This is a genomic window from Vibrio sp. V33_P6A3T137 (assembly GCF_009904835.1).
GTDB lineage: Bacteria > Pseudomonadota > Gammaproteobacteria > Enterobacterales > Vibrionaceae > Vibrio > Vibrio metschnikovii.
In genome coordinates this window covers 1-40,453 of sequence record NZ_WXWK01000125.1, presented here as the reverse complement: position 1 = coordinate 40,453, position 40,453 = coordinate 1, and the positions used below count along the sequence as shown (strand labels likewise).

General features: G+C 46.1%; 36 protein-coding genes and 1 pseudogene. 17 read left to right on the top strand and 20 right to left on the bottom strand.

The window, feature by feature from the left end:
- The 5 genes and pseudogenes from CAG60_RS12175 to ilvG all read right to left on the bottom strand — a co-directional run.
- A pseudogene (locus CAG60_RS12175) lies at positions 1-609 on the bottom strand (pyridoxal-phosphate dependent enzyme); the annotation flags it as partial.
- A gap of 3 nt (positions 610-612) precedes the next feature.
- Positions 613-2,454, bottom strand: a complete 1,842-nt coding sequence (gene ilvD / locus CAG60_RS12170; protein ID WP_161439026.1) for a dihydroxy-acid dehydratase — start codon at positions 2,452-2,454, stop codon at positions 613-615.
- Positions 2,454-3,407, bottom strand: a complete 954-nt coding sequence (ilvE, locus tag CAG60_RS12165) for a branched-chain-amino-acid transaminase (RefSeq protein ID WP_161439025.1) — start codon at positions 3,405-3,407, stop codon at positions 2,454-2,456. Before ilvE ends, ilvD begins: the two co-directional genes overlap by 1 nt.
- A 12-nt stretch (positions 3,408-3,419) precedes the next feature.
- Complete coding sequence (ilvM, locus tag CAG60_RS12160) at positions 3,420-3,704, bottom strand: acetolactate synthase 2 small subunit (protein ID WP_004397591.1); 285 nt, start codon at positions 3,702-3,704, stop codon at positions 3,420-3,422.
- Positions 3,704-5,350, bottom strand: coding sequence for an acetolactate synthase 2 catalytic subunit (gene ilvG / locus CAG60_RS12155; RefSeq protein WP_161439024.1), 1,647 nt, complete (start codon positions 5,348-5,350; stop codon positions 3,704-3,706). Before ilvG ends, ilvM begins: the two co-directional genes overlap by 1 nt.
- A gap of 503 nt (positions 5,351-5,853) precedes the next feature.
- Between ilvG and CAG60_RS12150 the strand changes: the two genes are divergently transcribed.
- Positions 5,854-7,377 carry a YifB family Mg chelatase-like AAA ATPase gene (locus CAG60_RS12150; RefSeq protein ID WP_158144523.1) on the top strand — a complete coding sequence of 508 codons (1,524 nt, stop codon included), beginning with the start codon at positions 5,854-5,856 and terminating at the stop codon, positions 7,375-7,377.
- Positions 7,378-7,521: 144 nt separating this feature from the next.
- Here the strand turns inward: CAG60_RS12150 and CAG60_RS12145 are convergent, their stop codons facing one another.
- From CAG60_RS12145 to CAG60_RS16535, 4 genes are all read right to left on the bottom strand, one after another.
- Positions 7,522-8,121 (bottom strand): thiol:disulfide interchange protein DsbA/DsbL, encoded by a 600-nt coding sequence (locus CAG60_RS12145; protein WP_040905802.1) that lies wholly within the window; start codon positions 8,119-8,121, stop codon positions 7,522-7,524.
- 33 nt (positions 8,122-8,154) lie between these two features.
- Entirely contained in the window at positions 8,155-9,141 is a 987-nt protein-coding gene (locus CAG60_RS12140) for a serine/threonine protein kinase (protein WP_161439036.1), read from the bottom strand.
- Between the two features lie 99 nt (positions 9,142-9,240).
- The gene (locus CAG60_RS12135; protein ID WP_004397581.1) at positions 9,241-9,510 is read right to left on the bottom strand and encodes a YihD family protein; all 270 of its coding nucleotides are present in this window, start codon (positions 9,508-9,510) and stop codon (positions 9,241-9,243) included.
- A 222-nt stretch (positions 9,511-9,732) separates the two neighbouring features.
- Complete coding sequence (locus CAG60_RS16535; protein WP_110168332.1) at positions 9,733-9,900, bottom strand: hypothetical protein; 168 nt, start codon at positions 9,898-9,900, stop codon at positions 9,733-9,735.
- Positions 9,901-10,182: 282 nt separating this feature from the next.
- On the opposite strand from CAG60_RS16535, the gene trhA reads away from it, so the two are divergent.
- Positions 10,183-10,827: a PAQR family membrane homeostasis protein TrhA gene (trhA, locus tag CAG60_RS12130; protein WP_040905819.1), complete on the top strand. Its 645-nt coding sequence runs from the start codon at positions 10,183-10,185 to the stop codon at positions 10,825-10,827.
- A 24-nt stretch (positions 10,828-10,851) separates the two neighbouring features.
- Here trhA and CAG60_RS12125 read toward each other — a convergent pair whose 3' ends face one another.
- The 5 genes from CAG60_RS12125 to def all read right to left on the bottom strand — a co-directional run bounded on the left by CAG60_RS12125 (position 10,852) and on the right by def (position 16,618).
- Positions 10,852-12,297, bottom strand: coding sequence for a TrkH family potassium uptake protein (locus CAG60_RS12125; RefSeq protein ID WP_004397575.1), 1,446 nt, complete (start codon positions 12,295-12,297; stop codon positions 10,852-10,854).
- 33 nt (positions 12,298-12,330) lie between these two features.
- Positions 12,331-13,707 (bottom strand): Trk system potassium transporter TrkA, encoded by a 1,377-nt coding sequence (gene trkA / locus CAG60_RS12120; RefSeq protein ID WP_004397573.1) that lies wholly within the window; start codon positions 13,705-13,707, stop codon positions 12,331-12,333.
- Between the two features lie 95 nt (positions 13,708-13,802).
- Positions 13,803-15,083, bottom strand: coding sequence for a 16S rRNA (cytosine(967)-C(5))-methyltransferase RsmB (gene rsmB, locus CAG60_RS12115; RefSeq protein ID WP_158137562.1), 1,281 nt, complete (start codon positions 15,081-15,083; stop codon positions 13,803-13,805).
- Between the two features lie 56 nt (positions 15,084-15,139).
- Complete coding sequence (fmt, locus tag CAG60_RS12110) at positions 15,140-16,087, bottom strand: methionyl-tRNA formyltransferase (RefSeq protein WP_161439023.1); 948 nt, start codon at positions 16,085-16,087, stop codon at positions 15,140-15,142.
- An 18-nt stretch (positions 16,088-16,105) separates the two neighbouring features.
- The gene (gene def, locus CAG60_RS12105) at positions 16,106-16,618 is read right to left on the bottom strand and encodes a peptide deformylase (RefSeq protein ID WP_004397567.1); all 513 of its coding nucleotides are present in this window, start codon (positions 16,616-16,618) and stop codon (positions 16,106-16,108) included.
- 139 nt (positions 16,619-16,757) lie between these two features.
- On the opposite strand from def, the gene CAG60_RS12100 reads away from it, so the two are divergent.
- From CAG60_RS12100 to CAG60_RS12085, 4 genes are read left to right on the top strand one after another with little or no spacing between them, the layout of a single operon-like run.
- Positions 16,758-17,873 carry a LysM peptidoglycan-binding domain-containing protein gene (locus CAG60_RS12100; RefSeq protein ID WP_161439035.1) on the top strand — a complete coding sequence of 372 codons (1,116 nt, stop codon included), beginning with the start codon at positions 16,758-16,760 and terminating at the stop codon, positions 17,871-17,873.
- Positions 17,874-17,880: 7 nt separating this feature from the next.
- Positions 17,881-19,011, top strand: a complete 1,131-nt coding sequence (gene dprA, locus CAG60_RS12095; RefSeq protein ID WP_161439022.1) for a DNA-processing protein DprA — start codon at positions 17,881-17,883, stop codon at positions 19,009-19,011.
- Positions 19,008-19,484: a DUF494 family protein gene (locus CAG60_RS12090; RefSeq protein ID WP_154169673.1), complete on the top strand. Its 477-nt coding sequence runs from the start codon at positions 19,008-19,010 to the stop codon at positions 19,482-19,484. Before dprA ends, CAG60_RS12090 begins: the two co-directional genes overlap by 4 nt.
- 6 nt (positions 19,485-19,490) lie before the next feature.
- The gene (locus CAG60_RS12085) at positions 19,491-20,063 is read left to right on the top strand and encodes a DNA topoisomerase family protein (RefSeq protein WP_161439021.1); all 573 of its coding nucleotides are present in this window, start codon (positions 19,491-19,493) and stop codon (positions 20,061-20,063) included.
- Positions 20,064-20,082: 19 nt separating this feature from the next.
- On the opposite strand, the gene mioC is transcribed toward CAG60_RS12085, so the two are convergent.
- On the bottom strand, positions 20,083-20,523 hold the full coding sequence (mioC, locus tag CAG60_RS12080; RefSeq protein ID WP_040905787.1) for an FMN-binding protein MioC: 441 nt from the start codon (positions 20,521-20,523) through the stop codon (positions 20,083-20,085).
- A 350-nt stretch (positions 20,524-20,873) separates the two neighbouring features.
- On the opposite strand from mioC, the gene CAG60_RS12075 reads away from it, so the two are divergent.
- The 5 genes from CAG60_RS12075 to CAG60_RS12060 are packed head-to-tail and all read left to right on the top strand — an operon-like array spanning position 20,874 to position 27,860.
- Positions 20,874-21,263, top strand: a complete 390-nt coding sequence (locus CAG60_RS12075) for a response regulator (RefSeq protein ID WP_154169677.1) — start codon at positions 20,874-20,876, stop codon at positions 21,261-21,263.
- The gene (locus CAG60_RS16530) at positions 21,256-21,945 is read left to right on the top strand and encodes an Hpt domain-containing protein (RefSeq protein ID WP_202598576.1); all 690 of its coding nucleotides are present in this window, start codon (positions 21,256-21,258) and stop codon (positions 21,943-21,945) included. The genes CAG60_RS12075 and CAG60_RS16530 overlap by 8 nt, the downstream gene beginning before the upstream one ends.
- A gap of 12 nt (positions 21,946-21,957) precedes the next feature.
- Complete coding sequence (locus CAG60_RS16525) at positions 21,958-22,926, top strand: GGDEF domain-containing response regulator (protein ID WP_337247117.1); 969 nt, start codon at positions 21,958-21,960, stop codon at positions 22,924-22,926.
- Between the two features lie 9 nt (positions 22,927-22,935).
- Positions 22,936-24,864: an ATP-binding protein gene (locus CAG60_RS12065; protein ID WP_161439020.1), complete on the top strand. Its 1,929-nt coding sequence runs from the start codon at positions 22,936-22,938 to the stop codon at positions 24,862-24,864.
- Positions 24,865-24,869: 5 nt separating this feature from the next.
- On the top strand, positions 24,870-27,860 hold the full coding sequence (locus CAG60_RS12060; protein WP_161439019.1) for a response regulator: 2,991 nt from the start codon (positions 24,870-24,872) through the stop codon (positions 27,858-27,860).
- An 82-nt stretch (positions 27,861-27,942) separates the two neighbouring features.
- Here CAG60_RS12060 and mnmE read toward each other — a convergent pair whose 3' ends face one another.
- The 5 genes from mnmE to rpmH all read right to left on the bottom strand — a co-directional run bounded on the left by mnmE (position 27,943) and on the right by rpmH (position 31,755).
- Positions 27,943-29,304, bottom strand: a complete 1,362-nt coding sequence (gene mnmE, locus CAG60_RS12055) for a tRNA uridine-5-carboxymethylaminomethyl(34) synthesis GTPase MnmE (protein ID WP_161426102.1) — start codon at positions 29,302-29,304, stop codon at positions 27,943-27,945.
- Positions 29,305-29,398: 94 nt separating this feature from the next.
- Positions 29,399-31,021 carry a membrane protein insertase YidC gene (gene yidC / locus CAG60_RS12050; protein ID WP_161426103.1) on the bottom strand — a complete coding sequence of 541 codons (1,623 nt, stop codon included), beginning with the start codon at positions 31,019-31,021 and terminating at the stop codon, positions 29,399-29,401.
- A gap of 2 nt (positions 31,022-31,023) precedes the next feature.
- Complete coding sequence (gene yidD, locus CAG60_RS12045) at positions 31,024-31,281, bottom strand: membrane protein insertion efficiency factor YidD (protein ID WP_072670255.1); 258 nt, start codon at positions 31,279-31,281, stop codon at positions 31,024-31,026.
- Positions 31,248-31,571 carry a ribonuclease P protein component gene (rnpA, locus tag CAG60_RS12040; protein ID WP_233268204.1) on the bottom strand — a complete coding sequence of 108 codons (324 nt, stop codon included), beginning with the start codon at positions 31,569-31,571 and terminating at the stop codon, positions 31,248-31,250. Before rnpA ends, yidD begins: the two co-directional genes overlap by 34 nt.
- 46 nt (positions 31,572-31,617) lie before the next feature.
- Positions 31,618-31,755, bottom strand: coding sequence for a 50S ribosomal protein L34 (gene rpmH, locus CAG60_RS12035; protein ID WP_004397549.1), 138 nt, complete (start codon positions 31,753-31,755; stop codon positions 31,618-31,620).
- 590 nt (positions 31,756-32,345) lie between these two features.
- Between rpmH and dnaA the strand changes: the two genes are divergently transcribed.
- From dnaA to CAG60_RS12005, 6 genes are all read left to right on the top strand, one after another.
- Positions 32,346-33,752, top strand: a complete 1,407-nt coding sequence (gene dnaA, locus CAG60_RS12030; RefSeq protein ID WP_161425218.1) for a chromosomal replication initiator protein DnaA — start codon at positions 32,346-32,348, stop codon at positions 33,750-33,752.
- A gap of 68 nt (positions 33,753-33,820) precedes the next feature.
- Positions 33,821-34,921: a DNA polymerase III subunit beta gene (dnaN, locus tag CAG60_RS12025; RefSeq protein WP_161439018.1), complete on the top strand. Its 1,101-nt coding sequence runs from the start codon at positions 33,821-33,823 to the stop codon at positions 34,919-34,921.
- A gap of 21 nt (positions 34,922-34,942) precedes the next feature.
- Positions 34,943-36,022, top strand: coding sequence for a DNA replication/repair protein RecF (recF, locus tag CAG60_RS12020; protein ID WP_004397546.1), 1,080 nt, complete (start codon positions 34,943-34,945; stop codon positions 36,020-36,022).
- Between the two features lie 18 nt (positions 36,023-36,040).
- Positions 36,041-38,458: a DNA topoisomerase (ATP-hydrolyzing) subunit B gene (gene gyrB / locus CAG60_RS12015; RefSeq protein WP_154169693.1), complete on the top strand. Its 2,418-nt coding sequence runs from the start codon at positions 36,041-36,043 to the stop codon at positions 38,456-38,458.
- Positions 38,459-38,837: 379 nt separating this feature from the next.
- Entirely contained in the window at positions 38,838-39,263 is a 426-nt protein-coding gene (locus CAG60_RS12010) for a GreA/GreB family elongation factor (RefSeq protein WP_161425216.1), read from the top strand.
- Positions 39,264-39,668: 405 nt separating this feature from the next.
- Positions 39,669-40,106 (top strand): Hsp20 family protein, encoded by a 438-nt coding sequence (locus tag CAG60_RS12005; RefSeq protein WP_154169699.1) that lies wholly within the window; start codon positions 39,669-39,671, stop codon positions 40,104-40,106.
- Positions 40,107-40,453 lie beyond the last annotated feature (347 nt).

Here is a 40,453-nt window from a genome sequence, read left to right as displayed (position 1 = left end):
TTAAATATCAGGCATCAACTGCTTGATGAGTACCGCCACTCCTGCGGCTAACCCACCCCCACCCACCGGCAGAAAAATATAATCGAGATGACCATTTTGCTGCAGCATCTCCATACCAATCGTTCCTTGACCTGCAATCACCAATGGGTGATCAAAAGGCGGCACAAAAGTATAGCCATGCTGAGCGGCTAATCGTTCCGCTTCTGCTTTCGCTTCATCAAAGTTATTGCCATGCAAAATCACCACGCCACCAAAGCCACGAACGGCTTCGACTTTAATATCTGGGGTGGTTTTGGGCATCACGATCGTGGTTTTAATGCCTAATTTAGTCCCAGATAACGCCATACCCTGCGCATGATTACCCGCGGAGGCAGCAATTACCCCAGCGTGTTTTTGCGCATCGGATAAGCTCGATACCATATTATAAGCACCGCGCAATTTAAATGAGTGCACGGGCTGACGGTCTTCTCGTTTTAACTGCACACGGTTTTGAATACGCGCCGATAGGCGCGGCATTGCTTGTAGTGGCGTCACTAACGCCACATCATAGACCGGTGCACGCAAAATTTGCCGTAAATACTCCGCGCCCGTTTGCTTACTGGCACTCATCCGCTAGCCCTCGAGTTTCGATTTATCTCGCACCGCGCCTTTATCGGCACTGGTCGCCATACTCGCGTAAGCCTTGAGAGCTAAAGAGACTTCACGCTGGCGATTCACGGGCTTCCAGCCACGCTTATCTTGCTCAGCTCGGCGTTCAGCCAGCTCCGCTTCTGAAACCTGCAAGCTAATCGAACGATTCGGAATATCAATCGCAATCATATCACCGGTATTGACCAAACCAATCGTGCCACCATTAGCGGCTTCAGGAGAGACATGGCCAATCGACAAGCCAGAAGTACCACCGGAAAAGCGGCCATCGGTCAATAACGCACAAGCCTTACCAAGCCCCATCGATTTAAGATAGGTGGTTGGATAAAGCATCTCTTGCATGCCTGGGCCACCTTTCGGACCTTCGTAGCGAATCACTACCACATCACCAGCTTTAACTTGGCCACCTAAAATACCTTCTACAGCGGTATCTTGGCTTTCAAACACAATCGCCGGTCCCGTGAAAGTGAGATTGTCTTCATCGACACCCGCGGTTTTCACAATACAACCGTCAAGGGCAATGTTGCCACGAAGCACCGCCAAACCACCATCTTGACTAAAGGCGTGGGCTTTACTGCGAATGCAGCCTGAGGTGCGATCATCGTCTAATCGATCCCAGCGACAAGATTGTGAAAATGCTTTGGTGGTACGAATACCAGCAGGACCAGCACGGAAAAAGTCGAGCACCGCTTGATCGTCAGTTTGCATGATGTCGTATTGCGCTAATTGCTGCTGCAAGGTCATCCCCAACACAGTATGGGTTTGATTATTGATCAATCCTGCGCGATCTAACTCGCCTAAAATTGCCATGACGCCTCCGGCGCGATGGACATCTTCCATGTGATATTTCTGGGTCGACGGTGCCACTTTACAGAGATGCGGCACTTGGCGTGACATGCGGTCAATATCCGTCATATCAAAATCAATCTCACCCTCTTGCGCCGCCGCTAAGAGGTGTAAAACCGTATTGGTAGAACCGCCCATGGCAATATCCAGCGCCATGGCATTTTCAAACGCCGCTTTATTAGCAATATTACGTGGCAACGCCGAGTGATCGTCTTGCTCGTAGTAACGCTTGGTCAGTTCGACAATCCGCTTGCCCGCATTGATAAATAACGCTTCGCGATCGGCATGAGTCGCCAGCATCGAACCATTACCAGGCTGTGAAAGCCCTAATGCTTCGGTTAAACAGTTCATGGAGTTAGCGGTAAACATGCCCGAACAAGAGCCGCAAGTTGGACAAGCCGAGCGCTCAATTTGCTGGCTTTGCTCATCAGAGACGGTCGGGTCTGCCCCTTGAATCATCGCATCGACCAAATCAAGCTTGATAATTTGATCGGACAATTTGGTTTTGCCCGCTTCCATCGGGCCGCCAGAGACAAAAATCACCGGAATATTTAAGCGCAGCGCCGCCATCATCATTCCTGGGGTTATTTTGTCACAGTTCGAGATACAGACCATGGCATCAGCACAGTGCGCATTAACCATGTACTCGACAGAGTCTGCAATCAGCTCGCGTGATGGCAGTGAATACAACATGCCGCCATGACCCATGGCGATACCATCATCCACCGCGATGGTATTAAATTCTTTGGCGATACCGCCGGCTTTTTCAATTTCACCTGCCACCAATTGCCCCATGTCTTTAAGATGCACATGGCCCGGTACAAACTGGGTAAACGAGTTGACCACCGCAATGATCGGCTTTCCAAAATCTTCTTCTTTAACTCCGGTCGCACGCCATAATGCGCGAGCGCCCGCCATATTACGACCATGAGTAGTGGTTGCTGAACGATACTTTGGCATTATCGGTTATCCCCTGACTGCTTCTCTGAGTACACATAATCCAACCAACCCCATTTATCTTCTGTGGTACCGTTGAATAAGCCAAAGTACGCCTCTTGCATCACTTTAGTGATTGGTCCGCGTTTACCTTCACCTACCGTAATTTGATCGACACTGCGTACTGGGACAATTTCCGCTGCCGTTCCGGTCATGAAAATTTCATCCGCCAAATACAGCGCCTCACGGGCAATATTCACTTCACGCACTTCGTAGCCCATGTCTTTGGCAAGGGTCATGATCGAATCGCGGGTAATGCCAGGCAGAATGGAGCTGGTCGTTGGCGGAGTCAGCAGTACGCCATTTTTGATCACAAAGATATTTTCGCCTGCACCTTCAGATAAATAGCCATCCACGCTTAAGGCAATACCTTCGGCATAGCCATGACGACGCGCTTCACCGCCAACAAGCAGGGAGGATAAGTAGTTACCACCCGCTTTAGCAGCGGTTGGAATGGTATTCGGCGCAGCGCGATGCCAACTAGAAACCATCGCATCAACGCCATTTTCTAGTGCTTCATCGCCTAAATAAGCACCCCAAGGGAAAGCTGCGATGATCAATTCCATCTCGGTATTCACAGGTGGACAAACGCCAAGTCCGACATTGCCCACAAAACCCAACGGGCGAATGTAAGCCGAATCAAGCTTATTAATCCGCAAGGTTTCGCGCGTTGCTTCCATGATTTCGTCAATCGTATAGGGAATTGGAAAGCGATAAATTTTTGCCGAATCTTTCAGACGCTGAGCATGCTCGCGATGACGGAAAACGATTGGGCCTTTTGGTGTGTTATAGCAACGCACGCCTTCAAATACCGAGGTACCGTAATGCATTGCATGGGTCAGGACATGAACATTAGCGTTTGCCCATGGCACCATTTCACCGTTAAACCAAATGTAATCTGCTGTTTTTGTTGCCATTGCTTGCCTTCCTTATGCACAAATCTTTTGTTGTAAATTGTTATTAGGGAGTTCGTCGAGGTTTAAAGGGGTAACGTCGACACTACGAATATCCCATAATTTTTCAATTTGGTTAACCAAAGTGCTGATCGGCCGATCGCTATCGACAATAATTTCAACACTGGCGACCTGACTAATATGGTTTTGGGTTGCCGCCACTTGTCTGATAGTAAAGCCGCGATGACGCACCACCCGCAGAACACGCTCTAATAGGACCGGTTTATCATCGGCTTTGATGTCTAATAAATATCTTTCCATTAGGTGTTCTCCAACATATCACTATTTGAGGCGCCGGGTGGTACCAACGGCCAAACATTTTCTTCTTCATCGATCAAAACATGCAATAAGTAAGCGGTTTTACTGGCCAGCATCTCTTGCAATGCTGGTTCCACTTGCTCTTTTTTGGTGATGGTCTTACCTGGGATACCGAAGGCTTGGGCCAGCATCACGAAGTCTGGGTTGTCATCCAAAATCGTTTCACTATGACGACCATCAAAAAACAGCGATTGCCATTGACGGACCATGCCTAAACGTTGGTTATCGAGTAACACCATTTTCACTGGGATTTGACGCCGCTTGAGCGTGCCGAGCTCCTGAACATTCATCATGAAAGAGCCATCACCAGAGATCAGAATAGATTGGTCGTCTGGACGAGCCACCGCTGCGCCCATTGACGCGGGTAGTCCAAAACCCATCGTGCCAAGGCCAGCCGAAGTAATGAAGTTTTGTGGCGCTCGGGGCTGAATATGCTGCGCTGCCCACATTTGATGCTGACCGACATCGGTGGAAACCATCGCACTATCAGGCATCATATCGGAGAGTTGCTTCAGTAGCAGTGGCGCAAAAATCATCTCGCCGGGATGGTCATAACGCCAAGTAAAATCGCAGCGTAAACTTTCACTGTAATCAGCCCATGATGAAATATCATGGTTTAACTCCAGTTGTGGAAGAATGCGATTAATATCGCCACGCAAAGCCGCATTGGCTCGGCGCAATTTATTAAATTCAGCGGCATCAATATCGATATGAATGACTTTCGCATGCGGTGCAAAAGTATCTAGCTTGCCGGTGACTCGGTCATCAAAACGCGCGCCAACCACAATCAATAAATCACTCTCTTGAACAACTAAGTTGGCGGCTTTGGTACCATGCATACCCAACATACCCAGATAATGCGGGTCATGCCGTTCTATCGTACCGAGCCCTTTTAAGGTACTCACTGAAGGCATAGGATTTAAACGCAAGAACTCACGCACTGTTGCTGTGGCTTTCGCCAATTGCACGCCACCACCCACATACAACACTGGACGCTGACTGGCCGACAATAGCTGCTGCGCTGCTTGCAATTGCTCAGGGCAAGCTTCCGGCATCGCTGGTGGTGTGAACACAGGAAACTCTGAACTTGGCGCTTGGGCTAACTGAACATCTTTCGCGATATCAACGATAACCGGACCTGGACGACCGGTTTTCGCCACCTCAAACGCTTCAGCCAGTGTCGCAGCCAATTCACCAATATCGGTCACCAGATAGCTGTGCTTGGTACAAGAGAGCGACATCCCTATCACATCCATCTCTTGGAAAGCGTCGGTACCTATGTGTGAGCTTGCTACTTGACCTGTGATCGCTACTAGAGGAACCGAATCCAGAAATGCATCCGCAAGGCCAGTGACTAAATTGGTCGCTCCAGGTCCCGAGGTTGCCATACAGACCGCCACGCTTTGGGTTGAGCGAGCCATACCAATCGCCGCCATCGCCGCCCCTTGCTCGTGGCGACAAAGGATATGCTCCACTCCGCCATCATACAGCGCATCATAAATAGGCATGATGGCACCACCAGGGTAACCAAAAACGGTTTTGATGCCCTGTTGCTGTAAGGCGGCAACGACAAGTTGTGCTCCCGTCATTGTACCCCTCCTAAAGCGCGCGTTGCGCCGTTAACATTGTTGTGTTTGCACTTCATGTGCCGCTCCCATTCTTCCTGTCCATATCTGGTTGGATAATCACCGATCAGATTGCACGATGTCGTTAGATAGTTGAAAAAAAACCCCCGAACTTCTCAGTGCGGGGGTCTTTTTAAATTTGTGTGTTATTTTGCGCCCACAAGCCCCCGCGCCGTCATAATAATGACCACGATCAGCAGGTTAATTAGTGCGTTAATGCGAGCGTTAAAATTCATAATAATCGTTCTATATGTTGCCGTACTGAGTACGTAATTGTTTGCAGTTCTAGTGGTAACACACATATCTGTTACATGACAAGCAAAAACTGATTATTTTTTCACACTCTCTTAAGCTTATTTGTGCGTCTTCTATCGAAATATCACCATTTTTATCCTCAGAACGCTGATTCTTCGCACGTTTTTCAGGCACATTGCCAGTAGAAGTCAACCTAACGATAAAGGGAAAAAATGGGCCTTGCGATTATTCATAGCCGAGCCAGTATTGGCGTCCAAGCACCAGAAGTCACTGTCGAAGTACACATCAGTAACGGCATGCCCGGCTTCACCTTAGTCGGCCTCCCCGAAACCACGGTGAAAGAATCCAAAGACCGAGTGCGCAGTGCGATCATTAACTCACGCTTCGAGTTTCCCGCTAAACGAATTACCGTTAACTTAGCACCTGCCGATCTCCCCAAGGAGGGAGGCCGGTTTGATTTACCCATCGCTCTGGGGATTTTAGCTGCGTCTGAACAAATACCTCACACTCATTTAGCCGCTTATGAGTTTATTGGTGAGCTGGCATTGTCGGGAGAAATCAGGCGCGTTAAGGGGGTTTTGCCCGCGGCATTGGCAGCGAATCATGCTCAACGCAGTTTGGTCGTACCGCAAGATAACGGCGATCAAGCGGCGTTAGTCGGTGAAAGCAACCATAAATCCGCACAAAACCTGTTAGAAGTTTGCGCGGATTTATGTGGTCAAAAAAACTTAACGCTCTTTCAAAGCGAACCGATTGTACAACCACCCGATCACTCTCGAGATCTACAAGATATTATTGGTCAACAACAAGGAAAACGAGCACTGGAAATTGCCGCAGCAGGGAATCATAACTTGCTATTTCTTGGCCCTCCGGGGACCGGGAAAACCATGCTCGCATCACGGCTGTGTGATTTACTACCAGAAATGAGCGAAGAGGAAGCGATGGAAACCGCCTCTGTCGCCTCGCTGACCCAGCAGGAGATCAATCAATACAACTGGAAACGTCGTCCTTTTCGGTCACCACACCACTCAAGCTCGATGGCAGCCTTAGTTGGCGGCGGTACGATTCCACGGCCAGGAGAAATCTCATTAGCCCATAACGGCCTATTGTTTCTCGACGAAATGCCTGAATTTGAACGAAAAGTGCTTGATTCACTCCGCGAGCCCCTTGAATCAGGAGAGATTATTATTTCACGCGCCCAAGGTAAAACTCGCTTTCCGGCACGCTTTCAACTGGTGGGCGCACTCAATCCTAGCCCTACTGGCTATTATGAGGGCAACCAAGCAAGGGTTAACCCGCAAGTGATCCTGCGCTATTTAAGTCGACTTTCTGGCCCTTTACTAGACCGATTTGATATGTCGATTGAAATTCCTGCGCTACCAAAAGGGACATTATCTCAAGGCGGTGATCGAGGAGAAACAACGGAGGTGGTACGGCAACGAGTACAGATCGCGCGCCAGCGAATGCTGGCGCGCAGTGGTAAGGTTAACGGGCTGCTGCAAAGTCGTGAGATTGATATTTTTTGCCCATTAGCTCGCTCGGATGCAGAGTTCTTAGAAGCGGCATTGCATCGCTTAGGCTTATCCGTCCGCGCTTATCACCGGATCATTAAAGTGGCACGGACTATCGCAGATTTAGAAGGCGTAGCCGATATTCAGCGGTCACATCTGGCGGAAGCGCTCGGCTATCGAGCAATGGATAGGCTACTCAAACAATTGGTTGCGCAGGCTGTTTGACCATGACTCAATAATCGGAAAATATGGCTAAATGACACCGTTGGGTTGTGTATAAAAAAATCATGCATGGCTCTTCAGCAATGCATGATTCGCTTGACCAACAACTATGTGAGATGCCTGAAAAACTATTGCGTTAATAAATAATTACTGTGTTAACAAATAGTTCACTAGCTCAAAATACTCATCAACGGTTTTGATACCCTGAGCTTGCACTAGGTAACGGTTGTTCACCACCACCGCAGGTACGCCAGTTAAACCGCTATCTTGGAACTGTTTATCAAAACGACGCACCATCGAATCGACCGCAAAACCATTGAACGCAGCATCAAACTTTGCTCCGTCGATACCTTCATCGGTGAATATTTGACGTAACTCTTGATCGTTTTTCGGTGCTTTACGTTGATTATGAATACGATTAAACATCACTGGTAACATTTGCTCTTCAACGTTTAAAGCCAGCATCGTCGCGTACGCTTTACTCATTGATTTGCCCATATTACCGCCCATGAAGGAGACGTGATTTTTTTGTAATCGGACCTCTGCTGGCAACTGCTCTTTAAGCTGTTTAATGATCGGCTCAAACGAGTAGCAATGCGGGCAGTAAAACGAAAAGTATTCGCTGACACTAGGCTGGCTAGCCTTGGGTAAATCAAGCACTTTGTAGTGCACTCCCTCTTTAAACTGAGCGGCATGAGCCGAAAGGCTTAAGATTAGGGTTGCAACCAGTGCAAACAGCTTTTTCATGATTAAACTCCATTATTCCTTTGATGAGGCAAGTTACCAATTTGGCATCAGTGATAGAGAAGGTTCTTCTAAGGCAGATAACTGCTCTTTAAACGCAAGCACTTGACCTTCCCAATATTTTGGATCATTGAACCATGGGAAAGCGAGTGGAAACGCCGGATCATGCCAGCGTTTAGCCAACCAGGCCATATAATGCACCATGCGTAGACCGCGCAATGGCTCAATAAGTTTCAATTGCTGGGGATTAAAATCACAAAACTCTTGATAACCTTCCAGCAAAATATCCAACTGAACAAGCTTATCCTGCCGATCGCCACTGAGCAGCATCCATAAATCTTGCACCGCAGGTCCATTACGCGCGTCATCTAAATCGACAAACATTGGCCCATCTCGCCATAAAATATTGCCGGGATGGCAATCACCATGCAGGCGAATAGGGCTCTGTGTGGGTTGCCAATATTGTTCGATACGCTCTATTAACAAATTGAGATCATTAAAAAAAGCATTTTGTAAATGTGATGGAATAAACGAAGCTTGTTCTAAGACCCGTTTCGGTTGATATAAATACTCTTCTAAACCTAAGCTCGGGCGATGAATAAAGGTTTTACTGCCCCCTATTTTATGGATTCGCCCTAAAAAACACCCCACCCACTCTAGCTGCTGCGGATTATCCACTTCAAACTGGCGTCCTCCCATGCTAGTAAACAGCGCAAAATAGTAACCTTGATAGTAATGTAAGCTGTTGCCATTGATCACTAAAGGGGGCGCTAATGGGATTTCTGCCGCGGCGAGTTCTAAAGCGAAATCGTGCTCCTCTTGGATTTGCTGCTCCGTCCAACGTTGTGGTCGATAGAACTTAACGACAAAACGTCGACTCTCTTCGTCAGTAAATTGATAGACTCGGTTTTCATAGCTATTGAGGGCTAAAAAACCTGATTCAGCACGCACGCCGATGCTTTCTAGTGCGTACCAAATTAAATCCGGTGTCAGTGCATCGAAATGAAAAGTCGCTTGCGTCATTGCATAAAGGAGATCATTACTGAGCCCCTTGCCATAGTGAGATCGTGTCAATCAGCTTATACCCAGGAAGAACCAAGGCATCGTTCGCTAATCCTTCGTTTATTCAGGCAAGATACCACGCGCACGTAGGATCGCCGTTTTAAAATCATCTTCGTAGTCTTTTTTAAGGCCTGGGATCACTTCATCTTTACTGCTATTACGCATTTTCAAATGATAAATCAGTACATCATCGGTTAACTCACTCAGATTACCTTGGTAACCAGCCTCTTGAGCTAATAATCCAATAAACTGGACCAAATTCAACTCAGACTGCTTGTGCCATTCTGGCTCTAATAAGGCTAATAACTCTTCAACACGATGGCATTTCATGCTCGTCTCCATATGGTTATGATGGTTTTTCACTAAAGGTAGCAAATTGCCTTCTGGCAAACAATCCAAAGGGGAAGGGTAAGCGAGTTAATCGGAGAGATAGCACCATCGGCGCAAGGTCAGTAGCCATGATGCCATCGATGAAAAAAACCGTGGCGAGCGACAAAAAAAGGGAGAGCAACAGACAAAAAAAAGCGCAGAAAATAAGCTGCGCTTTTTAACTTAAGCGGCCTGGACCACTTTTGTTTCATTCGATGCGATAAACGCACGTTGTTCGACAAGAGTCGGTGCAGACGCGATTTTTTTTGCAACCAATGCAGTAGTAAAACCACTACGACGGCGCATTGCACTACGGTTAGTGTGCGAAAACCTGACAGCTGTTGGGCGCATTAACTTACCTAACGGTCAGGCATATCCATTGCCAATGGTATAGCCTAAATAATTATGAGTTAATCTTTATCCAATGATGGCTAAAAAGTGGCTCATTCTGGCAGTGCCAATCCAAATAATTATTTAGGGATGACGATATGTTTGCATATCAATAATAGATTAGCACCAACTCAACCATTGATCGATAGTTAACCAACATTTTTACTAACAAAAAACCAACTTACACGTGTACGCTTAATGTGCGATAATCGAATAATAAATACATTAATGGGTAAAGAGACCATGGCAACAGATACTTATCCTTATAAAGAAGAGATCGCCAACACCATCAGCCACGCGATTGGCCTATTGATGGGGATTATTGGTTTGATTCTATTGCTCAATAAGGCACTGGCTTATGAGGCCGATCCGCTAACCATTACCAGTATGGCTCTGTATGGTAGTAGCATGATTGTGCTGTTTCTTGCCTCTACCTTGTACCATGCGGTTTCTGATCAAAAAATCAAACAGGGGTTGAAAGTTTTTGACCACTGCGCGATTTATCTGTTGATCGCTGGCAGTTATACACCTTTTTTATTGGTCAGCTTACGTACGCCTTTAGCGATAGGTTTAATGGTGATCATTTGGTCGATTGCGCTGGCGGGGATCATCATGAAAATCGCGTTCATGCAGCGCTTTAAACGCTTTTCGCTGTTTAGCTATTTGAGCATGGGCTGGTTATCGTTGATCGTGATTTATCAACTAACCGCTAATTTACCTTTAGGGGGCTTATTGCTGTTGGCATTAGGCGGGTTGATTTATTCATTGGGCGTTATTTTTTATGTTGCTAAGCGCATCCCTTACCATCATGCGATTTGGCATGTGTTTGTTTTGGTCGGCTGCGCTTGCCACTTTTTAGCGATTTATTTTTATGTGCCAGCATCATAAACACACAGCGAAGGATAGACTCCTCTACCGTCGCCAAAAAGCGGGAAAAAATAGCACTAAAATCGTCAATATTTCCAATCGCCCCATCAGCATACCAATACTGAGCAGCCACTTCGCCGCATCGGGTAACGGGGCAAAATTGCCACTTGGGCCAATCACATTGCCCATACCTGGACCCACATTCGCGACGGCCGTGATCGCTCCAGAAATACTGGTTACGGCATCCAACCCCATCGCCGATAACGCACCAGCAAGCAAAATAATGGTAATAAAAAATGCCAAACCAAAGGCGACGACGGAACGCACAATATCTTCGTTAACCGGCCGTTGATTATAGCGCTGTACAAACACACCCGACGGATGAACCAGTTTCAGCATTTGTTTATTGAGCAAGGCAAAGCCGATTTGAAAACGAAAGACTTTTATCCCCCCAGAGGTGGATCCCGAGCACGCCCCTGAGACCATCAAAAAAGCGAATAACGTCGCAGGGAAGGCCCCCCACGCCGTAAAATCATCCAGTCCAAATCCTGTGGTGGTCACTACCGAGACAATATTGAACATCGCCACGCGCAGTGCATCTAATAACGAGTAGCCATTATGTATGGTTAGCCATAACGCAATCACTAAACTGGTGATCATAAATAACAGGAAAAAGCCGCGTACTTGGGCATCTTGAATGACCGTTTGTAGGCTACGCTTACGAAGGGCGGCAATAAATAATAGGAAAGGCAACCCACCCAAAAACATAAACACGATCGCGACCCAGTGAGCCCCATGAGAAAAATGGTTCATTGAGCCATCAGAGGTTGAGTAACCACCGGTCGATAAAGTCGTGAACGCATGATTAATAGCATCAAACCATCCCATGCCCGTCAATAAGTAGCTGAGGATACACAGTCCGGTTAGCACCAAGTAAACCCCGACAATATTTTTCGCTACCGTTTTAGCGCGGGGGCTACTTTTATCAGACCAATCGGATGATTCAGTCTGGAACAGACGCATCCCGCCAACGTTAAGCATTGGCAATACTGCTACCGCCATGACGATAAAACCGACGCCGCCTAGCCATTGTAAAATGGAGCGCCAGAGTAGAATGCTCGGGGCCATAGAATCCAAGCCACTGAGCACCGTAGAACCCGTGGTAGTGAGACCTGACATGGTTTCAAAATAAGCGTCGGTAAAGCTGATGTGGTTGATGAACACAAACGGTAATGCCGCAAAGGCACTGGCAATCGTCCAAACCAAGCTGGTGATCAAAAACATATCTCGGGCATTCAGACGAAATACAGCGGAGCGGCCTATACTCAAACAAGCAAACGACGCAAGATGGGTGATCACTAGCGCTTGCGCAAAATCGATAAACCCTTCGGTGCCAGTAAAAAAGGCCACCAATGTCGGGACATACATAAATAGCGCTAGCTTTGACAGTACCAGCCCTACCACGAATAAAATCGGGCGTATATTCAACATAACGCCAAATACCTATAGTTACAGAAAGAATAGTTATAAAAAGAAGGGGCTTGGCTGGAATAAGCTTTCCACGTCAGGCACGTATTTTTTATCGACCAAGAACATCACCACGTGATCATCTTGTTCAATCACGGTGCGATCATGGGCAATCAGCACTTCTTCACCACGGACAATCGCTCCAATGGTCGTTCCCGGTGGCAAGCGTATTTCTCCCACCGTGCGTCCGACCACTTTAGAAGTAGTTTCATCACCGTGAGCAATCGCTTCAATCGCTTCTGCTGCGCCGCGCCGTAACGAAGAGACGTTGACAATGTCAGCACGACGCACATGGGTCAATAACGCCGAGATGGTCGCTTGTTGAGGCGAGATCGCCACATCAATTACCCCACCTTGCACTAAATCGACGTAAGCGCCACGCTGAATCAACACCATGACTTTTTTCGCGCCCATGCGTTTTGCTAGCATAGCGGACATAATATTGGTTTCATCTTCGTTGGTTAGGGCAATAAACACATCGACTTGATCGATATTTTCTTCGGATAATAGCTCTTGATCCGCCGCATCGCCACAAAATACAATCGTGTTTTCGAGCTCTTCAGACAGTTGCTCCGCCCGTTGATAATTACGCTCGATAAGTTTCACGCTATAGGTATGTTCTAAACGTTTGGCTAGACTCGCGCCAATATTACCGCCACCAACAATCATGATCCGTCGATACGGTTTTTCTAACCGTTGTAGCTCACTCATGACTGCACGAATGTGGTTGCTCGCAGCGACGAAAAAAACTTCATCGTCAGCTTCAATGATCGTCGTACCTTGCGGTCGAATCGGTCTACCTTGTCTAAAAATCGCCGCCACACGAGTATCAATATGTGGCATATGCTCGCGTAATGCCGATAATGCATTGCCCACTAACGGGCCACCATAATAGGCTTTCACTGCCACTAAGCTGACTTTTTCTTCGGCAAAACTGACTACCTGCAACGCACCGGGATACTGAACTAAACGCTCAATATAACTGGTTACCAGCTCTTCTGGAGCGATCAGATGATCAACGGGCACCGCGCCCGATTGAAACAGTGCCTCTTTTTCTAACAAGTACTCAGGAGAACGAATCCGCGCCACTCGATTTGGGGTGTTAAATAAAGTAAACGCGACTTGGCAGGCAGCCATATTCGTTTCATCTGTATTGGTCACGGCCACTAACATATCGGCATCTTGTGCACCCGCTTCACGTAGCACACTCGGATGGCTAGCATGGCCATTAATCACTCGCAAATCGTATTTATCTTGTAATTCACGCAACCGTTCGGGATTACGGTCAACAACGGTAATATCATTATTTTCGCCGACCAAGTTTTCTGCTAGCGTGCCACCGACCTGCCCTGCACCAAGAATGATGATTTTCATACCCTACTCTCTTGTCTTCACGTAATCCAACGGATGATATTTTGAACTCTGATGGTTTTAATCAACGCTCAACAACCATGATCGTCTATCTATGACTAGGCTTGCTTGCGCAACACCGCATAGTAGAAGCCGTCCATGTCCTGCTCACCAGGCAAAATTTGTCTGCCCGGCTGCTCGGGATCAGAGTCGATCAGCTGTGCCTTAGGCGTTCGCGCCAAGAAAGCTTTGATTTGCTGGCTGTTTTCTTGCGGAGTAATTGAGCAAGTTGCATACACTAACGTCCCGCCGATTTTAAGTTGCTTCCACATCGCATCGAGAATTTCACTCTGTAGCTCAGCTAAAGCCTCAATATCACTGGCGCGGCGTAACCATTTAATATCCGGATGACGACGAATCACTCCCGTTGCCGAACAAGGCGCATCCAGCAAGATACGATCAAACTGCTCACCTTGCCACCACTCTTCTGGGTAGCGTGCATCGCCGCAAATCACATCCGCGCGCAGTTGCAGACGTTCTAAATTATCGTAGACTCGCTCCAAACGTGCCGCATCGCTGTCGATCGCCACTACTTCAGTATCTTGAGTATGCTCTAAAATATGCGCTGTTTTTCCGCCCGGTGCCGCGCAGCAATCTAAAATCAGCTCACCATCTTGCGGTTGTAAATAATCTACCGCTAACTGAGCAGCGGCATCTTGCACTGACACCCAACCACGATCAAAACCGGGCAATAAAGTAACATCACACGGACTCGCGAGCTTAATCGCGTCTGCCGCCTGTGGATGTACGGTGTATTCGATCTGCTCATTATCAAGCAGCGCAAGGTATGCTTCACGGCTATGATGCTGGCGATTAACCCGCAGCCACATCGGTGCTTTACTATTGTTGGCTTCAATGATGGTTTGCCATTGCTGAGGATAAGCCTCTTGCAGCAGTTTCAATAACCAACTTGGGTGCGCATATAATCCTGCATTATGGCTAACAGCAAAAGCATCAAGGGCTTCTTGATCGCGTAAATAGCTGCGCAGTACGGCATTGATCAGACCACTTAAACTTGGACCACGCAAAGTTTTGGTGGCTTCCACCGTTTCCGCCACTGCGGCATGGGAAGGAATGCGCATAAAGCTCAACTGATACAGACCGACTAAGATCAGATGATGAAAGACGCGCTTTTTACCTTTTAATGGATTATCCATTAACTGGCCGGCTATCGACTCTAAACGGGGTAAATAACGTAATGCCCCGTAGCAAATTTCTTGTAATAAAGCATGATCGCGGGGACGGATGGTTTTTTGCGCCGCAGGCAAAGCGTGTGACAGAGAGTGGCCTTTATCGACCACTTGGAATAAAACATTGGCCGCAGCTGCGCGAACATTCATGAGTAATACCACATTAAAAAGAAAATCAATTAGGGCATCTCTGCCCTCGTAAAGGTTTAGCTAAGTTGGGTGCCCACCGCAAACCAACTGGCGCGAGCATTAAGAATATCCTGTACTGGCATGGCTTTTTTACCCGGCACTTGGATCTGCTCTAGCACTAACACACCACGACCTGTCGCCACATAAATGCCCGATTTATCCGCTTGAATAATGGTACCGGGGGCATGAGTAGACTCGCGCTCGTCGACACGACTTTGCCAGACTTTAATCGTGTTATCAGCGACATCAAAATGGCTGATCGGCCAAGGGTTAAAGGCTCGCACGCAACGTTCAATAAACGCCGCCTCTTGTGTCCAATCGATTTTCGCTTCTTCTTTACTCAGCTTCTGGGCGTAATTTGCCAAAGCATCATCTTGCTTTTCTGGGCTAAGTTGGCCTAAAGCTAATTTATCAAGGCAAGCAACCAAAGCCTGTGGGCCAAGCTCAGCTAATTTGTCATACATTGAAGCGCTGGTATCACTGGCTTCTATCGGTAAGCGAACGATACTCAGCATATCACCGGTATCTAAACCAACATCCATCTGCATGATGGTGACGCCAGTTTCACTGTCACCGGCCCAAATCGAGCGCTGAATCGGCGCTGCGCCACGCCAGCGAGGTAAAATTGAGCCATGAACATTGATACAACCCAATTTAGGGATATCGAGTACAGCTTTCGGTAATAACAAACCGTAAGCCACCACTACCATCACATCGGCATTAAGATCAGCCAAGGTCTGTTTTGCTTCGTCGCTTTTGAAATTCTCTGGCTGATACACAGGGATATTTTGCTCAAGCGCCATCTGTTTAACTGGGCTGGCGGTGAGTTTTTTACCGCGTCCGGCAGGTCGATCGGGCTGAGTATACACCGCGATAACCTCATGCTCCGAAGACAACAACGCCGCCAAGTGACGGGCGGCGAAATCCGGAGTTCCTGCAAACACAATACGTAATGATTGGTTCACGCTGACCTCTCTATTGCATTAATTTCGTTTCTCGTTGAAACGCTTAATCTTTTCTAACTTCTCTTTGATACGCTTACGCTTTAATGGCGATAAGTAATCAACAAATAGCTTACCTTCTAAGTGGTCCAGCTCATGCTGAACGCAGATAGCCAATAAATCATCAGCCTCAAAGGTATACTCTTCGCCATCGCGATTAAGCGCTTTTACAGTCACCTCAGCAGCACGAGGCACTAAAGCTCGCGATCCAGGCACCGATAAGCAACCTTCTTCGATACCATCTTCACCGCGCTTTTCAATAATTTGCGGGTTAATTAGCACCATGGGTTGATCTCGGCTATCCGAAACATCAATCACCACAATACGTTGATGAATATCGACTTGAGTCGCAGCAAGCCCGATACCCTCTTCGTCGTACATGGTTTCTAGCATGTCATCAACGATTTTTTGGATCTCTGGCGTGACCTTTTCAACCGGCTTGGCAACGGTGCGAAGACGATCATCAGGGAATGTTAATACTTGTAATACAGACATATACACTCGAAAAATTGAACTGTGCCGAAACAGCTTAACGCTGGTTGGGTCAATTCTAGACATTTTATGACCTAAATGACAGCATCCTGCCATATTTCTCACAAACCTTTTCTCATTCATCCAGCAAGGAAGTCAGGTGATGACCGTATTAATGACTCGATATCGCTCTCTGTGGCTACGGTTTAGCGCACTAGGTTTAGCCGCTCTCTGCTTATCCATCAATGCATTAGCCTCTCCTGCTCCGTTAAGCATCAAAGACTCAGCACCACGGACTTATACGGTAGTTAAAGGCGATACACTGTGGGGGATTTCTGCCCTGTATTTAGATAGCCCTTGGTTATGGCCACGTCTGTGGCAAGCAAATCCTGAGATAAGTAATCCGCATTTAATTTATCCTGGCGATCAACTGACGTTAATCTGGCGCGACGGTCAACCGACATTAAGCCTTAAACCGATGATCAAACTCAGCCCACAAGCACGAGTACTCAAAAAACCGCCCCTCACAACGGTCGAAGAAGCGTTACTGCTGCCTTATTTACTGGCTGATAGACTGATTCTCTCCCAAGAGTTAAACGACCAGTTACGCATTCTTGGCTCAAATCAAGGCAAGCAATACCTGAGTCAACCGGATGCGCTATACCTTGAAGGTCAACATGAGGCGCAACATTGGGGTATCTATCGTCCCATGAACGAGTTTCAACGTGCCAACCACTCTATGCGAGCTCTACGTCGCTTGGCGACCGCACATCTGGTTGAAAGTACCCCCTCAATGACAACCTTAGCCATTGATGAGCTCAATCAAGAGATCCGTGCAAACGATATCGCTTTGCCAGAAATCAGCTTGGAATCATTACCATTAAGTACAACTTTTTTCCCTCGCCCAGCACCACATGATGCGCGCCCTAGGCTACTCGGCACGTTGGAAGGCAGTCAATACGCAGCGAAGCACCATGTGGTGGTTATCGACCATGGGCGAGAAGAGGGCCTAGAACAAGGCAGCATGTTTGAACTTTATCAAGCCGGCCAAACGGTTTACCAAAAGGGGGAGCAATATACCGACAAAGCACAGCGCGCCAGCCAAGTCATTACGTTACCAGCGAAAAAAGTCGGTACTCTCATGGTCATTCGTCCTTATCCCACCATGAGTCTAGCGCTGATCACCAGTAGCCAAGCCGCGATTGATAATCAGATAGTGATCCTACCTCCCGAGGTATCGGATAGCGCGACATCGACGTTCAGCTCACTTCACCCATAGCACAGTGATGCCAACCGACCAACACGATTTAACCATCTGGCTCGCACTCAGTTTTACGCCTAAGTTAACCCAAAAAAACTTAAGCCGATTACTGAGTCGTGATGCATTGACTAACCTTGCGGGTTACACCGCCCAACAATGGCTGGCTCTGGGATTAACCGCTCAACAAGTGGATTATCTGCTTAACCAAAGTAAGAAGGACATTGAACAGTGTTTAATCTGGCAGCAACAAGCCACACAGCGTCATATCATCCCTCTCTATGATGAGGTCAATTATCCTCCGTTATTACGTGAAATTCCCTCGCCCCCCAAAGTACTGTTTGTTGAAGGACAACGGCACTGGTTAAAACAACCTCAAATCGCTATTGTCGGCAGTCGTAATGCGACGATTGATAATCAACATATCGCTCAACAATTTGCTGGTGAATTAGCCGCGCACAATATAGTGATCACCAGTGGACTGGCTTTAGGCATTGATGGTTATGCGCATGATGGAGCGCTGAAAGCTGGGGGAGCAACCCTGGCAGTATTAGGCTCTGGACTGAATTGTATTTATCCCACACGGCATAAAACGCTTGCGGAGCGGATCAAAGATAATGGCACATTAATTTCTGAGTTTCGTCCTAATACGCCACCGCGTGCCGAACACTTTCCACGACGCAATCGCATTATCAGTGGCTTATCTCTTGGGGTGTTGGTTGTAGAAGCCGCTGAAAAAAGTGGCTCATTAATCACCGCCCGCTATGCAATAGAACAAGGACGAGACGTTTTTGTGATTCCCGGCCCGATCACGAGTACCAATAGCCAAGGCAGTAATCAGTTGATCCGTCAAGGTGCCTGTCTCGTACAGACTGTTGAGGATATTTTGGCAGAAGTAGAAAACCTGCTCAATTGGTGCAAAGATTCACCCTCTAGCACACAAGGTGAACTTTTTTGTTACCCAAATAATGAAGAACAATTGCCATTTCCCGAGCTGTTAGCTAACGTAGGAGTAGAAGCGACACCAGTTGATATTCTGGCACAACGGACCCATATCCCCGTGCAAGAAGTCATGATGCAGCTACTAGAGTTAGAGCTTTTAGGCCATGTTGTTGCCGTTTCCGGTGGCTATATTCGTAAGGGGAGAGGCAAGCTATGATGATGGATATTTTGATGTATCTATTTGAGACGTATATCCATAGCGATGCTGAATTGCAGGTGGATCAAGACGAGCTCGAAGATGAATTGTTAAGAGCAGGCTTTCATCAACCAGATATTTACAAAGCACTACATTGGCTTGAAGAGCTGGCAGCGTTGCAACAAACGGATACTCACTCTGCCATCGCCACCAGCGCAACCACGTCGATGCGAATGTTTACCGCCCAAGAAATGGAACGTTTGGACATTGAAGCACGTGGATTCTTACTGTTTTTAGAGCAAATAAAAGTATTAACCTCTGATACCAGAGAAATGGTTATTGATCGAGTCATGGGCTTAGAAACCAACGAATTCGAACTCGATGACCTAAAATGGATCATTTTAATGGTGCTGTTTAATGTTCCCGGCAATGAAAATGCCTACACCTTGATGGAAGAGCTACTGTACAGCAAAGAACAAGGTATTTTACATTAAGCAACTATGAGCAATTCGATCGATCCATCGCTATTTTCGGCTCATGAACAAGCCCTTAACCATCAACCATGTCCCAAGTGTGGCGGAGCCCTACAGCTTCGCCGCGCTAAACTTGGCCCATTCTTAGGCTGTGAGCACTACCCCCAGTGTGACTATATCAAACCCTTGCATCACAACGATGGACACATTGTCAAACCACTCGGTGTCGCTTGCCCAGAATGTCAACATGAACTGGTGCTACGCCAAGGACGCTACGGCATGTTTATCGGTTGCAGTAACTATCCAATCTGTCACCATATCGAGTCACCAACCGCAAACACACCAAAAGAAAACCATACGAGTCACTTGGTTTGTCCAGAATGTCGCCAAGGCCATCTAATCGAACGTCAATCTCGGTTTGGCAAAGCCTTTTATGCCTGTGATGCCTTCCCAAAATGCAAATTTGCCGTCAATCAGCCACCATTAGCAGGACAATGCCAAGTTTGTGGATTCCCATTACTGGTAGAGAAAAAATTTGCCAACGGCACTAAACACTTATGCGCAAATCGTAAATGCGCGCACGTTCAATCCGCCGACTAACTTACTTTACAGGTTCAGGTTACTTCGCCACACGCTGAATAAATTCACTTAACCACTCTTCAACTGCATCTTCAGGTACAGGATGGTGCTGAATATCAATCGTTAAGCAATCTGCAATCGGTGTTGCGCCAATGTCTTCCAATAAATCATCAGCGTGTTTTCCCGCCGCACAAAAGGTGTCATAACTTGAATCACCAATCGCAACCACCGCGTAAGACAACTGCTGAGTATTCGGTGGCGTTTGCTGAAGATCATTAATAAAAGGCTGAATATTATCAGGATAATCTCCAGCACCATGAGTTGAGGTCACAATAAGCCATGTACCTTGCGCTGGAATATCCGCCAATACGGGCTGGTTATGAATCTGAGTATCAAGCCCCGCTTGCTGCAATACGTCACTAATGTGATCGCCTACGTACTCAGCCCCACCCAAGGTACTTCCGGTAATAATATGAATCATGTGCATTACTCGATTAACTGATATAAAAAAATGACGCAGCTAGCGTGATGAACTTCTCGCCTATATCTGTTGACGAACTGCCTTAATACAGCAACGTGACGTCAATCGCTCAAGAAAGCCAACAAATCGTTTCTTGAGATTGGAAACGAGCGACATAGCCGTCTAAGATAATTATATTACACGTAAAATGAAGCACTCTGTAGCCAAAACCTAACAAAGTCATGATGAGAATAAACGCGCAGAGATCATAAGTTAGAACAATGAGAAATAAATCGTTCATCGACTCATCGAAACCAATAAAAATAAGCGGATGCCATTAAAGCATTGGCTAAACCGTGAGGAGACTCTTTTTGCAACAACTCGAACGTATTTTGTATGTCGAAGACGATCCAGATATCCGCGAAATTGCCACCATTGCGCTGGTCGATGTTGGAGGTCTGACGGTAAAAGCTTGTGATTCAGGCGCACAAGCTTTACGAGACATTAGCGACTTTGCGCCACAAATGCTGCTATTAGATGTCATGATGCCCGATATGGATGGGCCAGAAACACTACAGAGGCTGATCCAGCAGGGAGATGTCAATCAATCCATTGCTATTGTATTTATGACCGCGAAAGTCCACCCTGAGGAAATTGAACGTTATAAACAGCTTGGCGCGATAGAGGTCATTTCTAAACCTTTCGACCCAATGACACTGGCTGACGATATCATCAAAATTTGGGCATTATTTAATGAGTAACTCATCACCGCCGAGCTCGCTAACTACTCGCTTAGAAGCCTTAAAGCTTGCCTATTCAAAACGCCTCGATTCCGAACTGGAACAGCTTCGATCTCTCGCCAAACAGATAACCAGTAAACCTGATGATACGGCCTATCTTGAACAGTTGCATTCAACATTACATACCCTAGCTGGCTCGGCTGGCACCTTTGGTTTCAATCAACTGGGTCGACAAGCACGATTATTTGAGCAACAAGTCCAACAAGAGCTAGCAAAAAAACGTACCGACCGACACCCCTTAGCTGTTCTCGAATGGGTCAAACAACTAGCGATCATCGTTGATTCAGATACAGAACCAAAAACCGCGGTGAGCTTTTCGACACCTAACGCTGAGACACTAATCGAAAAACCAAAGGTGTGGTTAATTGAACGCGATATCATCCTCGCCGAATATACCATGCAGCAACTAGAAAGCTTTGGCTTTCGTGTTAAGCACTTAAAAGATGCTGATGAACTTGAGCATCACACTTCTGAGTCGCCAGATTTACTTTTGATTGATCATAACGCAGGACAAACAGAAGCACTCAAGTCCGAACCGGTCGCTTTTTGGCAGCAATATCTCAACGCTTTTTCCTGTCCACGACTATTTATGGGCGTCGAGGAAACCTTTACCGCTCGTTTGCGTGCGCTGCGCAGTGGTTGACAAGCCTATTTTATTAAACCATTAGATATCATTAAGCTTTCTTCTTATATCATTGAACTAACTAACACCGAGCAAACCGCTCCTGAACGCGTTCTACTGATTGAAGACAACCAAGGCCTAGCACAAGATTACCAAACCGCATTAAGCGAAGCGGGAATGGAAGTGATGGCACTCGATCGACCAGAAACCTTGTTTGAAGCAATGAGTGAATTTAATCCTGAAATAATACTCATCAGCCTAAGCTTTCCTGATGTCTCGGGAGTAGAAATAGCGACTTTATTAAGACAATCCGACCGATGGCGTCAACTACCGATTATTTATCTCGCCCCCCAATCAGATAATACAGCAGAAGCCGATCTGTTAATCACTGGCGCCGATGGATTATTGACTAAACCTATCGACATCACCCTACTGATCAAACTGTGTCGAGCACGCGTTCAACAGCTTCGTGAACGAGAACAAGCGCGAACTCAAGATGGGTTAACTCAGCTATTAAAGCACGCCAGCATTAAAGAAGCCTTACATAATCAGTGGCTTATATCTCAAAGGCAAGCGCAAGGTTATTGTGTGGTTATGCTTGATATTGACCACTTTAAACGGGTTAACGATACCTATGGTCATTCGGTCGGTGATGTGGTTATTGCCACGACTGGAACTTTATTAAAACAACGCTTTCGCCGTACAGATAAGCTCGGTCGCTACGGTGGTGAGGAGTTTATGCTGATTCTTCTCCATTGTGATCTTCAGCAGGCAGAAAAAATGGTGAATGGTTTAAGGCAAGATTTTTCAGCGATTCAATTTAGCGGTGGTCAGCAACGATTTTCCTGCACAATATCAGCAGGCATTGTCGATAGTCAGCAATTTCCTAACGATGACGCCGAAACACTGCTCAACCGTGCCGATCAAGCGCTATATCTGGCCAAAAACCGTGGGCGCAATCGAGTTTGCTTGGCAACGCCAGAGGCGATCTCGAATGATTAAGGATGACTAATGCAAATACCACCTCTTCCTGAGGAAGAAAGCGAACGTCAGAAAACACTGGATCAAACCGGCTTACTCAACAGTGGATCCGAAGCTCGCTTTGATCGTATTACGCGTCTCGCGCAGCAGATTTTTTCTGTCCCGATCGCACTCATCTCTCTGGTTGACCGAGATCGTCAATGGTTTAAATCTCGTCAAGGGCTTGATGCACAGCAAACCCCAAGAGAGATTTCATTTTGTGGCCACGCTATTTTAAATAGCGAAGTATTTGTGATTGAAAATGCACTGGTGGATCAACGATTTTGCGATAATCCCTTGGTCATGGGCGCTCCTGATATTCGTTTTTACGCTGGTGCTCCATTACACTCAACCAAAGGTTATCGGATTGGCACACTCTGTTTAATCGATAGCCAGCCGCGATCATTTTCAAGCAAGCAGCGTTCGATGCTCAAAGATTTGGCCGCCACCATTGAAGCATTAATCCAAGCCGAGGAGCTCAGTAATGAGCGACTTGGTAAGTTAACCGCCCAACTTCCGGGCGTCGTCTATCAATTTCAACGCTTTGCTAGTGGTAAAATTACCTTCCCTTTTAGCTCACCACAAATTCTCGATCTCTATGGCATTACACCTGAACAAGCCGCGCAAGATGCTAGCCCAGCTTTTGAACGAATCCATCCTGACGATTTGCAAGCGATCAGTGACTCTATTGAGCATTCCGCGAATACTTTAGAATATTGGCAAGCAACTTATCGAGTCCGCTACCAAGGTCAAGATTACCGCTGGTTTGCTGGGCAAGCCAAGCCAGAAAGATTAAGCGATGGCAGTGTATTATGGCACGGCTATTTACACGATATCCACGAGCAAGAACAAGCGCGCCAAACCACCGAAAGAAATGAAGCGAGATTGCGCAGTTTATTCGATTTTTCACCGATTGGTATCGCACTTAACGATTTCGAAACCGGCCAGTTTCTGGATCTGAATAACGCACTGATTGCCCCTACTGGTTATACTCGCGAAGAATTTGTCGCCCTTAGCTATTGGGATATTACGCCTCAAGAATATCAACCACTCGAAAAGCAAGCACTCGCCAACTTAAACACCACGGGACGCTACGGCCCATTTGAAAAAGAATATATTCGTAAAGATGGCAGTCGCTATCCCGTTCGCTTACAAGGCATGTTAAGCAAAGAGCAAGATGGTCGCACAGTAATTTGGTCATTGATTGAAGATATTACCGAGCGCCGTAAGCTTGATAAGATGAAAGATCAATTTATCTCAACGGTCAGCCACGAACTTCGAACGCCCCTAACATCAATTAAAGGTTCACTCAATTTACTTGCCGGAGGAGCGGTTGGCTCCGTTTCTGATAAAGCACAAGCCCTATTAGTCACCGCTGAGCGTAATGCTCAACGTTTAACGACCTTGATTAACGATTTACTCGACATGGAAAAATTGGTTGCAGGCAAAATGCCGATGACCTTTTTAAAACAACCTCTTGGTCCTTTACTGGATGAAACCATCGATTCCTTAAGCAGTTATGCTCATCAGCATAATGTTGTGCTGCAATACTCTAGAAGCTGGCCCGCCGTACAAGTCAATGTTGATGGGCAGCGTTTGATTCAAGCATTGAGTAACCTACTCTCTAATGCGATTAAGTTTTCTCCGCAAAGCGAAGCGATAACCATCAAGGTGCAACAACAGGATACCAATATCCACATTCTGGTACGCGATCGTGGTCAAGGTGTCGCACCTGAATTTCAAGACCGACTGTTTCAACGTTTTTCTCAAGCTGACAGTAGCGACACCCGTAAACTACCTGGAACCGGGCTTGGGCTCGCGATTACTCAGGAAATCTGTCAACAACTCGGAGGTTGTGTCATGTACCGACAACCTAACGGCCGTGGGGCCGAGTTTATTATTCAATTGCCGATAGGATGAAGCGCATGCTACGAGTGCCATTAAGTCTGCGGATTATTCTCCTCGTGATCATCACCAGTACCGTATTGGTGGGTGGCTTGCTGATGACCGTCTATAAACTGATGATCAATGATTACCAAGCGTTAGTGATGGAGCGCGAGAGTGCTAAAATAGACCGCCTAGTGTCAGAACTTGAACTCTCTCAACAACAACGCTTACTCGGATTAGAAGGCTTGGCGAGTCGTGTATTAAACCAAGAAGGGCAATTATCCCCCCCATCGATACTACAAGCTTTACTGCAAAAGCCCTCTGTCGCTCGCTATCTGTTTCCTGATGGGGTACTTATTTTTGATGCCCAGGCAACATTAATTGCCGAAAGTGATTATGTGCCAGGTCGCCTTGGAACCAACTATGCCGACAGACCACACTTTCAACGCGCCAAAGAAACTCTGCAACCCGTCATCTCGGAACCCATATTAGGTCGTCGAACTGGCCTACCGTTAATTTCCTATATACATCCTTTGGTCACCAGCGAGGGAGAGATTTTAGGCTACCTTGGCGGCAGTTTAGATCTATCTAAAACACCGCTACTCAATAAACAGCTAGCCACTAATGATTCCGCTAACTTAATCACCATCATTATTGATCCGACACATCGCTTATTTGTATCGATGCAACAACCCTTTGATAAGCCTGAGCCCTTACCCGAAGTAGGCATTAACCCTTTGGTTGATTCCGCTGTGTCTCTCAGTCCAGCAGGCACCTTAGTTAATTATCAACAACAGCGCTATCTACTGATCAATCGATCGCTACAAGAACTGGGTTGGGTCGTATTACGCGCTATCCCTTACACCGAGGCAATGGCTCCCGCACAAACCTCTTTTCATCGCTTATTATTAATCACTCTCATCGCCACAAGCTGTATCGGATTAGCAGGGATCGGCTTGGCACACAGCATCACCAAACCGATTGAAAAAATGACTCGACGCATTGATCAAATGGCGGATAGTGGCCGCTTTGACGGTAATTTCCTAGAACAAGGAGGCCCTGAAGTTTGCGCATTGGCTAGGGCGATGAACCGCCTTGCTGAACAACGAAAAACCGCAGAAATTGCCTTATCTCAAGCCGAGCGTTTTTTAGCGACTGTATTAGATGCGGCCAGCGAGATTTCGATTATTGCGACCGACAAGCATGGGCTTATCACCGCGTTTAATACTGGTGCGGAACATTTACTTGGTTACAGCAAGCACGAGATGATTGGCAAACAGACCCCGGCGAGCTTACATATTGAAGAGGAAGTCGCCGCGCGTTCAGTAGAACTAACCGCACTCCTTGGTTATCCTGTTGAAGGTTTTAGAGTATTTGTTGATATTGCAGAAAAAGAAAATCACGAGAAACGAGAGTGGACCTATGTGCACAAAAATGGCCGCCATATACCAGTATCTATGATCGTCACCACCATGCGTAATGCGGTTGGTGAAATAACCGGCTACCTTGGTATCGCAGAAGATATCACTGAATACAAACGTATGAATAAAATGAAAAGTGAGTTTATCTCAACCGTCAGCCATGAATTAAGAACCCCCCTTACCTCTATTTCTGGCGCGCTCGGTTTGATTATCGGTAGTCGCTTTGAACAACTACCGGACAAAACTCAAAAACTAATCGAGACAGCCCATCGCAATAGTCAACGTTTGTCCCATTTGATTAATGATTTACTCGATATTGAAAAAATTGCTGCCGGTAAACTGCATTTCGACATGCGCTTGCACGAGTTAACGCCATTAGTCGAACAAGCGATAGAAACCAACCAACACTATGGCAGCAGTCGCGATGTCTCAATCCGCTTAATCTGTGACGCGAGCACAGTTTTGGTTCATGTCGATAGCCAACGTTTACTGCAAGTACTGGCTAATTTATTATCCAATGCCATTAAATTTTCATCCGATCATGGTCAGGTAATTGTTGAGGTCACTACCGATAACGGTAAAGCGATCGTCAGCGTTATTGACCAAGGCCCGGGCATTAGCCAAGCGTTTCGTGAACGTATTTTCCAACGTTTTGCTCAAGCCGATTCCTCTGATACTCGAGCAAAAGAAGGCACAGGACTTGGACTAGCCATTTCACGTGAGCTGATTGAACGCATGGGTGGGCAAATTGATTTTGAATCTACGGTGGGTAAAGGCTCGCGATTTTTCTTTGTATTGCCCTTAGTTTCACCACTATGTACGCTCAAATCTGATGCAAGCCATGACGATAACCATCCGCCAACAGGACGTATTTTGGTGGTAGAAGATAATATTGATGTGGCGAAACTGTTGGCCATCATGCTAGGTGATGCTGGGTATCAGGTTGATATCTGCTATAACGGTGCTGATGCGCTGCAAGCTATACACAGCCGAACTTACGACCTGATTAGTTTAGATCTGATGCTTCCTGATATCAGCGGATTAGCGATCATCCGTCAACTTCGCCAGCAAACCACTACGGCCACTATCCCGATTGTGGTTGTCTCTGCCACCATTGAGCAAGGACGCTTAGCGCTTAATGGTGATGGCGGTGATATCGAGTGGCTCTCTAAACCCATTGATCAACAGCAACTGATTCATTTAGTCCAACAACAGCTTTCCTTAACATCACCCTACCAGCCACACGTACTGCATGTTGAAGATGATTCTGACTTACATGAGGTCATTCGTGAGATGGCGGGAGATTCAGCACATTTTGAACTTGCTTCAACCCTTGCACAAGCTCGTCTAAAGCTACAACAAGCGTCTTTTGATGTCCTATTATTAGACCTTAACCTTCCTGACGGCTCAGGCTGGGAGCTACTTTCTGAAGCAAAGCTACTCCAACCTGAAATAAAAATCGTCATTCTTTCTGGTAAACCAGTCACTCAGCATCAGCATGATCAAGTTGAAGCCGTGTTACTCAAATCACGCTTATCGACCACAACCTTACTTGAAGGGATCCACTCTCGCATCAAAACCTATCGCTCTCAGCAAGAGATGGAGTAGCCAAAATGACGAAAAAAGCCCAAGCGGATCACGCGTGGGCTTTATTTCTCATGACAAGCAAAAATAGAGCGGATTATCCACTCTATTTGCCAATACAAAACGAAGAGAAGATGCGTCCAAGGAGATCATCAGAGCTGAACTCGCCGGTGATCTCATTTAAGTGCTGCTGAGCAATGCGTAACTCTTCGGCAAGAATCTCACCGGCCATGTAGCCTTCGAGTTGCTGTTGACCAATCGCTAAGTGTTCTGCGGCACGCTCTAACGCATCAAGATGGCGACGACGCGCCATAAAACCGCCCTCTTGATTACCGGTAAAGCCCATGCACTCTTTCAAATGCGTGCGTAGCGCTTCGACGCCTTGGCCGGTTTTGGCGGAAAGACGAATCAAAGTTGGTTGGCTAGCGTGACAGACACCCAGTGTTTCACCGGTTTGATCAACTTTATTACGGATCACCGTCATCCCCATTTGATCGGGTAGACGGTCAACAAAGTCCGGCCAAATATCCTTTGGATCGGTTGCTTCAGTCGTCGTGCCATCGACCATAAATAAAACGCGGTCAGCTTGTTTGATCTCTTCCCACGCACGCTCGATACCAATTTTTTCTACTTCATCAGAGGCATCACGTAAACCTGCGGTATCAATGATGTGCAGCGGCATACCATCAATATGAATGTGTTCACGCAATACATCACGCGTGGTACCAGCAATGTCGGTCACAATCGCCGAGTCTTTACCCGATAACGCATTTAACAGGCTCGATTTACCGGCATTAGGGCGACCGGCTATCACTACCTTCATCCCTTCACGCATAATCGCACCTTGGTTGGCTTCTTGACGAACCGCAGCCAGATTATCAATGATGGCTTGTAAATCAGCAGAAACTTTACCATCCGCCAGAAAATCAATTTCTTCTTCCGGGAAATCAATCGCCGCTTCAACGTAAATACGCAAATGTATCAGTGATTCAACTAGGGTATTAATTCGTTTAGAAAATTGTCCTTGCAGCGACTGAAGGGCGGATTTTGCCGCCTGTTCTGAGCTGGCGTCAATTAAGTCCGCAATCGCTTCCGCTTGGGTTAAATCTAACTTATCGTTCAAAAACGCTCGCTCAGAAAACTCGCCAGGGCGCGCTGGACGAAGACCAGGAATCGCTAAGATACGCTTGATCAACATGTCCATTACCACGGGGCCGCCATGACCTTGTAGCTCAAGGACATCTTCACCGGTAAAGGAGTGAGGATTTGGGAAATACAGCGCGATGCCTTGGTCTAGTTCAGCGCCATCAGCATCTTTGAAAGACAAATACTGCGCATAACGAGGCTTAAGGTCCATTCCGGTTACTTGCTTGGCCACGAAAGCGGCTTGTGGGCCAGAAACACGAATGATGCCAACGCCGCCTCGCCCAGGAGCGGTAGCTTGCGCGACAATGGTATCGGTGGTCATACTATTACCTACTTAACGATCGATGAGTGATTATTGTAATCAGCAGCGAACAAAAAGGCGACCAAAAGGTCGCCTTCATTAACTCAATCGCCTATTACTTAGAGTGCAAACCGCGCTTCTCTAGTGAACGGTAAATCAACGTTTGTTGAATTAACGTTACGATGTTCGATACCAACCAGTAAAGCACTAAGCCTGATGGGAAGAACAGGAAGAAGAAGGTAAACATCACCGGCATGAAGGTCATGATCTTCTGCTGCATAGGGTCAGTAATGGTATTCGGACTCATTTTCTGAATCAGGAACATACTGGCACCCATCAGCAATGGCAAGATGTAGTATGGGTCTTGCGCTGATAAATCATGAATCCAACCAAAGAATGGTGAATGACGCAGTTCAACTGATTCCATCAATGCCCAGTATAAAGCAATGAAGATCGGCATCTGTAGCAAGATAGGTAGACAGCCACCCAGAGGGTTCACTTTCTCTTTCTTGTACAATTCCATCATTTCTTGGCTCATACGCTGACGATCATCGCCAATACGCTCACGCATAGCTTGTAGCTTAGGCTGTAGCATACGCATTTTGGCCATTGACGTGTATTGCGCTTTGGTCAGTGGGTACATGGCACCACGAACGATAAAGGTCAAACAGATAATCGCCACACCCCAGTTGCCGACAAAGCTCTGAATAAATGACAGCAAAGTATGCAGCGGCTTAGCAATAAACCATAACCAACCGTAGTCGACCACCAAGTCTAGATTAGGAGCGGTAGCGGCCATGTCATTTTGCAATTTAGGGCCAACCCATAAGGTCGCCGTAAACTGAGTCGCATCACCATCAGCAATAGTTTTGTTTGGCATGCGCACACCAATATCACCAACGTTACCAATCACACGAGAATACAGATTGGTACCAGGTTCATTGCGAGGAATCCATGCGCTAGCAAAGTAATGCTGGATCATCGCTGCCCACCCCTGACCATTCGGTAAAGGTAGTGACAAGTTACGATCTTGCATATCTTTGAAGCTGAATTTTTTATAACGTGTATCTTCGGTAGAGTAAGCGCCACCACGATAAGTCGGCATCGCTAAACTGCCGCCTGAATCAAGTAAGGTTTGACGCAAATGCGCATACATACCTAACGTCGCGTTATTACCAGAACGGTTGATCACATCAAACGTAACATCAACGGCATAATCACCACGTCTAACAATGAAGGTTTTCACGTACTCAATGCCATTCGCTTGATAGGTCATCGGAATACGCAGTTCCTGCTCACCATCCGCTAACACAAAATGATCACCATCAACGTGATAAACCGGACGATGATTGCTACTCAAATCGATACCTTGCGGACCAATCAAACCACTTTGAGCGATAAACAAGTGATTAGGGTCATTTCTTAACAAAGTAAATGGCGTCGATGAATTAAGTTCATCAGCGTACTGATTGAGCAAAGCATGAATAATATCCCCACCAACGGTATCAATTGACAGAGTCAAAACATCCGTGGTGACCGTCACGGTTTGTGCAGCAGCACGATGTTGCTCAGGAGCAGGATCAAATTCATCTGCAAATGAAGGTGCTGGGGCCGTGGTGCTGGTTTGAGCCTGCTCAATCACTTGTGGGGCTGGGTTCTTTGCTGCTTGCCATTGCTGGAAAAGTAAAAAAGAAACAAGCGCCAAAGCAATTAACAGGATATTACGTTGAGAATCCATCGTTATTTGTCTCTGTCTGGTTTTTTGACTGGTGGAATGGGGTCATATCCCCCTTCGTTCAAAGGGTGGCATTTTAATAGACGTTTGCCAGATAACCAACACCCTTTTATAAAACCGTGAGCTCTCAATGCTTCTATCGCATAATTTGAGCAAGTCGGCGTAAACCGGCAACGAGGGCCGATAAGCGGACTGATGATCCATTGGTAAAGTTTAACTAAACCAATAGTCAACCACGTGAAGGGCGAGATAGGCGATGCCATAACTTGTCGAATAAAGTAAACAGTTCTTCATTGCTTAAATCTTGCGCGGTTTTCTTCGCGATCACAACAAAATCTTTGTTAGCAAGTTTATGTTGATGGAGACGAAAACTTTCACGAGCAATACGTTTAAAGCGATTACGACCCACAGCCGTTTTAATTTGCTTCTTTGGGACAGCTAATCCTAAACGAGGATGAGAAAGGTTATTATCGCGAGCAATGATGGTAAAGTGAGGAGAGCCAGCACGATGCGCTTGCTGGAAGACTTTTTGATAATGCTCGGGAGTTAACAGACGTAACTCCCGATTGAACGCGTACGTATTCAAAATAATTCAGTGATTATTTTGACAGGCGCTTACGGCCTTTTGCACGACGTGCATTGATTACTTTACGACCGTTCGCAGTCGCCATGCGTGCACGGAAACCGTGGCTACGCTTGCGCTTTAGAACTGAAGGTTGAAAAGTGCGTTTAGACATTATTATTACCTTTACTGATCAGTAGTGTTAGGTTCTTAAGTTAACCCGGCGTGGGATATGTGTCTTCGTAAAGACGCCGACGCCTCTCAACAAAGAGGCGGAATTGTAATCACAGTCACAAAAAGTGTCAATGACTTGGGGTGGCGAAGTGTTACTCATTTTTCAATAAGCCATTTACCTCCCCATTCTTTCCGGTCGGGCGATTATACGGAGTATCAATGAAATCTCAAGGATCCTCGCTCGATCTTCACGCTTTTTTACTTAATCTGGCTTTTTCCACAGACTCAACGACGGATCAATATCTCATCTGATGCACATCTTATACCGAGTTAACCATAGCTTATCGGCGATTAATACAAAATAAGATAGTAAAAATCACTATTGGGGATAACTTAGCAAGATCTTAGTATATGTGGATCATAATGGGGGTAATTAGCTTGATCCCTGTGAGGATCTTCGTAAATATCCCCTGAACCTTGTGTATAACTTCGATCTTATTCAAGAATTTATCGATCAATCACTGGCGATCTAAGTTATCAACAGGTAGAATCACCTTCTTTATTAGCCATTAATTTTAGAGTGAGGGAACCGTGTCATCTTCGCTTTGGTTGCAGTGTTTGCAACAGCTTCAAGAAGAGCTACCAGCCACAGAATTCAGTATGTGGGTTCGTCCGTTACAAGCGGAGCTCAATGACAATACTCTCACTTTGTTCGCCCCAAACCGCTTTGTGCTCGATTGGGTACGTGATAAATACATAAACAATATCAACAGGTTACTTAGAGAACATTGCGGGCACAATGCGCCCAGTTTACGGTTTGAAGTCGGCAGTCGACGAGTAATTGCGTCCGCTCCATCCGCCCCCATCCGAACCGCAGCGGATGTTGCTGCCGAATCCTCTGCCCCAGCGCAATTAGCTCAGCGCCGACCGGTTCATAAAACATGGGATGACGATTCTGCCGCTAGCGATATCAATCATCGCTCTAATGTAAACCCTAAGCATAAGTTTAATAATTTTGTTGAAGGTAAATCGAACCAACTCGGTCTTGCCGCCGCGCGTCAAGTGGCCGATAACCCAGGTGCAGCTTATAACCCATTGTTTTTATATGGGGGAACCGGCTTAGGTAAAACTCACCTATTGCACGCGGTGGGTAATGCGATTGTCGATAACAAACCCAATGCGAAAGTGGTCTACATGCACTCTGAGCGTTTTGTGCAAGATATGGTTAAAGCGCTGCAAAATAACGCGATTGAAGAATTTAAACGTTATTATCGTAGCGTCGATGCTTTATTGATCGATGACATTCAATTTTTCGCCAACAAAGAACGTTCTCAAGAAGAGTTTTTCCACACCTTCAACGCATTACTTGAAGGGAATCAACAGATCATTTTAACATCGGATCGTTATCCCAAAGAGATCAACGGGGTAGAAGATCGTCTGAAGTCTCGTTTCGGGTGGGGATTAACCGTTGCGATTGAGCCTCCGGAATTGGAAACACGCGTAGCCATATTAATGACCAAAGCGGAAGATCATCAAATTCATCTTCCTGATGAAGTGGCATTCTTTATTGCTAAACGCTTACGTTCTAATGTGCGTGAATTGGAAGGAGCACTTAACCGAGTGATCGCCAATGCCAATTTTACCGGTCGACCGATCACGATTGATTTTGTTCGTGAAGCACTCCGCGATCTGCTTGCTTTACAAGAGAAGCTGGTCACGATTGATAACATTCAAAAAACCGTTGCTGAATACTACAAAATCAAAGTTGCTGATTTGTTATCTAAACGCCGCTCTCGTTCGGTGGCTCGTCCTCGCCAGCTAGCCATGGCGCTTTCGAAAGAGTTGACCAACCATAGCCTACCAGAAATTGGCGATGCATTTGGTGGTAGAGACCATACTACGGTGCTGCATGCTTGCCGAAAAATCGAACAATTGCGTGAAGAAAGTCACGACATAAAAGAAGATTATTCCAATTTAATTCGTACCCTTTCTTCATAAGTTTTTACGCTATATTGAACGCTTATTAGGTACCGTTTTATTCCATATTGTTAGGTTAAGATCTCACTATGAAATTTACCATTGAACGTAGTCACTTTATTAAACCCCTGCAACAGGTCTCCGGTACATTAGGTGGGCGAGCTGCGTTACCCATTCTAAGTCATTTATTATTAAAGATTGAAGATAACCAACTCTCGATCACCGCAACCGACTTAGAAGTGGAATTGATCAGTCGAGTTACCCTGGAAGGGGACTTTGAAGCAGGCAGTATTACCGTTCCAGCGCGTAAATTTTTGGATATCTGTCGAGGTTTACCAGACAGTGCGGTGATCACCGTGCTGCTTGAAGGAGACCGCATTTCGATTCGCTCAGGTCGCAGCCGTTTTTCACTGGCAACCTTACCAGCCAATGACTTCCCAAATATTGAAGATTGGCAGAGCGATATCGATATTACTGTCACTCAAGCCGAATTACGGGGTCTGATTGAGAAAACTCAGTTTTCTATGGCTAACCAAGATGTGCGTTATTATCTGAATGGAATGATGTTTGAAATCGATGCGTCGACCTTACGTGCCGTAGCAACAGATGGCCATCGTATGGCTGTCGCTCAAACGACCGTCTCTCAAGCGTTGGCAAACAAACAAATTATCGTTCCCCGTAAAGGCATTTTAGAGCTCGTAAAACTACTTGATGCACCAGAACAACCGGTTGTGTTGCAAATTGGTGCGTCAAATCTACGTGCAGAAGTCAACCAATTTGTCTTTACATCTAAGCTCGTTGACGGCCGTTTCCCTGATTATCGCCGAGTTTTACCGCAAAATACTAATAAGACACTAATCACTGGCTGCGATGAATTACGCCAAGCTTTCTCGCGCGCGGCGATTTTATCTAATGAAAAGTTTCGTGGCGTGCGCGTCAACCTTGCTGAAGGAACGATGCGCATTACCGCCAATAACCCAGAGCAAGAAGAAGCCGAAGAGATGCTCGATGTGAGCTTTACTGGTGAGGCAATTGAGATTGGTTTTAACGTCAGTTACGTGATTGATGTGCTCAATACCTTGCGCTGTGACCAAGTCCGCATCTCAATGTCAGATGCGAATGCCAGTGCATTAATCGAAAACGTTGAGAACGACAGTGCCATGTATGTGGTGATGCCAATCCGTCTTTAATTGACAGATAAAGAACATAGCATGCCATTAACGCGCTTAGTCGTTCAGCAGTTTCGTAACATTAAAGCCTGTGATATGACCCTGTCATCAGGCTTTAATTTTCTTATTGGTCCAAATGGCAGCGGTAAAACCAGTGTACTAGAAGCTATCTATTTATTGGGTCATGGCCGCTCATTTAAGAGCTCATTAACTGGCAGAGTGATCCAAAATGAGTGCTCAGAACTGTTTGTTCATGGCCGTTTTTTGAACTCGGATCAATTTGAGCTACCGATTGGCATTAATAAGCAGCGAGATGGCTCAACAGAGGTTAAAATAGGCGGTCAATCAGGACAAAAGTTAGCTCAGCTGGCGCAAGTCCTACCATTGCAGTTAATTCATCCTGAAGGATTTGAACTACTAACCGATGGACCGAAACAGCGTCGAGCCTTTATTGATTGGGGGGTTTTTCATTCTCAACCGGCTTTTTTTGATGCTTGGGGACGATTTAAACGCTTAAATAAACAGCGTAATGCGTTGCTTAAAACCGCCAAAAGCTATCGCGAGATCAGCTACTGGGATCAAGAATTAGCTCAGCTTGCCGAGCAAATAGATCAATGGCGTCAGATCTATGTCGAGCACATGAAAAAAGTCGCCGAAGCATTGTGCCAAAGCTTCTTACCCGAATTTTCGATCAGCTTAACATACTATCGAGGTTGGGATAAACAAACGCCTTATAAAGAGATATTGCAAAACAACTTTGCCCGTGACCAATTGTTGGGTTACACCTTCAGCGGTCCAAACAAAGCGGATTTGAAAATAAAAGTGAATGGAACACCTGTAGAAGATGTTCTATCACGCGGCCAGCTTAAGTTGATGGTCTGCGCCCTGCGCGTAGCACAAGGTCAACATTTAACCGAGCTGACCGGGAAGCAATGCATTTATCTGATTGATGATTTTGCTTCCGAACTCGATAGCCAACGTCGTCAGCGTCTAGCAGACTGCTTAAAAGCGACGGGGGCTCAAGTTTTTGTAAGTTCTATTACTGAAAGCCAAGTCACCGACATGATCGAGCCGAATAGCAAGATGTTTCATGTCGAACATGGCACAATAGAGCAAGGATAACTACTGAGAGAGTCACTCATGTCGAATAATTACGATTCATCGAGTATTAAGGTACTGAAGGGTCTAGACGCGGTACGTAAGCGTCCAGGAATGTACATCGGCGACACCGATGATGGCACCGGTCTTCACCACATGGTTTTTGAGGTGGTGGATAACTCAATAGATGAAGCGTTAGCGGGTCACTGTAAAGATATCGTCGTGACAATTCATGAAGATAATTCGGTATCGGTCAGCGATGATGGCCGTGGTATCCCAACGGAATTACATACCGAAGAAAACGTCTCTGCTGCAGAAGTTATCATGACCGTATTGCACGCTGGGGGTAAGTTTGATGATAACTCCTACAAAGTATCCGGTGGCTTGCACGGCGTTGGGGTTTCTGTCGTCAACGCGTTATCTGAAAAAGTCGTGTTAACCATTTATCGTGGTGGCAAAGTTCACACTCAAACCTATCGTCATGGCGTACCTCAAGCACCCTTAGCGGTGGTTGGTGATACCGAACGTACTGGTACTACACTGCGCTTTTGGCCGAGTGCCGAGACGTTTACCAACATTGAATTCCATTATGAAATTCTAGCTAAACGCCTGCGTGAGCTGTCTTTTTTAAACTCAGGTGTCTCGATTCGTCTACAAGATGAGCGTGAAGCGGATAAACACGATCACTTTATGTATGAAGGGGGAATTCGAGCGTTCGTTACCCACCTCAATCGCAATAAAACGCCTATTCATGACAAAGTATTCCACTTCAATCATGACCGTGAAGATGGCACCAGCGTTGAAGTCGCTATGCAATGGAATGATGGTTTCCAAGAAAACATCTACTGCTTTACCAATAATATCCCACAGCGTGATGGCGGGACTCACTTAGCCGGATTCCGTGCTGCACTGACTCGAACGCTTAACACCTATATGGAAAAAGAAGGCTACAGCAAAAAAGCCAAAACCGCGACCTCTGGTGATGATGCTCGTGAAGGCTTAACAGCGGTCGTTTCTGTTAAAGTTCCCGATCCTAAGTTCTCCAGCCAAACCAAAGACAAATTGGTCTCTTCTGAAGTGAAGGCAGCGGTTGAATCAGCGATGGGTGAAAAGCTCAATGAGTTTTTAGCAGAGCATCCTTCTGAAGCGAAAATGGTGTGCAGTAAAATTATTGATGCCGCTCGAGCTCGCGAAGCGGCACGTAAAGCGCGTGAAATGACGCGTCGTAAAGGCGCACTCGACCTTGCAGGCTTGCCAGGCAAACTTGCTGATTGCCAAGAGAAAGATCCAGCACTGTCTGAACTGTATATTGTCGAGGGAGATTCAGCGGGCGGCTCTGCAAAGCAGGGACGCAACCGTAAGAATCAAGCCATTTTGCCGCTCAAAGGTAAAATCCTTAACGTAGAAAAAGCGCGTTTTGATAAAATGCTCTCGTCACAAGAGGTGGCGACGCTGATCACCGCACTGGGCTGTGGTATTGGCCGCGATGAATACAACCCAGACAAACTGCGTTATCATAATATCATCATCATGACCGATGCTGACGTCGATGGTTCGCACATCCGAACACTATTATTGACCTTCTTCTATCGTCAAATGCCAGAATTGATCGAACGTGGCTACATCTATATTGCTCAGCCACCGCTGTATAAAGTCAAAAAAGGCAAACAAGAGCAGTACATCAAAGATGAAGATGCCATGACGCAATATCAAATTGCTTTAGCGCTCGATAATGCCTCTTTGCATGTGAATGCCGATGCGCCAGCGTTAGCGGGTGAACCACTCGAGAAACTGGTGCTGCAATACAATGCAGCGATGAAATTAGTGGAAAGAATGAGCCGCCGTTATCCACTGGCGATGCTCAATGAATTTACCTATATGCCACGTTTAACCGAGCAACAATGCCAAGATAGCAGTGCGGTAGAAGCATGGACCGAACGTTTGGTCACTCAATTGAACGCCAAAGAAGTCGGTGCAAGTCAGTATCACTTTGCGATTGAGCATAATCCAGAGCTCGGTGTTTATTCACCGAAAATTATCGTCCGTACCCATGGAGTTACGTACGATTACCTACTCAGTGTTGATTTACTTAATTCTAAAGAATACAACCGATTAGCGGATCTTTTTGACTCGCTCGATGGGCTTCTAGAAGAGGGGGCATACATTCAACGTGGCGAGCGTACCCAAGTGGTTTCCAGTTTCACCGCCGCCCTTGACTGGCTCATTAAAGAATCACGTCGTGGTTTAGCAATCCAACGTTATAAAGGTTTGGGAGAAATGAACCCAGATCAACTTTGGGAAACCACCATGGATCCTGAGTCACGTCGCATGATGCAAGTCACCATTGAAGATGCCGTCGGTGCTGATGAACTATTTACCACATTGATGGGCGATCAAGTAGAACCTCGTCGGGCCTTTATTGAGAACAACGCATTAAGAGTAGCAAACTTAGATGTGTAGTTTTTCATAACATCGTGTTCTCTCACGCAGTGCTTCGGCACTGCGTTTTTGTTTATATAAACAGCGAAAATAACCATTTTATTCTCTTATTTCGATAAAACTGGCCTTTAGTCCTAGTATCAATCTTACCCTTACCATTTTCTGTCCTTTAATGACTAAAAACGCCATTTTCTCTGGTCGAGCGCTTTTGCTTTCTTTTTTTAACTCGCTATAGTCAACAGACTTCATGATATAGCCCAATCGTCACTAGCCGTGACAGGGAATCACATAACGTTTGTAGGAGGAATAGTGATGGCATTTCTGGTTTAGACCGAGAGCAAACTTGCTCTCGGGAGACACTTAACGGCTGTCTTGTTATCAGGAGTGAGGAGAAATCACTATGCTTTACCGCTTTTATCGATCATGGCTACAAACGCTACGCATGTGGTGGCTAACCAGTGGGTTTATCACCTACCAATCCCCTTTGCTCCTCATTCAATTGTTCGAGCGACAAGAGCAGCAAAATACCCCGCATTGCCCTCAAGCCACCAGCATTCGCTTAGGTGATACCGTACACCTATTGGATGTAGCCACCAACAGTCCTTTTAAAATCAAGCTGGTTGCAGATCATCGTTGTGATCATACCGTGGGCTATATTGCGGTCGATTCCTACTTAGGAGCCGCACTGTTTGGCCGAACTGAGCAAGAAGTGATTAGTCTGCTACTGCTCGGCCAACGACACTCTTTTGTTATCACCCAAGTTACCCGTCAGTCATACCAACCTCGACGTACATCTGTACCATGTGGTTGTTTACTTTGTCAGTAAATGAAGGAGATCTCACTCATGAGTAAAAAAGACCTGAAGAAACCTCAATTAAGCTTAAAGGAAAAGCGTAAATTGAAACAAGAAAAAGCCTCAGAAAACGGAGTAGAAAAAGCACGTAAAAGTCGCGCCAAGTAACGTTTTCTTAGCTAATCGATTCTCCCTGAGCCTAATCATCCGATTAGGCTTTTTTTTAAAAAAAATCGATACGCGACTCTTGAAAGTCCAACGACTGACCTTATATAAAGTAGTGAAGAGGATGCCGCAAGGGCCTCAACTTGGATTGGCGTTACGCTCACTGAGGTAAGCCCGTCCATCAACATTAATCTTGATGAGCTTAGTTGTTAACAATAAGCCTCATCCTTAACGAAACTCGTTAAGACTATTGCTTACTAAGAGGATAGCATTATGAGAACTGTCGATTTTACTCCTTTATACCGCAACGCGATTGGCTTTGACCGTCTATTAAATATGATGGAAGCAAACAGTAACAAAAATACTCAAGGGGGTTATCCTCCTTACAATATCGAGCAACAAGAAGACAATAAATACCGTATCACAATGGCGGTTGCTGGCTTTGCCGAGCAAGAACTCGATATTACTCAACAAGAAAATACCTTAATTGTTCGCGGTGAGCGTCAGCAAGAAGACAACCGCAACTATATCTATCAAGGTATTGCTGAACGTAATTTTGAACGTAAATTCCAATTAGCGGACTACGTAAAAGTGATGGGAGCAGGGCTTGAAAACGGTTTATTGCATATCGACTTAGAACGAGAAATACCACAAGCTATGCAACCGCGTAAGATTGCCATTAATCAGCATCATCTATTAGAAAATCAGTAATCCCTACTCTCAGAAACAACAAAAAAGCGGCTTCGGCCGCTTTTTTACGTTTTTCACTCTTCATACCCATCACTTTTTATCCCTATTCACTTGGTTGACTCTCCGAACACTTGTGGATAAGCATGTCTTTATACGGTGATTAACCTATAGTTATTCTTTTTAAACTGAAGATCTTTTTTATGCCTGTGCATAAAACCTTTTTTTGATCCCAGCTAATACGCGATTTGATCAGTGTCTGAACACATGATCTGATCGCTAACATGATCATGATCTTGTTGATCATTTCCCGCTTATCCACAGAGATCATCTTGCGTAATAATAGATCTAATAAAAGATCTCTCTATAGA

Excerpts from the sequence above, each read along its gene's own strand:
- ilvG (WP_161439024.1), bottom strand. The coding sequence starts at position 5,350 with ATGACGGGAGCACAACTTGTCGTTGCCGCCTTACAGCAACAGGGCATC.
- rpmH (WP_004397549.1), bottom strand. The coding sequence starts at position 31,755 with ATGTCTAAACGCACTTTTCAACCTTCAGTTCTAAAGCGCAAGCGTAGC.
- yidC (WP_161426103.1), bottom strand. The coding sequence starts at position 31,021 with ATGGATTCTCAACGTAATATCCTGTTAATTGCTTTGGCGCTTGTTTCT.
- CAG60_RS12140 (WP_161439036.1), bottom strand. The coding sequence starts at position 9,141 with ATGACGCAAGCGACTTTTCATTTCGATGCACTGACACCGGATTTAATT.
- CAG60_RS12150 (WP_158144523.1), top strand. The coding sequence starts at position 5,854 with ATGGGCCTTGCGATTATTCATAGCCGAGCCAGTATTGGCGTCCAAGCA.
- CAG60_RS12065 (WP_161439020.1), top strand. The coding sequence starts at position 22,936 with ATGCAAATACCACCTCTTCCTGAGGAAGAAAGCGAACGTCAGAAAACA.
- CAG60_RS12085 (WP_161439021.1), top strand. The coding sequence starts at position 19,491 with ATGAGCAATTCGATCGATCCATCGCTATTTTCGGCTCATGAACAAGCC.
- yidD (WP_072670255.1), bottom strand. The coding sequence starts at position 31,281 with ATGGCATCGCCTATCTCGCCCTTCACGTGGTTGACTATTGGTTTAGTT.
- CAG60_RS12005 (WP_154169699.1), top strand. The coding sequence starts at position 39,669 with ATGAGAACTGTCGATTTTACTCCTTTATACCGCAACGCGATTGGCTTT.
- def (WP_004397567.1), bottom strand. The coding sequence starts at position 16,618 with ATGTCTGTATTACAAGTATTAACATTCCCTGATGATCGTCTTCGCACC.
- CAG60_RS16535 (WP_110168332.1), bottom strand. The coding sequence starts at position 9,900 with ATGCGCCCAACAGCTGTCAGGTTTTCGCACACTAACCGTAGTGCAATG.
- CAG60_RS12145 (WP_040905802.1), bottom strand. The coding sequence starts at position 8,121 with ATGAAAAAGCTGTTTGCACTGGTTGCAACCCTAATCTTAAGCCTTTCG.
- trkA (WP_004397573.1), bottom strand. The coding sequence starts at position 13,707 with ATGAAAATCATCATTCTTGGTGCAGGGCAGGTCGGTGGCACGCTAGCA.
- CAG60_RS12060 (WP_161439019.1), top strand. The coding sequence starts at position 24,870 with ATGCTACGAGTGCCATTAAGTCTGCGGATTATTCTCCTCGTGATCATC.
- gyrB (WP_154169693.1), top strand. The coding sequence starts at position 36,041 with ATGTCGAATAATTACGATTCATCGAGTATTAAGGTACTGAAGGGTCTA.
- CAG60_RS12135 (WP_004397581.1), bottom strand. The coding sequence starts at position 9,510 with ATGAAATGCCATCGTGTTGAAGAGTTATTAGCCTTATTAGAGCCAGAA.
- dnaN (WP_161439018.1), top strand. The coding sequence starts at position 33,821 with ATGAAATTTACCATTGAACGTAGTCACTTTATTAAACCCCTGCAACAG.
- ilvE (WP_161439025.1), bottom strand. The coding sequence starts at position 3,407 with ATGGCAACAAAAACAGCAGATTACATTTGGTTTAACGGTGAAATGGTG.
- mioC (WP_040905787.1), bottom strand. The coding sequence starts at position 20,523 with ATGATTCATATTATTACCGGAAGTACCTTGGGTGGGGCTGAGTACGTA.
- CAG60_RS12010 (WP_161425216.1), top strand. The coding sequence starts at position 38,838 with ATGCTTTACCGCTTTTATCGATCATGGCTACAAACGCTACGCATGTGG.
- dprA (WP_161439022.1), top strand. The coding sequence starts at position 17,881 with ATGCCAACCGACCAACACGATTTAACCATCTGGCTCGCACTCAGTTTT.
- ilvD (WP_161439026.1), bottom strand. The coding sequence starts at position 2,454 with ATGCCAAAGTATCGTTCAGCAACCACTACTCATGGTCGTAATATGGCG.
- ilvM (WP_004397591.1), bottom strand. The coding sequence starts at position 3,704 with ATGGAAAGATATTTATTAGACATCAAAGCCGATGATAAACCGGTCCTA.
- CAG60_RS12100 (WP_161439035.1), top strand. The coding sequence starts at position 16,758 with ATGACCGTATTAATGACTCGATATCGCTCTCTGTGGCTACGGTTTAGC.
- CAG60_RS12125 (WP_004397575.1), bottom strand. The coding sequence starts at position 12,297 with ATGTTGAATATACGCCCGATTTTATTCGTGGTAGGGCTGGTACTGTCA.
- trhA (WP_040905819.1), top strand. The coding sequence starts at position 10,183 with ATGGCAACAGATACTTATCCTTATAAAGAAGAGATCGCCAACACCATC.
- CAG60_RS12090 (WP_154169673.1), top strand. The coding sequence starts at position 19,008 with ATGATGATGGATATTTTGATGTATCTATTTGAGACGTATATCCATAGC.
- mnmE (WP_161426102.1), bottom strand. The coding sequence starts at position 29,304 with ATGACCACCGATACCATTGTCGCGCAAGCTACCGCTCCTGGGCGAGGC.
- recF (WP_004397546.1), top strand. The coding sequence starts at position 34,943 with ATGCCATTAACGCGCTTAGTCGTTCAGCAGTTTCGTAACATTAAAGCC.
- rsmB (WP_158137562.1), bottom strand. The coding sequence starts at position 15,083 with ATGAATGTTCGCGCAGCTGCGGCCAATGTTTTATTCCAAGTGGTCGAT.
- CAG60_RS16530 (WP_202598576.1), top strand. The coding sequence starts at position 21,256 with ATGAGTAACTCATCACCGCCGAGCTCGCTAACTACTCGCTTAGAAGCC.